The organism is Arthrobacter sp. CAN_A1 (genome assembly GCF_015751665.1).
Lineage (GTDB): Bacteria > Actinomycetota > Actinomycetes > Actinomycetales > Micrococcaceae > Arthrobacter_D.
In genome coordinates this window covers 56818-113170 of record NZ_JADOUR010000010.1, presented here as the reverse complement: position 1 = coordinate 113170, position 56353 = coordinate 56818, and the positions used below count along the sequence as shown (strand labels likewise).

The 56353-nt window shown below is 63.3% G+C and carries 59 protein-coding genes, 1 tRNA gene and 1 pseudogene (2 of these 61 running past the window's edge); 19 read left to right on the top strand and 42 right to left on the bottom strand.

Translation table 11 applies throughout. The features are described from left to right. Positions 1 to 412, bottom strand: partial view of a TVP38/TMEM64 family protein gene (locus tag IWX62_RS12245; RefSeq protein ID WP_196841694.1) — the 5' portion only. 206 nt of this gene lie to the left of the window's left edge; the window shows 412 of its 618 coding nt (coding positions 1–412); the start codon lies at positions 410 to 412; its stop codon lies beyond the left edge, outside the window. 157 nt (positions 413 to 569) lie between these two features. Here IWX62_RS12245 and IWX62_RS12240 point away from each other — a divergent pair, with 157 nt between their 5' ends. The 7 genes from IWX62_RS12240 (at position 570) to IWX62_RS12210 (ending at position 6548) form a co-directional block, all read left to right on the top strand. After that, complete coding sequence (locus IWX62_RS12240) at positions 570 to 1814, top strand: ABC transporter substrate-binding protein (protein WP_196841693.1); 1245 nt, start codon at positions 570 to 572, stop codon at positions 1812 to 1814. Then, positions 1811 to 2662: an ABC transporter permease subunit gene (locus tag IWX62_RS12235; protein ID WP_196841692.1), complete on the top strand. Its 852-nt coding sequence runs from the start codon at positions 1811 to 1813 to the stop codon at positions 2660 to 2662. Before IWX62_RS12240 ends, IWX62_RS12235 begins: the two co-directional genes overlap by 4 nt. Beyond that, a complete protein-coding gene (locus tag IWX62_RS12230) occupies positions 2659 to 3486 on the top strand; it encodes an ABC transporter permease (protein ID WP_196841691.1) in 828 nt (275 codons plus the stop codon). The genes IWX62_RS12235 and IWX62_RS12230 overlap by 4 nt, the downstream gene beginning before the upstream one ends. Beyond that, positions 3483 to 4535 (top strand): ABC transporter ATP-binding protein, encoded by a 1053-nt coding sequence (locus IWX62_RS12225; protein WP_196841690.1) that lies wholly within the window; start codon positions 3483 to 3485, stop codon positions 4533 to 4535. The genes IWX62_RS12230 and IWX62_RS12225 overlap by 4 nt, the downstream gene beginning before the upstream one ends. 185 nt (positions 4536 to 4720) lie before the next feature. Further along, positions 4721 to 5113 (top strand): hypothetical protein, encoded by a 393-nt coding sequence (locus IWX62_RS12220; RefSeq protein WP_196841689.1) that lies wholly within the window; start codon positions 4721 to 4723, stop codon positions 5111 to 5113. A gap of 98 nt (positions 5114 to 5211) precedes the next feature. Next, complete coding sequence (locus IWX62_RS12215; RefSeq protein ID WP_333483394.1) at positions 5212 to 5910, top strand: Crp/Fnr family transcriptional regulator; 699 nt, start codon at positions 5212 to 5214, stop codon at positions 5908 to 5910. Between the two features lie 95 nt (positions 5911 to 6005). After that, complete coding sequence (locus IWX62_RS12210; protein WP_196841687.1) at positions 6006 to 6548, top strand: carboxymuconolactone decarboxylase family protein; 543 nt, start codon at positions 6006 to 6008, stop codon at positions 6546 to 6548. 45 nt (positions 6549 to 6593) lie between these two features. Here IWX62_RS12210 and IWX62_RS12205 read toward each other — a convergent pair whose 3' ends face one another. Then, a complete protein-coding gene (locus IWX62_RS12205; protein WP_196841686.1) occupies positions 6594 to 7001 on the bottom strand; it encodes a heavy metal-responsive transcriptional regulator in 408 nt (135 codons plus the stop codon). Between the two features lie 53 nt (positions 7002 to 7054). Between IWX62_RS12205 and IWX62_RS12200 the strand changes: the two genes are divergently transcribed. Next, on the top strand, positions 7055 to 7396 hold the full coding sequence (locus IWX62_RS12200) for a thioredoxin family protein (RefSeq protein ID WP_196841685.1): 342 nt from the start codon (positions 7055 to 7057) through the stop codon (positions 7394 to 7396). Between the two features lies 1 nt (position 7397). Next, a complete protein-coding gene (locus tag IWX62_RS12195; RefSeq protein ID WP_196841684.1) occupies positions 7398 to 8750 on the top strand; it encodes a dihydrolipoyl dehydrogenase family protein in 1353 nt (450 codons plus the stop codon). A 47-nt stretch (positions 8751 to 8797) separates the two neighbouring features. Here IWX62_RS12195 and IWX62_RS12190 read toward each other — a convergent pair whose 3' ends face one another. Both IWX62_RS12190 and IWX62_RS12185 read right to left on the bottom strand, forming a co-directional pair. Next, entirely contained in the window at positions 8798 to 9535 is a 738-nt protein-coding gene (locus IWX62_RS12190) for a flavodoxin family protein (protein WP_196841683.1), read from the bottom strand. A gap of 162 nt (positions 9536 to 9697) precedes the next feature. After that, entirely contained in the window at positions 9698 to 10114 is a 417-nt protein-coding gene (locus IWX62_RS12185) for a DUF302 domain-containing protein (RefSeq protein WP_196841682.1), read from the bottom strand. A 234-nt stretch (positions 10115 to 10348) separates the two neighbouring features. Between IWX62_RS12185 and IWX62_RS12180 the strand changes: the two genes are divergently transcribed. Next, positions 10349 to 10855 (top strand): hypothetical protein, encoded by a 507-nt coding sequence (locus tag IWX62_RS12180; RefSeq protein ID WP_196841681.1) that lies wholly within the window; start codon positions 10349 to 10351, stop codon positions 10853 to 10855. Positions 10856 to 11964: 1109 nt separating this feature from the next. Here IWX62_RS12180 and IWX62_RS12175 read toward each other — a convergent pair. From IWX62_RS12175 to IWX62_RS12140, 8 genes are all read right to left on the bottom strand, one after another. Continuing rightward, a complete protein-coding gene (locus IWX62_RS12175; RefSeq protein WP_196841680.1) occupies positions 11965 to 12459 on the bottom strand; it encodes a hypothetical protein in 495 nt (164 codons plus the stop codon). A gap of 304 nt (positions 12460 to 12763) precedes the next feature. Further along, positions 12764 to 13534 carry an ABC transporter ATP-binding protein gene (locus tag IWX62_RS12170; protein ID WP_196841679.1) on the bottom strand — a complete coding sequence of 257 codons (771 nt, stop codon included), beginning with the start codon at positions 13532 to 13534 and terminating at the stop codon, positions 12764 to 12766. A 28-nt stretch (positions 13535 to 13562) separates the two neighbouring features. Continuing rightward, positions 13563 to 14693, bottom strand: a complete 1131-nt coding sequence (locus IWX62_RS12165; protein WP_333483393.1) for a FecCD family ABC transporter permease — start codon at positions 14691 to 14693, stop codon at positions 13563 to 13565. 67 nt (positions 14694 to 14760) lie between these two features. Further along, positions 14761 to 16110 (bottom strand): MFS transporter, encoded by a 1350-nt coding sequence (locus IWX62_RS12160; protein ID WP_196841678.1) that lies wholly within the window; start codon positions 16108 to 16110, stop codon positions 14761 to 14763. Further along, positions 16107 to 17405: an opine metallophore biosynthesis dehydrogenase gene (locus IWX62_RS12155; RefSeq protein WP_196841677.1), complete on the bottom strand. Its 1299-nt coding sequence runs from the start codon at positions 17403 to 17405 to the stop codon at positions 16107 to 16109. Before IWX62_RS12155 ends, IWX62_RS12160 begins: the two co-directional genes overlap by 4 nt. Next, complete coding sequence (locus IWX62_RS12150) at positions 17402 to 18253, bottom strand: class I SAM-dependent methyltransferase (RefSeq protein WP_333483392.1); 852 nt, start codon at positions 18251 to 18253, stop codon at positions 17402 to 17404. The genes IWX62_RS12155 and IWX62_RS12150 overlap by 4 nt, the downstream gene beginning before the upstream one ends. Continuing rightward, positions 18246 to 19127, bottom strand: coding sequence for a hypothetical protein (locus IWX62_RS12145; protein WP_196841676.1), 882 nt, complete (start codon positions 19125 to 19127; stop codon positions 18246 to 18248). The genes IWX62_RS12150 and IWX62_RS12145 overlap by 8 nt, the downstream gene beginning before the upstream one ends. 40 nt (positions 19128 to 19167) lie before the next feature. After that, entirely contained in the window at positions 19168 to 20196 is a 1029-nt protein-coding gene (locus IWX62_RS12140; RefSeq protein ID WP_196841675.1) for an ABC transporter substrate-binding protein, read from the bottom strand. Positions 20197 to 20762: 566 nt separating this feature from the next. Between IWX62_RS12140 and IWX62_RS12135 the strand changes: the two genes are divergently transcribed. Further along, positions 20763 to 21119: an ArsR/SmtB family transcription factor gene (locus IWX62_RS12135; RefSeq protein WP_196841711.1), complete on the top strand. Its 357-nt coding sequence runs from the start codon at positions 20763 to 20765 to the stop codon at positions 21117 to 21119. Continuing rightward, positions 21116 to 21415 carry a hypothetical protein gene (locus IWX62_RS12130; RefSeq protein ID WP_196841674.1) on the top strand — a complete coding sequence of 100 codons (300 nt, stop codon included), beginning with the start codon at positions 21116 to 21118 and terminating at the stop codon, positions 21413 to 21415. Before IWX62_RS12135 ends, IWX62_RS12130 begins: the two co-directional genes overlap by 4 nt. A gap of 193 nt (positions 21416 to 21608) precedes the next feature. Here the strand turns inward: IWX62_RS12130 and IWX62_RS12125 are convergent. Then, positions 21609 to 21983 (bottom strand): annotated as a pseudogene (locus tag IWX62_RS12125) (Fur family transcriptional regulator). A gap of 217 nt (positions 21984 to 22200) precedes the next feature. On the opposite strand from IWX62_RS12125, the gene IWX62_RS12120 reads away from it, so the two are divergent. The 3 genes from IWX62_RS12120 (at position 22201) to IWX62_RS12110 (ending at position 23848) form a co-directional block, all read left to right on the top strand. After that, complete coding sequence (locus IWX62_RS12120; RefSeq protein WP_196841673.1) at positions 22201 to 23307, top strand: GTP-binding protein; 1107 nt, start codon at positions 22201 to 22203, stop codon at positions 23305 to 23307. Positions 23308 to 23328: 21 nt separating this feature from the next. Further along, the gene (gene ykgO, locus IWX62_RS12115; RefSeq protein ID WP_196841672.1) at positions 23329 to 23451 is read left to right on the top strand and encodes a type B 50S ribosomal protein L36; all 123 of its coding nucleotides are present in this window, start codon (positions 23329 to 23331) and stop codon (positions 23449 to 23451) included. Between the two features lie 241 nt (positions 23452 to 23692). Then, the gene (locus IWX62_RS12110) at positions 23693 to 23848 is read left to right on the top strand and encodes a hypothetical protein (protein WP_196841671.1); all 156 of its coding nucleotides are present in this window, start codon (positions 23693 to 23695) and stop codon (positions 23846 to 23848) included. Between the two features lie 98 nt (positions 23849 to 23946). On the opposite strand, the gene IWX62_RS12105 is transcribed toward IWX62_RS12110, so the two are convergent. The 8 genes from IWX62_RS12105 to IWX62_RS12070 all read right to left on the bottom strand — a co-directional run bounded on the left by IWX62_RS12105 (position 23947) and on the right by IWX62_RS12070 (position 31566). Then, positions 23947 to 24789: a class I SAM-dependent methyltransferase gene (locus tag IWX62_RS12105; RefSeq protein WP_196841670.1), complete on the bottom strand. Its 843-nt coding sequence runs from the start codon at positions 24787 to 24789 to the stop codon at positions 23947 to 23949. Between the two features lie 327 nt (positions 24790 to 25116). Further along, positions 25117 to 25458: a hypothetical protein gene (locus tag IWX62_RS12100; protein WP_196841669.1), complete on the bottom strand. Its 342-nt coding sequence runs from the start codon at positions 25456 to 25458 to the stop codon at positions 25117 to 25119. Between the two features lie 36 nt (positions 25459 to 25494). Then, on the bottom strand, positions 25495 to 25725 hold the full coding sequence (locus IWX62_RS12095; RefSeq protein ID WP_196841668.1) for a hypothetical protein: 231 nt from the start codon (positions 25723 to 25725) through the stop codon (positions 25495 to 25497). Then, entirely contained in the window at positions 25726 to 25923 is a 198-nt protein-coding gene (mobC, locus tag IWX62_RS16300) for a plasmid mobilization relaxosome protein MobC (protein ID WP_333483391.1), read from the bottom strand. Between the two features lie 153 nt (positions 25924 to 26076). Then, positions 26077 to 27963, bottom strand: a complete 1887-nt coding sequence (locus IWX62_RS12085; protein ID WP_196841710.1) for an IucA/IucC family protein — start codon at positions 27961 to 27963, stop codon at positions 26077 to 26079. Positions 27964 to 27968: 5 nt separating this feature from the next. Beyond that, positions 27969 to 28547 (bottom strand): GNAT family N-acetyltransferase, encoded by a 579-nt coding sequence (locus IWX62_RS12080; protein WP_196841667.1) that lies wholly within the window; start codon positions 28545 to 28547, stop codon positions 27969 to 27971. Beyond that, positions 28544 to 29935: a lysine N(6)-hydroxylase/L-ornithine N(5)-oxygenase family protein gene (locus IWX62_RS12075; protein ID WP_196841666.1), complete on the bottom strand. Its 1392-nt coding sequence runs from the start codon at positions 29933 to 29935 to the stop codon at positions 28544 to 28546. The genes IWX62_RS12080 and IWX62_RS12075 overlap by 4 nt, the downstream gene beginning before the upstream one ends. Next, complete coding sequence (locus tag IWX62_RS12070; protein WP_196841665.1) at positions 29932 to 31566, bottom strand: pyridoxal phosphate-dependent decarboxylase family protein; 1635 nt, start codon at positions 31564 to 31566, stop codon at positions 29932 to 29934. The genes IWX62_RS12075 and IWX62_RS12070 overlap by 4 nt, the downstream gene beginning before the upstream one ends. Before the next feature lie 216 nt (positions 31567 to 31782). Here IWX62_RS12070 and IWX62_RS12065 point away from each other — a divergent pair, with 216 nt between their 5' ends. Both IWX62_RS12065 and IWX62_RS12060 read left to right on the top strand, forming a co-directional pair. After that, complete coding sequence (locus IWX62_RS12065) at positions 31783 to 31926, top strand: hypothetical protein (protein WP_196841664.1); 144 nt, start codon at positions 31783 to 31785, stop codon at positions 31924 to 31926. A gap of 67 nt (positions 31927 to 31993) precedes the next feature. Continuing rightward, complete coding sequence (locus IWX62_RS12060; protein WP_196841663.1) at positions 31994 to 32857, top strand: sulfite exporter TauE/SafE family protein; 864 nt, start codon at positions 31994 to 31996, stop codon at positions 32855 to 32857. Positions 32858 to 33164: 307 nt separating this feature from the next. On the opposite strand, the gene IWX62_RS12055 is transcribed toward IWX62_RS12060, so the two are convergent. Next, a tRNA-Leu gene (locus IWX62_RS12055) sits at positions 33165 to 33246 on the bottom strand. Between the two features lie 147 nt (positions 33247 to 33393). Between IWX62_RS12055 and IWX62_RS12050 the strand changes: the two genes are divergently transcribed. Then, a complete protein-coding gene (locus tag IWX62_RS12050; protein WP_196841662.1) occupies positions 33394 to 33996 on the top strand; it encodes an ANTAR domain-containing response regulator in 603 nt (200 codons plus the stop codon). Positions 33997 to 34061: 65 nt separating this feature from the next. Here the strand turns inward: IWX62_RS12050 and pyk are convergent, their stop codons facing one another. The 11 genes from pyk to hisI form a co-directional block, all read right to left on the bottom strand. Then, positions 34062 to 35555, bottom strand: coding sequence for a pyruvate kinase (gene pyk, locus IWX62_RS12045; protein WP_196841661.1), 1494 nt, complete (start codon positions 35553 to 35555; stop codon positions 34062 to 34064). 72 nt (positions 35556 to 35627) lie between these two features. Then, positions 35628 to 37085, bottom strand: a complete 1458-nt coding sequence (locus tag IWX62_RS12040) for a glutamate synthase subunit beta (protein ID WP_196841660.1) — start codon at positions 37083 to 37085, stop codon at positions 35628 to 35630. Continuing rightward, on the bottom strand, positions 37078 to 41841 hold the full coding sequence (gene gltB / locus IWX62_RS12035; RefSeq protein WP_333483390.1) for a glutamate synthase large subunit: 4764 nt from the start codon (positions 41839 to 41841) through the stop codon (positions 37078 to 37080). The genes IWX62_RS12040 and gltB overlap by 8 nt, the downstream gene beginning before the upstream one ends. Before the next feature lie 271 nt (positions 41842 to 42112). Then, positions 42113 to 43186 (bottom strand): prolipoprotein diacylglyceryl transferase, encoded by a 1074-nt coding sequence (gene lgt, locus IWX62_RS12030; protein WP_196841659.1) that lies wholly within the window; start codon positions 43184 to 43186, stop codon positions 42113 to 42115. A 3-nt stretch (positions 43187 to 43189) separates the two neighbouring features. Continuing rightward, a complete protein-coding gene (gene trpA, locus IWX62_RS12025) occupies positions 43190 to 43990 on the bottom strand; it encodes a tryptophan synthase subunit alpha (protein ID WP_196841658.1) in 801 nt (266 codons plus the stop codon). Then, positions 43987 to 45321, bottom strand: coding sequence for a tryptophan synthase subunit beta (gene trpB, locus IWX62_RS12020; RefSeq protein WP_196841657.1), 1335 nt, complete (start codon positions 45319 to 45321; stop codon positions 43987 to 43989). Before trpB ends, trpA begins: the two co-directional genes overlap by 4 nt. A 44-nt stretch (positions 45322 to 45365) precedes the next feature. Beyond that, complete coding sequence (trpC, locus tag IWX62_RS12015; RefSeq protein WP_196841656.1) at positions 45366 to 46190, bottom strand: indole-3-glycerol phosphate synthase TrpC; 825 nt, start codon at positions 46188 to 46190, stop codon at positions 45366 to 45368. Next, positions 46191 to 46523 carry an HGxxPAAW family protein gene (locus IWX62_RS12010; protein WP_196841655.1) on the bottom strand — a complete coding sequence of 111 codons (333 nt, stop codon included), beginning with the start codon at positions 46521 to 46523 and terminating at the stop codon, positions 46191 to 46193. Between the two features lie 75 nt (positions 46524 to 46598). After that, positions 46599 to 47228 carry a Trp biosynthesis-associated membrane protein gene (locus IWX62_RS12005; RefSeq protein ID WP_196841654.1) on the bottom strand — a complete coding sequence of 210 codons (630 nt, stop codon included), beginning with the start codon at positions 47226 to 47228 and terminating at the stop codon, positions 46599 to 46601. Further along, entirely contained in the window at positions 47225 to 48799 is a 1575-nt protein-coding gene (locus IWX62_RS12000; protein WP_196841653.1) for an anthranilate synthase component I, read from the bottom strand. Before IWX62_RS12000 ends, IWX62_RS12005 begins: the two co-directional genes overlap by 4 nt. Positions 48800 to 48837: 38 nt before the next feature. Then, positions 48838 to 49278, bottom strand: a complete 441-nt coding sequence (gene hisI / locus IWX62_RS11995; RefSeq protein WP_196841652.1) for a phosphoribosyl-AMP cyclohydrolase — start codon at positions 49276 to 49278, stop codon at positions 48838 to 48840. 120 nt (positions 49279 to 49398) lie between these two features. On the opposite strand from hisI, the gene IWX62_RS11990 reads away from it, so the two are divergent. After that, positions 49399 to 50046 carry a TIGR03085 family metal-binding protein gene (locus IWX62_RS11990; protein ID WP_196841708.1) on the top strand — a complete coding sequence of 216 codons (648 nt, stop codon included), beginning with the start codon at positions 49399 to 49401 and terminating at the stop codon, positions 50044 to 50046. A 269-nt stretch (positions 50047 to 50315) separates the two neighbouring features. Here IWX62_RS11990 and hisF read toward each other — a convergent pair whose 3' ends face one another. The 9 genes from hisF to pnuC all read right to left on the bottom strand — a co-directional run. After that, positions 50316 to 51086: an imidazole glycerol phosphate synthase subunit HisF gene (gene hisF, locus IWX62_RS11985; RefSeq protein WP_196841651.1), complete on the bottom strand. Its 771-nt coding sequence runs from the start codon at positions 51084 to 51086 to the stop codon at positions 50316 to 50318. Positions 51087 to 51095: 9 nt separating this feature from the next. Beyond that, positions 51096 to 51938, bottom strand: a complete 843-nt coding sequence (hisG, locus tag IWX62_RS11980) for an ATP phosphoribosyltransferase (protein WP_196841650.1) — start codon at positions 51936 to 51938, stop codon at positions 51096 to 51098. 68 nt (positions 51939 to 52006) lie between these two features. After that, entirely contained in the window at positions 52007 to 52270 is a 264-nt protein-coding gene (locus IWX62_RS11975; protein ID WP_196841649.1) for a phosphoribosyl-ATP diphosphatase, read from the bottom strand. 63 nt (positions 52271 to 52333) lie between these two features. Continuing rightward, positions 52334 to 52813 carry a 6,7-dimethyl-8-ribityllumazine synthase gene (ribH, locus tag IWX62_RS11970; RefSeq protein WP_196841648.1) on the bottom strand — a complete coding sequence of 160 codons (480 nt, stop codon included), beginning with the start codon at positions 52811 to 52813 and terminating at the stop codon, positions 52334 to 52336. A 46-nt stretch (positions 52814 to 52859) separates the two neighbouring features. Next, a complete protein-coding gene (gene ribA, locus IWX62_RS11965) occupies positions 52860 to 53492 on the bottom strand; it encodes a GTP cyclohydrolase II (RefSeq protein WP_196841647.1) in 633 nt (210 codons plus the stop codon). Beyond that, positions 53489 to 54148: a 3,4-dihydroxy-2-butanone-4-phosphate synthase gene (gene ribB / locus IWX62_RS11960; protein ID WP_196841646.1), complete on the bottom strand. Its 660-nt coding sequence runs from the start codon at positions 54146 to 54148 to the stop codon at positions 53489 to 53491. The genes ribA and ribB overlap by 4 nt, the downstream gene beginning before the upstream one ends. Next, positions 54145 to 54855 carry a riboflavin synthase gene (locus IWX62_RS11955; RefSeq protein ID WP_196841645.1) on the bottom strand — a complete coding sequence of 237 codons (711 nt, stop codon included), beginning with the start codon at positions 54853 to 54855 and terminating at the stop codon, positions 54145 to 54147. The genes ribB and IWX62_RS11955 overlap by 4 nt, the downstream gene beginning before the upstream one ends. Continuing rightward, the gene (gene ribD, locus IWX62_RS11950) at positions 54840 to 55958 is read right to left on the bottom strand and encodes a bifunctional diaminohydroxyphosphoribosylaminopyrimidine deaminase/5-amino-6-(5-phosphoribosylamino)uracil reductase RibD (RefSeq protein WP_196841644.1); all 1119 of its coding nucleotides are present in this window, start codon (positions 55956 to 55958) and stop codon (positions 54840 to 54842) included. The genes IWX62_RS11955 and ribD overlap by 16 nt, the downstream gene beginning before the upstream one ends. Positions 55959 to 55963: 5 nt before the next feature. Beyond that, positions 55964 to 56353: the 3' portion of a nicotinamide riboside transporter PnuC gene (gene pnuC / locus IWX62_RS11945; RefSeq protein WP_196841643.1), read on the bottom strand. 294 nt of this gene lie beyond the right edge of the window; 390 of the gene's 684 nt are visible here — the last part of the coding sequence; its start codon lies off the right edge, out of view; its stop codon occupies positions 55964 to 55966.

Below are 56353 nucleotides of genomic sequence, written 5' to 3'. Positions count from 1 at the left end.
GTCCGGCAGAGTAGTTGATCGCGGTGAAGGGCAGCACCGGGATCAGCCGGACCCCGATGACTGCCGCGAAGCCGCGTTTGGCCAGGAGTGCATCAACTTTGGCGATGCGGGTGCCGGTGAGTTTTTCGACCGCGTCCCTGCCCAGCGCACGCCCCAACCAGAACGCGGCGGACGCCCCAATCATCGCGGCACAATAGACGATCACCAGTCCCGGCACGAAACCGAACAAGATGCCGGCCGCGATGGAGAGGATGTTCTTCGGGAGCGGGGCAAGGGTCAGGGCTGCGTACCCGGCGATGAATCCCACCGGCCCCCACCAGCCGGCGCGGTCTACCAGGTCGCGCATCTCGTTCACGGACGGGATCGGTACGAAAAGGACAACGATGGTCGCCCCGATAATGACGGTAACCAAGATGATGAGTCTGCGGATCGGCGTTACAGGCCGGGGGTGGCCGTGCAAGTGTTCTCGCCGCATAGTTTTCCGCAATCCGCTGATCAGGTGCCGGTTCGGGCGTCGGCCCGCTATCGAGGATACTTGAAGCTGCAGCCCCACCGTCGAAGGATCCCCTGTGCACCCATCTTTCAGCCCGTCAATTCGACGATGGTTTCTGCCTGCTGCGGCCATTGCGCTAGTACTGACAGGTTGCTCAGGTGTCAGTGTTGAGCCCGCCGAGGATTTTGATTCCTTCGATGAGGTTCTCGACGCAGCCGATGGTCAGACCGTGGATCTGTGGATGTTCGGCGGGGACGCTAAAGGTAACGCCTACGTGGATGACATTCTTGCCCCCGCGGCACAGGAGCAGGGCGTCACCTTGCGCCGCGTCCCCATCGCCGACACCCCCGACGCGCTGAACCGGGTACTGAGCGAACTTCAAGCCGGCCGAAGCGACGGGTCGGTGGACCTGATCTGGGCCAACGGCTCCACTTTCAGCACCGGCAAACAAGCCGAAGCGTGGCAGTGCGGGTGGACTGATCTGCTCCCGAACATGCAGTACATCGCCCCCGAGGATCCCCTGCTGCTCAATGACTTCGGCACCCCGGTGGACGGCTGCGAAGCTCCCTGGCATAAAGCCCAGTTCACGTTTTTCTACAACTCCGACACCATCACCGACCCGCCCACCTCGCTGCAGGGCATCCTCGACTGGGCCCAGGCCAATCCAGGCAGGTTCACCTACCCGGGGCCACCGGACTTCACCGGCAGCGTCTTCCTGCGCGAGGTCATGCTCAGCACCGCTGGCGGCGCCGACGAGGTGCCCCTCCCCTACTCCGACGAAGCGTTTTCCGAGCACGCGCCCGCGGCGCTACAAACACTCAACGAGCTTGCGACGTCGCTCTGGCGAGAAGGCGCCACCTACCCGCGGGACGAACAGGCACTGAACACTCTTTTCGCCGACGGCGAAGTGGATATCGCCATGACCTACGGCCCGGCCACCCTGACCGACCTCGTCGAATCAGGCGCGCTACCGCCGGCAACTAAAGTTCTCACCCTGGAGGAAGGGACGGTCGGCAATGCGAGCTTCCTCGCGTTACCGGTAAACGCCGCAGACGCCGCAGGGGCGATGGTGGTCGCCAACATTGCACTGTCCCCCGATCAGCAGGCCGCGAAGGCAGATCCGCGCACGTGGGGGCAGTTCACCGTCCTCGACACGGATCTCCTCACCCCAACGCAGCAAAACCTCTTCGACCAGCTAGCAGCATCGCCGATCGTCCCGGACTACGAAGAAGTCTCCCGCAATGCCCACGGTGAGCTGGGTTCAGCATGGGTGCCCGCCCTGAACGAGGCATGGCGGCAAGACATCGCCTCAGCCCCATGACCGGTCGGCAGGCGTCGACCACGGGTCGCGCTGCCCTCCTTGCCCTACCGGCGGTTATTCCGATTGTCGCCGTCGTGGGAGTCTCGTTGACCGCCGCGGGACTGCAAAGTGTTGGACTGATGCCATTTATCGGTCCGCCCCAGTTCAGCGCGGACGCCTGGACCAGCGACACTGGGGAGCTCATCCGTTCGAGCATTACCTCCATCTACATTGCCGCAGTTTCCACGATGCTATCCCTGGTGGTTGGGTTTGTGCTTGCCGCCTATGTGCTTGCCATGCCCAGAATGGGCAAGGTGGTTGAGGCCTTGAGCGCAGCAACGATCCCTATTCCCCATGTGATCGGGGCGGGGGCTATCGGGTTGCTGCTCTCTGACAGCGGGTTCCTGGAACGGCTCCTCGGGATGCCCGATGCCTTCCCCGCACTGGTTTCCGGTCCGTGGTTTGTGGCAGTCATTGCCGAGTACGCGTGGAAAGAGTCCGCATTCGTCGCCCTGGTCGTCCTCGGCAGCATTTCACGCTCCGTCGGAGATCTCTGCGATGCAGCGGCTACACTCGGCGCGTCCGCGGGCCAGCGTATCGTTCGGGTGGTCCTGCCCCTGGCCGTGCCATCGCTGGCGGTCTCCGCCGCCATCGTCTTTATATACACCCTCGGCTCCTATGAAGCCGCCTGGCTACTAGGCCCCACCTCCCCCGAACCGCTTCCGGTCCGAGCCGTGAGGCTGTTCACCTCCGTCGACCTAGCGGCCCGTCCGGAATCTATGGCCACCGCTCTGGTATCCGTAGCTGTGAGCGTAACCGTGATCATGATGGCGGTTCTGGTGCTGCGCCGTCATCGGAGTCTGCGATGATTCCGGTCCTGCAACCAGCGTCACCGTCGATGCGCCGGACCCTCCCCGGGGGCCTGCCCATGCGTGTCATCCTGGGCGGCCTACTCGTAGCGTGGATCGTGGCACCAATGGTGCCAGTACTTTTGTGGTCGATCGCCGGTCAGTGGCGCGCCCCGGCCATCCTGCCGTCGTCGTACTCGTTGCAAGGGTTCGCCGACCTCGCCACCGCAGACACTGCCAGAGCCGCCGTGTCCTCGCTTTCAATCGGGCTGGGAGTCGCGGCGATCGCAACCCCCTTGGGCTACCTGGGAGTACTCGCCGTCCGCGCCCTACCTTCCCTACCTGGCCGCTTCGTTGAGTTTGTTCTGTTGGTCCCGTTAGCTATCCCACCGTTCGCGTTGGTGATGGGGGTGAACGTCGCTCTTCTGCGTCTTTACGTATCACCGACACTAGGGGTGATCCTGGTCCTGGTCGTGACGGCGTTGCCCTACACGGCGTTCATGTTCCGTAGCGCCCTGGCAAGCTACGACCACCGATTCGAGGAGGTCGCCCGCTCACTGGGAGCCTCCCCCGGGCAGGCCGCCCGTCATGTCCGCTATCCCCTGCTGGCCAGCGCAGCCGCCCGCGCCTTTTTCCTGGCCTTCCTCGTCGCCTGGAGCGACTACATCACGACCGTGCTCATCGGCGGAGGACAACTACGCACCCTGCCTCTACTGCTGGGATCAGCCGCATCGACGACGGGAAACGAACAACTCACCGCAGCACTCTCGGTGGCCATCATCGTGCCCCCGCTGATCCTGCTCGCAGGACTCACCCTGCTCACGGCAAGGAAAAGACGACAATGAGCTCCCGCCTCGAATTCAACACCATCTCCCGCTCCTACGGCAACGCTGAGGTACTGCATCAGATCTCGTTGACCGTTCAGCCATCAGGCTGTGTAGCACTGCTGGGCGCCTCCGGCAGCGGGAAATCGACCCTCCTGCGGATTGCCGCAGGACTGGATGAACCGTCATCGGGTGAGGTGCTCGTTGATGGGGAGAACCTTGCTTGTGTCCCATCGGAGCAGCGTGGCGTTGCCCTGGTGTTCCAGAAGCCGTTGCTTTTTCCGCACCTGAGTGTGGTGGATAACGTGGCGTTCTCCGCCAAAATGTCGGGACAATCCCGTAAAGCGTCCCGGGAGCATGCCATGGCGTACCTGGAACTGGTGAAGTTGGCAGACCTTGCGCACCGATCCCCGGGCAGACTCTCCGGCGGGCAGGAGCAGCGCGTCGCGCTGGCCCGCGCGCTAGCGAGGACCCCTCGCATCCTCCTGCTCGATGAACCGTTCAGTTCCCTGGATTCCAGGCTTCGGGACGATATGTACTCGCTGATGGATGATATTCGTACCGAAGTCGCTCCGACGATTGTTCTGGTGACCCACGACCGTCGGGAGGCGTCAATCGTCGCCGATTCGATCGCGGTTCTGGATAGCGGGCGGATCCTGCAGCACGGTCCCGTTGCCCAATTGCACTATCAACCGGCGACGTTGGCGGTCAATAGGATTCTGGGAGGCCTCAACGCGGTGCCGGGCAGGCTGGTTGAAGGCGTCCATCACTCGGCGCTGGGCCGTTTCCCCGTGCAGCCAGGGCTCGGGGACGGTTCAGCGTTCCTCACCGTACGACAGGAAGCCATCCGAATTGTCGCACCAGTCGACGGGTCAGCAAAGGGATCAGTGACCGGGTTGAAGTCGTTGGGCGCCCACACGCTGGTCCAGGTCGCCTGCGACGGACCAAACCAACCCAGCGGGCCCACCGCCGTGCTCACCATCGAGGTCCCGGGTGACCCCGACATACGGATAGGTCAGGACGTCGGCTTAGAACTCGTCAACACCACCGGGTGGGCCGTCACCCGGTAGCAGCCGGGCACACGATTCACTCGCCCTAGGCCCACTGTGTCCTAGATTGCAGAACTCTCCGTGCTGCCCTGTCTATCGTCTGTAGGTACCAACGATAGGAAGGCAAGGACATGAGTTCAGCACATAGCGAGACGCGGGGGAAGAGATTCGCGACTGACCCAGGCACGTCCATGAGAAACCGTGTCATGGCCGGGGTCGTAGGCGGCCTAGCCGGCGGGGTCGTTTTCGGGGTCCTGATGGCCATGATGGGCATGCTGGGCATGATTGCCTCACTGGTTGGCTCAAGCTCGGCGATCGTCGGCCTATTGGTACACCTGGTGATTTCGGTTCTGATCGGCCTCGCGCTGACGATACCCGGTGCTGGAGTGCTAAGAAAGGGCCTGTTCATCAGCGCCGTCGTGGGCCTTGTCTATGGCATGCTGTGGTGGGTTCTTGGTCCGCTGCTGATCATGCCGACCATAATGGGCATGCCCCTCTTCACCCTCGACGCGGGATCCGGTGCCTCACTGATGGGGCACGCGGTGTATGGCCTTATTCTGGGACTGGTGGCAACCCTCATAATCCGACGTGGCCGGTGACCACGCCGGGTCTGAACGCCGCCTGCTCCACCACTATAATGTCCGCGGCTAGCAAACCTACGACGCTTTGGGCACCACACGAACGGGAGAAAGAACCTTTGGCCGAAACCGGCGAGCCCTTCAGCTGCCTCTACGCTGTGGAGCTTTTCGCTGACCTCACAGCCGAGGACATGGACACTCTCGACAGGATGGCCCCGCCACGGCTCTTTCACAGCGGTGAACTCATCTTCAGCCAAAGTCAGCCCATCAAGGCCCTATTTATCCTCAAAGCAGGGCGGATCCGGATTTTCAGGGTTGCCGAGGACGGGAAAACCCTCACCATTGCAATCCTCGAACCCGGCGCGGTGTTCGGTGAGATGCTGCTCGTGGGTCTGCAAATGTACGACAACTATGCCGAAGCGCTGGAAACATCAACCGTATGCCAGCTCAGCGCCGCGGACGTCGAAAACCATTTCCTCTCCAACCCGAAAATGGCGGTCAAGATCTCCCGCCTGCTCGGCGAGCAAGTCGCCAGGTTGGAAGAACGTCTCACCGACATGGCTCTGCGCCCCCTTTCAGCCCGCACCGCCGCGACCCTTCTCACGCTTGCCGATGCGGCTCCCCGCAGTAGGTTCACGCACTCCGTGGCCGTGAAACTCACCCATGAACAACTCGCCGGGCTGCTCGGCGCAACGCGTGAGGCCACCAGTAAGACCATGTCGGACTTCGCCGCCAAGAAACTGATCAAACAAGGCCGCGGCCGGATCATCATCGAGGACGCCGTAGGACTGCGCCGCACCTCACGCACCACCTTCTAACCCCGGTCAGCCCCCTCAACGTGCGCATGGTTGCCGTGCCCGCGAAAGCCTGCCCCCAAAATTTCCCTGTAGTCCCAACAAATGAAGGAATACCGATGACTCGCGTTACCGTCCACACTCCCGAGACCGCTCCCGAAGACAGCCGCGCCGAACTCACTGCCCTCGGCAAACAGTTCGGGAAAGTCCTCAATATCCACGGCGCCATGGCCCACTCCCCCGTTGTCCTGCAGTCATACGTCGCCCTCCAGCAGGTCATCGGCGACTACGGTACCTTCGACGCGCGCACCAGAGAAGCCATTGCTCTGGTAGTCGGCAACGTCGACGAGTGCACTTACTGCCAGTCCGCGCACACCATGGGCGCCAAAGCCGCCGGACTCACCGAGGACCAGACCATCGCGATCCGCAACGGCAAAATCGACTTCGACGACAAACTCGCGACACTGCTTGAGCTGACCCGTCAGGCCACAGCGAACAAGGGATCCGTGAAGGACGCCGACTGGCAAACCGCCCTGGACGCCGGATGGTCAGACACCGAGCTTACGGAGCTCTCCACCCACGTGGCCCTGAACTTGTTTACTAACTACTTCAACCACCTCGTTGAGACCGACCTCGACGTCCCAGCCGCACCAGGTCTCTAACCCCCACAAACCCATGTAGGCCCTGCCGTCCGTTCGCGGCGGGGTCTACATGTTCTTCAACGGTGTGATGATGTGGCAAATCTCGGTGTCGGAGCAATCAGCAGGGTCAAGAGCCCGACTTGAATCGATCAGATCTTTAAGCTCCGCCGATAACGCGTCGAGTTCGCGTCGGCGAACCTGGACATCGGCGAGCTTTTGTTCCAGGAGTGCCGAAACATGGGCACATGGAGCCTCACCAACGTCGCGGAGACGTAGCGTGCTCGAAATTTCGGCCAACGTCAGACCGGCCGCCTGGGCCGACCGGATGAACCGCAACCGGCCCACTATCTCAGGGTCATAACTGCGGTAGCCATTCGACGTACGCAGAGGATCCGGCAGAAGACCCTCACGCTCATAGAACCGGATGGTCTGACTATCAACGCCCGCACGCGCCCCAAATTCCCCAATACGCATCCCCCAGTCTAACACTTGACCTTGTAGTCGACTATAAGGTTTACAGTCGGAGCATGAAGATCACCCTGCAGTATTTCGAGGGCTGCCCTAACTGGACCCTCGCCTACGAACGACTCATCGCTTTAGCCGGGGACCGGCCCGACATCGTCCTCACCCGTCAAATAATCGACACCGCTGAGGAAGCCGAACGAACTGGTTTTCACGGTTCGCCGAGCATCCTGATCGATGACATCGACCCCTTCGCGGGTCCTGGCGCACCAGTCGGTTTGGCGTGCCGCCGATACCTTACCCCGGAGGGGCCAGCCGGAGCTCCGACCCTCGACCAGCTCAGGGCAGCACTACCTCCCGCTACAACCACGACAACGACTCCGCTTTCAGACAAGAAAGAGGTATGAGATGGCTACCAATGTCGACCTTCTGGTCATCGGTGCCGGGATGGCTGGAATCGCCGCCGCGACGAAATGCGCGTCGAATGGGTGGAATGTTGCGATCGTGGACTCCCTACCCTACGGCGGAACCTGCGCCTTACGCGGGTGCGATCCAAAGAAGATCCTCAGGCGTGGCGCCGAATTGATCGAAGCCGCCCGGCTCATGAGCGGTAAAGGCGTGAACCCCGGCACCATGTCCATCAACTGGCAGGAACTGATGGATCACAAACACGGATTCACCGAACCAATCCCCAGGACCATGGAGGAAGACCTGCGTTCACACGGGGTACAGACCCTCCACGGGACGGCGACCTTCACCAGTCCAACCACGGTCAACATCGCCGGAGCATCATACGAAGCTCCGAAAATCCTCGTCGCCACCGGAGCAGCACCCCGGCCTCTGGGCTTCCCCGGAGCCGAGCATCTCATCGATAGCACTGACTTCCTCAACCTTCAGAAACTGCCACCCCGGATCGTTTTCCTTGGCGGAGGTTTCATCTCCTTCGAATTCGCCCATATCGCCGCCCGAGCCGGAAGCTCCACCCTCATCCTCGATCGCGGGACCCGCCCACTGAAGAACTTCGACCCGGACCTCGTTGACCTCCTCATAGCGCGCGGCACAGCATCAGGTGTCATAGTTCAGGCCAACACGGACATCACAGGCATCGCTAGGTCAGACAACGGATTCCACCTACACCTCAATCACGGTGGAAAGTCGTCAACGATTGAAGCCGACCTCGTCGTGCACGGCGCGGGCCGGACCCCAGACCTATCCCGGCTGAACCTCGAAGCAGGCAACGTCGCCTATGGGCCCAAAGGAGTCCAGGTCGCCGGCCACCTTCAGAGCACCACCAATCCCGCCGTCTACGCAGCCGGTGACTCAGCTGACACTCCAGGTATGCCGTTGACCCCGGTCGCAGTGTTCGAAGCCAAAGTCGCAGCATCGAACATGCTCAAATCGACCAGCGCGATACCGGATTACACTGCCATTCCGACGACGGTCTTCACCATTCCCGAGCTGGTTCGCCTCGGCGTGCTCGAAAAAGAGGTTGAAGCGAACGGTCTGGACATAGATGTGCGCTACACCGATACCAGCCGCTGGTACACGAACTACCGCACAGGGGAAACCAGCGGCGCAGCGAAAATCCTGATTGACAAGTCAACCGATCAGATCGTCGGCGCTCATCTCTTCGGCACCGGATACGCCGAACTAGCGAACACCATCAGCGTGGCCATGAAACACGGCCTCACCACCGGCCAGCTGAAGTCAACAACAGCGACCTACCCATCAGTCGGATCAGATCTAGGATCGCTCCTCTAAACGCCCGGAACAGCTATGCCAGGGAACACCTGGCATAGCTGGTGACGCTACCGGTACTCCGGATTCGCCTCCAGACCAAACCGGTCGCCGTCTTTCCACGCCTCAGGCAAATTCCCCTCAGCCGGGATACCGCCAGCCATTTTCAGGATGCGAGCCATGTGCAGCAGGTTCCACGTCATGAAAGCGGTGTTGCGGTTGGTGAAGTCATTCTCGGGGCCGCCCGAGCCTTCGTCCAGATAGCTCGGACCCGGCCCCGCCTCTCCGATCCAGCCTGCATCCGCCGCTGGAGGAATGGTCATCCCGATGTGCTGGAGGCTATAGAGAATGTTCATCGCGCAATGCTTGACGCCGTCCTCATTCCCCGTCAGCAAAGCACCGCCCACCTTCCCGTAATAGACGTACTGGCCGCGTGAGTTCGTTACCCCTGACATCGCGTACAGACGTTCGATGATCTGTTTCATCACCGAACTGTTGTCTCCAAGCCAGATTGGGCCTGCAAGCACCAGAATGTCTGCCTGTTCAATTTTTTCGAAAATGGTCGGCCAGGCGTCTTCGTCCCAACCGTGATCTCTCATATCCGGGTACACACCCGTCGCCACCGGAAGATCAACCGGCCGCACAATATCCACCTGCACGCCCTTCGACCGCATCAAATCAGCACTCAAGCGGATCAACCCGGACGTGTGACTTAACTCGGGACTACGCTTCAAAGTGCAATTGAGGAACACAGCCCTCAACCCGTTGAACTGATCGTCACCGCTCACGGACTTCACGCTGTCGGTCATCTAAAAGGTACTCCTATCTAGGTAACAGAGAACCGCAGATCGGCTCAAGAATCCGTGCCTCGGTCGCAATCCAGCTTGACCGAATAGACACCACGATAGGCCCAACGGAGCCCTCACTATGTAACCCAGAGCACAGACTTCCCGATACTGGCCAGAGCGTCTTTACTCTTTGTAATCGCCCAAGGCGGCAAGAGCATTCCGTAGGCGGCTACCGGCGTCGTCGGCGACGTCCTTGACGGCTGGCGCATCACTGAGTTGGACCATGGTCTGGGGGTCTATGGCCTCGACTGTGGTGTTTTCGGCGTCTTTGCTTCGACGGACCACCACGTTGCAAGGCAGCAGCGTCCCGATTTCGGGTTCGGCGGCGATTGCCAGGCTGGCCAGGGCCGGATTGCAGGCACCCAGAATGATGTAGTCGCCTACGGCGTCCGCGGCTTCGTTTCCCAGCTTGGCTTCGAAGGTAGAGCGAACATCGATTTCGGTGAGTATTCCGAAACCCTGCGCTGCTAGAGCCTCGCGGGTAAGGTCCAGGGCTTCAGCCCAAGGAAGCCTGAGGGTCGTGCTGAGCGTGTATGTCATGGTTCTCCTGAACTGGCTCCAGAGCCCGGGCAATCCGTCGGTAGGACGGACAAGTACTCCCAGGTCCTTCTTGAGGTCTTCCACTATCGGCCGTGGGCCCCACCCTATGCGCCTTTCGCGTCACCGGCAACGAAGTGTTGTTCACAATATTGATAGTAAACCCGGCGCAAACTACTGGCCGTTCTGCAACCCAGGACACAGATAGGCCGCCCGGCGGCCCACTAGAGTTACCCCATGTCTACCTCGTTCGTCCTGGCCCTCGCAGCTGTCACATCACTGCTGCTAGTCCTTCGGCTGGTTGTCCCAGGCTTACCCATCAAAAAATTCGCCCGGCGGCTGACCCCGTTGGACCTCGCCCTGACTACGGTGGGTGTGCTCGGGCTGATCCTGCACTGCGCCTCAATGTTTTTCCGCTCAGTAGTCACTGCTATTCCAGGGACGGGAAACGTGATCGACCAGATCAACTCCATGGGAACAGCGAGCATGATTTGGTACGCGGTCCCCGCCCTCATGGTTTTGACGGGACTGCGCCGTCAGCATTGGGTCGCTCTTATTCTTCTAGGCGCAGCGTTGCTCGCTGTAGGTGTAACTATGTACAACGGCACCGCATTGTCGACCCACCTTGACACCATCTTCGCCGCCGGCTCGATCATCGCTGCCACAGTCTTCCTCCTCAGCCGGCCTCCATGGTCCCGAACGCCAGTTAGGAACCACGCCGTCTCTCCGCCCGCGAAGCCCTAAAGTTCGAGCCCGTCAGCAATGAATCTGTACTCCCTTGCCGACGTCCTTAGTTTCATTGGCCACACCCTTGGGGTTTTGGCTCCAGGAAAGCCTAGTCTGCATCACTCTCGCCGATAACTGCGTAGGGCCAATCTCCGCGTCGACCTGCCGAAACCACGCACCGATATCAGCTACGCAAAAATGGTCGCAGGCTACCTCGGCCACGACACCAGCGCTGAGGGGCGCCCTTCGTTATCTACACGCGCGATGGCTGGCGGGACCGGGACCCTTGGATTGCCGCTTCGCTTGAGCGGCTCGCCCCTAAAAATGGGCTTTGGGAAAAGATCAAGCCGAAGTCATGTACCTTCACCACCACTCCCCCATGAAGTAGTAAGGAAGCCCAACCAGGGCTCCACCGGAGAAGAAAGTAACCCACCACAGGAAAACCGCAAACCCACCACCGATAAAGGCACACCCTGCGCACAATCTGCGCCGGTTTGTGCACAGTCAGAGAGCGAAACAGCCTCTGACAAGGGGAAACGTGTGCCCGAAGTGGGACTTGAACCGGCTTTCACCCCTTGTGAACACGGGCCTCCCCCGAAAACCGGCCCAAACCGGCCCAAACCGGCACCGATCCGCCCCAGTCCGACGCCCAAGGTGTGCACAATGTGCACACCTTCTTTTTTGCCCGCCCCTGGACCGCACATGATGGCCGCCTGTGCCCCCTCTCGAGCGAGCAACTCCAAACCCCGTGACGGTCCGGCCAGAGGCGTCATCGGTGCGTTCGAAAGCCCACATGAATGACCTGAATAGCCGCCATTAAGACCGCGTTCAAGGCGTCCAATATAGAGCAACATCATGGGAGTCACCTCTCGTTTCCAAACATTTCATGGATATCCGAGAAGGAAACGACGTGACTACGTACTTCCCTAAAACTCGGTGACAGCTCGGTCGATGACCACAGCGCGGGGCTCGCCCGTGAATTCAGACAGGTCCACGACACCGGAATCCAGAATCAGCGCAGAAAGGGAACTTGGAAGCACAATTCATCCACCCCTGTATTTGCGCAGACGCAGGCTTGACGGGAAAGATTCTGTGCTTCACCCAAACACCGATAAGGGTCCATCACCTCAAGGCGAAGGTCCTGATCCTCGGCTATCGCGGTGTTTGTCTGGGCCTGTGAAGACCTGCCCAGAAAGCGGTGCGTAGTAGTACATGTTGGCCGGCGGCAAGTCCCGGAGCTTCAGCCCTTCATCGATCAGGCCCGTGAAGGCCGCCGCGGCCTCGGTATCGGTCGGTGGCATCTCACTACTGACCATCATCGGTCCGGCCGCTCCATCACAGGAGACGACGAACCCATCACCTAACTCTGCTGCGAGCCTCCCAGCCAAATCTTCGGCAAGGCCCTTAGACCGTTCAGATACCTCAATAAGCAGACCATCCACTCCCCCATAGGAGCTACTGTCCCAGGCGACAAGATCCGCGACGAGTTCCTCCGTCAATGCCGAATCGGCGTAATCGACGGGACCGCTCGCCGCCCAGATGGGGGAATCTGCATAACCGGAGAGCAACCGAACCACAGGGCGACCACCATGCGGAGCCATCTCCTCTTCATCCTTTTTCACATTCCCGATCCTCCTGTCAGACCTTCCGGACAAACGATCAATGCTTAGCTGGCCTCGGCTATGAGACTCAGGTCTAGTATCTCCTCATGGAACTGAGCGGCCTAGGGATTTCGGACAGTGGGACCTCTGGTTCACCTGAAACTCCGACGCCCTCGTTGCCCGCATCACCACTGATGCGACTTCGGAGGAAGCACGCAACGCGGGCGAGCTCCGGCCCAGTCGTGTCATCTGCCAGGTCGACGGTCACCGCCGCTCGCATCTACGGTAATGTCTGAGTCCGACTCGTACCCCACGTCCGAGCACGTCAGGGCACGTCCTTCACGATTGGGCTGAAGATCAGCTGGAGGCATCCAGCGGCGTACACCTGCTCGACCTCCATCCCATAGACGGTTCGCACCGCCTCCGGGGTGAGGACCTGCTGTGGGACACCGGCCCCTACAACCCTTCCACGCTCGAGCATGATCAGTGAGTCGCAGTAGCGGGCGGCGAGGTTGAGGTCGTGGAGCACCACCACGGTGGTGACGTCCAGTTCGTTGACTAGGCGTAGGATCTCATGCTGGTAGCGGATGTCGAGGTGATTGGTTGGTTCGTCGAGGAGCAGGTGATCGGCCTGCTGGGCCAGTGTCCGGGCGACCAAGACGCGCTGCTTTTCGCCGCCGGACAGGGTGGCGTACTTGCGATCCGCCAGCTCCCGAACCCCGACGCGACTCAAGGCCGCCGCCACTACACGATGGTCCTCCCGGCCGAACGAGGCCAGTGGACCGCGATGCGGTGCCCGGCCCAACAACACCATGTCCGCGACGGTGAACGGGACGTCCGATGGAGTTTCTTGGGCGACCACCGCCAACCGTCGGGCGAGGTCCGCTCCACCCATGGACGTGACCGGTTGGTCATCGACGGTGACCACTCCGGTTCGGGGGCGCAAAGCCGCGTACAGGGTCTTCAGGAATGTGCTTTTTCCGCTGCCGTTCGGGCCAATCAAACCGATTACTTCACCCCGTCCGGCCTGCAGCCCGACGCCGTCAATCACCAGTGTGCCGTCGTAGCCGAAAGAAATGTCGGTGGCGCAGATCATCAGGTGAGGCCTGTCATCTTGTGGGCGGTCAACGGGTCGGGTCGAGTCGGCGGACGAGCAGGAACAGCAACGGGGCTCCGGCCAGCGCGGTTACAATGCCGAGCGGCAGCTCTTGCGGAGCCATTGCGAGACGCGCGAGGACGTCGGCCCAAGTGAGGAAAATTGCGCCGAGCATGGCCGCCACAGGAAGCAGCCTGCGGTGGGCCGTTCCAACGCACATCCGGGCAACGTGGGGAATGATCAGGCCGACGAAACCGATCCCGCCGGAGGCGGCCACAAGCGCCCCGACGCAGAGCGCGATCACCACCATGCAACCGGCGCGCAGCCGGGTCGGTGAAATCCCTAGTGTCTGGGCAGTAGTGTCCCCGATCGCCAGCGCATCCAGGCTGCGGGCCACGAGCAGCAGCAGAATCAATGCAGCGAGGACCACTACCCCGGTGCTCAGGGCGGAGCTGCCGGTCGCCTGCGTCAGCGAACCGAGGATCCAAAAAAGCACGGATCGGCCAGCGTCCGGGTTATCTGACGCGAAGATCAAAAACGATGTAAGCGCTTGGAGAACGTACCCGACCGAAACGCCTGCCAGCACCAGCCGGGTCGAGGTCATCTGCCCGCCAACGCGGGCCAGCAGAAACACCGCCACCCCGGCAAGCAGCGCACCGACGAACGCGCTGACGACCAGCGACCCTGAGCCGACCCCGGCGCCGAACCCGAAGAGAATCGACGCGGCGGCCAGAGTCGATGCCCCAGAAGTCACTCCGAGCAGGTAAGGCTCGGCCAGTAAGTTGCGCGTCAAAGCCTGCAGACCGACCCCGGCGACGGCCAACCCGGCACCGACGGCAACACCGAGCAGAACGCGGGGGACCCGCAACAGCCAGACAATGGAGTCCTCGGCGGGGGTCCAGGTAATGACCTGAGGGGAGCCGAACAGGTGACTTCCCACGATCCCGGCCACCGATCCGGGTGCAATGCTGACCGGACCCAGGCCCACGGTCAACGGCAGCGAGACCAAGAGTGCAGCGAACAAACCACCCATCCACAACCAGGTATGCCGGCGGCGCCGATCATGGTCGAGATCATCTTCCTCAGTGGTGAAGCCTAGATCCGGGGGTAGGTCGGGGTGGTGGCGGACGTCTTCGGCGGCGCTCACAGGTTCACGCACCGCTGGACTAGCTCGAAGGCGTGGCTACAGCCACAGCCTGATGAGAGAGGAGCAATGGCGGGGTGAATCATAGTTGCCTTTCGGGCGATACTGGTGGGTCGTCGGCCCGGATACTTAAGGCGGCGCCCAGTGCGAGCACGGTGAATGCACTGAACACGGCCCCGGCTCCCAAATAGCCGCCCGCTGCGAGCCCGGCGCCTCCGGCTGCTGCACCGAGGAACAGGCCCAGGCTCATGCCGGCGGCGCTGAGGCTCAGAGCGGTGCCGCGAACCTCACCGCAGCGACCAACCAATAAGGTGACCACCGCTGCCGCGATCACCGCGTGAGACCCCGACAGCACGGCGGTGGCCAGTAACGATACAACCAGCGTCGGAGCCAGATACACCCCGACAAGGGAGATCACGGCAAGGAGCAGGCAAAGGCGCATGGCGCTAAGCGCCCGGTGCTCGGAAGCGGTGGTGTTCAGCAGCCTCCCCGCAATGAGATGGCCCAAGAAGAACGACCCACCGCTAAGGGACCACACGAACGCGAACGCGGTCGGCGGCAAATCAAACCTGTCGCTGTAGAACACGGCCAGGAAGGCTAGGTGTCCCATGAAGGCTCCGGCTCGACCAAATGCCACCATCAGCAGTGCCCGCGCACCTGGCACTGCACCCAGCATGCGGAAAGCCACGAAGTAGCCGAGCCGACGCCCGGTGCTGGCGACGGCGGGGATCCGGCCACGATGGCGAAGCAGAACGGGAGTCAGCAGCAGAGCCCCGACCGCCACGGCAATCAGATTGCCCTGCCAGCCCCACCACAATGCGGGAAACGCGAGCAGCGGCGCGGCCATAGTCGCAGCCAGCGTCTGCATCGTCATCACCAGAGTCGCAGCTCGGCTCGCGGCCGGGCCGGTACCGAACCGGTCCGCTGCCGCGGTGGACAACGCCGGATACAGCATCGCGTTCGACACGCCGATGAGAAGGCAGAATAACGCCAGCGCCGGGACCCACGTAATGGTTCCGACGACGGCCGCCACAGCCACAGCCACTAGTGCCACGGCAGCCACCCTAGCCGGCGGGATCCGCCCGATCAGCGGTGCCACAACAATCCCGGTAACGACCGCCCCGATTCCCCCCAGGCCGCGCAACGCGCCCACCGACGCCGCGTCACCGTCACCGACCGCGGTGGCAATCGAGACGAGGAAGACACTGAACACGGTGAGCGGCAGCAGGCCAACCGCCGAAGCAAGCAGAAGCGGCCACACCATGGCAGCGATTCGCCAGTCGCTGAGCAACGGCTCGTCTTGAGACCCCTCGGAATCGGCCCCGTGATCGCTCACGTGATCGGCATCCCCTGTCGGGGCCGCATCAGCGATCGTCCGGCCCGCACTCTGGCGTTTCAGGCCCTCGCCCGCTTCAAGATCCTTTTCGCTCATGGCGTCCCCGCGAGTTCTGCGCAGATCATGTCCACGTCGTCGCGAAAGTCCTGAACCACGAAGGCATCGGATAGCTCTTCGCCGTTGCGCACATGGGCCGCACTTACCAGTTTTTGTTCATAGTTTTCCAGAAGGGCATCGATCGTCGGGCAGGCTGATTCCAGATGCCGGGCTACACCCTGGATCACCTTGGTTCGGTAATAGTCCTCCTTCGGCATCCTCGGCACGTCCCACGTTCCCGAGCCGTCAATGAAGATCGGGCGGATGGGGATGGCCGAGAAGTCGAAGTACCGTCCGTCGCGGTCAGGTTCGGAGAACGGGTCGACCAGGAGGGATGCGTACCGGACATAGACCAGATATTCCTGGTGCACCGGCGGCAGCCCCTCGAACCCTCCGACGTCCTGAGCGCTGATGCTTTCGGGTCGCACCGGGTAGCTGTCCTCAAGCATGAAGGCGAGCAGGTTGACACCGGTGCCGCCGAGCTTCTCGATGATCGAGGTGAGCTCTTTCCACTGAGCCACCATCGTGCGGATCAGATCCGGCGTGACCGGGCCCTCGGGGAAGAGCTTGTAGACATAGCGCGTGGGCTCCGGATCTGCGAAGACGGCGTTCAATGAGACCTCGTTCATGAACAGAGGTGGGTGGACGTATAAGGAGATGTTTCTCGTCTCCGCCTCCACCGGACGCTTCACGACGTTCACGATGATGCCCAGGGACTCGTGCAGCTCGCGCAAAATGTCGCAGCTGCGCGATCCCGGGTGACTTGAGCCAAGGTACAGTTTGCGCTTGACCCCCGCTGTCAAGACCCGGTACGAGGGCGCGCCATCGAACCATCGGGTGTCACCGAGGTAGCTGGAGAAGCTGATCACCTCAACGTCCACGCCACGCGTTCCCAGGTAGTTGCGTACCAAAGCGTTGGAACCGAACGTGGGGGAGACGAGGACCACGCACCGCAGCTGCTGCAGGACGCTCAGGTCGAGCTGTGCCAGCACAGCGACGTAGGCGTCTGCGGTCACCGTGAGCACCAGGCCTTGCCATTGCCCGGTCACCTTGTCGTAGCCCGCGAATTGTTCGGCGACCACGCAATGCCCGGCGAGCTGGTGATGCTTCTCGTTCTGGACCTCGACCTGGAGGGTTCCCTGGCTTTGCTGCAGCGAGAAGAAGAAGGCCTCTGATCGCGGCGACGTCCTGCCCGCGACACCAACCTCGCATCCGAGGTGGTTCTTCAGCAGGACGGCCAGCTGGACCGCAGTAGGGCCGGTCCCGGCAATGAGGACCCGGTTAAGCTCGCTCATCGGTCGCCGCCCCCGTCACCTGGAGGAAGTGGCGCCTTGGCATACAGCGCGACGTCGAAGACGTGCCCCGGACGGCGGACCGTCTCGATCAACCTCCACTTCTTTGGGTCAACCTCCTGCATCGGGTAGTTGAACAGCGATTTCAACCCGTCCCCAAATCTCATCGCCACGACCACGTCATCCCGTGTGAGGGGGTACAACAGATCGAGTAAGTCGTACTTCACAGGGACGGTCGAGCTGAAGATGACGTGGGTCGCATCGCCGGTGAAGGGGAGGTCATCCACCGACATGTGCTCCAACGTAATAGGCAGCTCCTTCCCCAGAAGGTGGACGACGTGCCGGCCCAGATCGACAGCCTCAGCATCGATGTCGACGCCAACAATGCGCGCTCCCGTGGACCGGGCGAGGTGCAGCGGAGTCATCGGGAACGATCCCGAGCCGACCAACAGGACCTTCGAGTCTACGGTCGGCGGGCAGGACCCGAGCTCCTGCTCGATGCAGGCCTCTACGTTGTCGAAGTAGCCGACCGAGGTGACTTGCCCGTCGAGGAGCTGGAGTGCGCGGTGCTTCTCGGTGATGGCGGCGCACCGCGCTGACTGGTCGCGCAGGCCGGTTACCAGCTCCGCGAAGGCAGGTGGTTGCTCCAGCTTGAGCGTGTCAAAGGTTTCTTCATGGCTCGCGTCGGTCACGAAGTTCGCGTAGTCGGCCATGAGCTGTTCAAGCTCTACTGCGCCCGCGGCCGACCCGTCGTACTGGTTGGCTGACGCGGTGAATAGTTGCAGGTAATTGTGCAGCGACGAGAGCATTTCCCGCTGCTCGTCGGTGGTGATAATGGTCGTGTCAGACACGGATGTAGGCCTTTCCTTCGGCGACGATGCTTACTATTCCGGCGATCTGCAGGTCGGTGGCTTGACCTCGTTCATGGGTCACGCCGACCCACATTGAGCCACCCGGCTGAATCACGTTGGCGCTCACAATCGCTCGCGTCGTCCGAGCGAGATGGACCCCTACCGACGCCGTCCCGGACCCGCAGCTGCTCTCCCAAATCAACGATCCCAGAGCCGGGATGTGGATCAGTGGCGCAAGCTGGCCCGTGGCCGGCACATAGACCATGACAGCGACCAATGGCGCGTCGTTCGTCCGCGCAAGCTGGGCCGCCAAACGCTCGGCCCGAGCTTTGGTGCCCCCGTCGATGCGGTCGGTCTCGACAATGACATGCACCGCATCGTCGTACGTCACGAGGGTCGAGGGAAGATTCCCGAACTCGGCCGGTGCGAACGACTCCGCTCCTCGCGGGAGCGGCATATCAAGTCGGCAGTAGTAGTCGGTGTCACGGCGCTCCACCTCGCACCGCACAACATTCTCCGCCCCAGACGCTTCCAGGACGATTTGGGTTCGTCCCTCGCGGCCCAGCGCCTGCTCTGAGGCGTTCAGGACCGCCAGTGCCATGCAGGCGTTGCCGCAGAACTCGCCGGCAGCCATGTGCAGGCGGGCATGCGCGCCCGGCGAGCTGGCCTTCTGGACGAACCCAACCTGCTCTGCGTGCACGTGACCTGCGGACATGAGGGCCGTGGCGATGTCGCGGTACTCCTCTGCGGGGTGCACGGTCCTGACCAGCAGGGTCATGTTCAAGGTAGGGCTCAGCTTCACGAAGTCGACGTCCCACCTGCTCGGTACCGACCGGACAGGGTCCGTATCGGACCCGGCGGTCCGTGTGGCCACCGGCGTCCGCCCCTGCACCTGCGGGTGAATTATTGCCAAATCATTCATCGCCGAGGCGCTCAGCTAGGAGCTCGAGCCCATCGACGGCAAGCGGGCTGGCCGTCGTGTAGTAAAAGTTCAGCGGTATCAAAGCGTTATCGTCCGCGACGGAGCCTACCCCGGCGAGTTCTGGTCGGCTGCGCAGCTCCGTGACCACGTCATCGCTGGTCTCCAACGTCGAGGACCCCGTTGGGAGGTGCAGCGCAAAGACGACATCGGGGGCGGCGCTGACGATCTCCTCCGAGCTTGGCTCGAAGTAACGCTTCTCCACGTCATCAAATACATTGTCCAGACCGAGAAGCGCCATTTGTTCCGACACAAGTGCCTGACCGCCATAGCCACCGAGTGGGCCATCGGCGTTGACGTACAACGGGATCGCGCTCCTCTTCGACCGTTCAGCCACCTTGGCCTCAACAGCGGAAACGCGACCCTTCAGCTCCTCGATCGACTCGTTGGCTACCGTCTCGGTGCCGAAGAGCTTCCCATAGCTTTCGATGTCACGATAGATCAGGTCGAAACCCGGCTGCTCGCCCTCGGCGGCGCCGCCCTCGACGCCGGCGCAGTAGTTGCTCACCGTCAACACCTGCACTCCTGCTTGTGCCAGCCGATCCGCAAGAGCATTGATGTCCATCGACGCCGAAATATCAGTGCCAATAGCGACATCCGCACCGGTGTTAATGATCGTCTCGAATGACACGTCATGAGAGTCCTCAAGTACCCGCTCCGCCTTCGTGACGGTGTCTTTCACCTTCTCATCGAAGGGGACCTCCAGGGAACCGGCGTAGTGCGTGACCGTGTCACCGGCCCCCGCTGCTTCCAGCAATGCTGGCGCCTCCGAGCCAATGGCCAGGACGCTCTCCGGCGGACTATCGAAGACGACCTCCCGCCCACAGCTGGTCACGGTGATCGGGCCCTGCGCCGATCCCTCCGACGCGGAGGGATCATTGCCGCCCGCACTTCCACCACAACCGGTGACCACTAGCACCACCAGTCCCACCGCTGCAGCCACACCAGACCGAAAACGTCCCATCGAAAGCACTCCATTCACGTTATAAGTAAGGCTCATCATCGCTAGACCGTGCTGGTCTCAGGGTGATGAGCAGGATTTTAGCCGCGGCTCGCGCATGCCCGGCAGTGATTCCGTCCGGGGTTCAACGCTGAGGCTGTGACTGCGGTCCTCGGTAAAGAACCGAGGCGTCGACGTCAAACACTAGTGAGAATGATTCTCATTGTCAAAAGGCTAACTACGTCGGAGCATGGGGTGAGCACGATTCGCTGGGGGTGGGCTAAGCGGTTTTGGGGGCGGCCTAGGTTGTGCTGCCGTGCCGCTGGCGGCTACTGCGACCGTTGTGATCTAGTCGTTGGCCCAACAAGTCCGCACCACCTACCGACATCCACGCCGCCGGGCGGGCCGTCACCGAGTGAGGTCCTGCATAGCTTCGCCATCTGCCCGATTCCCGAGATTGCTCGCCTGGGCGGACCCTGAAGCAGTGGCGCAAGGCACCCTGGGCTACTTCGCTACCGGCGCGCGATGAGCGGCGGCAGTTTGGGCGCCTGGCCAAAAAAGCGAAAAAGGTGATACTTCTTGCATTACTAATGCATCAATGTTTATATGTTTATGTGATTGATGAGAAACAACTTGGCAAAGTGGCGGAACTGTTTAGGGCGCTGGGTACCGTCTCCCGGCTCCATATCCTCACAGTGTTAGCCGCCAGGCCGTCTTCGGTGGGTTCCGTTGTAGAGGCGACGGGTTTGTCCCAGCCATTGGTTTCACAGCACCTCCGGGTGTTGCGGGGAATCAACATTGTCACGGTTAACCGGTCCGGTCGGGACGCGGTGTATTCACTGGCTGATGACCATGTTGCCCATGTCATCGATGACGCCATTACCCACACCACAGAACGAGTGGACGCCGCATTTGACGGCGCACCTGAGGAAAAGGAAGAGTCATGACTGAGGAACTTAAAGCTGAACACACCGTTGACGAGCATCACCACGGCGGCGGGGACTGTACTCACGAGAAGGTTCAGCACGGTGACCACACCGATTACCTCCACGACGGCCACCGCCACGCGGAGCACGACGACCACTACGACGAACACGATGATCCAGCCGAACACGGTCCGAATGAGCACCGTCATGGCGGTGGGGACTGTACTCACGAGAAGGTTCAGCACGGTGACCACACCGATTACCTTCACGACGGCCACCGCCACGCGGAGCACCAGGACCACTACGACGAACACTGATACGTTGCCGCTGCAGTAGCTGGCCGTTCGGTGGGCCAACTACTGCAGCGCGCTCTGCGCTGTGCGCATTCAGGACCAGTATCCTGAGTTCCGTCTCACGCGGGTCGGTAATACGAACTGACCGTATCGAAACCGCTACAGCCGTGACGTTGACTCTTTGCTCCACCTCCGGAGAGGCAAAGAGATCGCGGTGTTATGCGGGTTTGAGGCGGTCGGTTGCCGAGCACTCCGGGCACAGTCGGTGAATCTCTACGGTGTGGGATGCTTCGGTATAACCGTGTTCGGCGGCTACTCGAGCTGCCCATTTCTCGACTGTGGGAGCTTCCACTTCCACGGTACGCCCTCAGTTGCGGCAGAGTAGGTGGTGATGATGCCGTCCGGCCGCGCACCGCCGGTACACAGACTCGCCCTCGGCGTTGCGCAGCACATCTGCCAGGCCGTCACTGGCCAGGGACTGCAGGATCCGGTAGGTCGTGGCGAGGGAAACCGACCCGCCCTCGGCCTTGATCCGCCGGTGCAGTTCCTGGGCACTGACAAAGTCCCGAAGCTCACTAAGTGCCGCGTCCACTGCCGTGCGCTGCCGGTCTTGCGCTGCTCAGGCCCCCGGGTCTGCTGCACCGTCTCGGAAGTCATGCGAATTCACCACCCTTCCCCCTTTTGGTCCGGCATCACTGGTATTTCATCGAAAAGAGCGACGTAGCCAGTCCAAGCCGGAATCTTGTGTGGTCCAGGAATGAGAATACACCGTTTTGTAGTTGAGAATCATTCTCATATATGGTGGGGCTGTGTCTATCACCATAGTTAGTTCCCTTGATGTTTTCTGCCGTCAGCAGGCCTGTGAGGCTTTGGCTGCAGGTTTACCCAACGCCGTCGTGGTTTTTCATGATCTTTTGGAGGACGGCCTGGTGATCCGCCGCATCTTTACCGACGGTCAGGCCATCGAACGCCACAAGAGAAAACTGGAGCACGGGTGTCTGAGCTGCACCGTGCGTCTGGACGTGGTCCCGACCGTGGACCGCCTACTGGCCCGCGGCGAACAGAACACTATTCTTGGGCTGCCGCCGGCGGTCTCCGCCGAGACAGCCGTCCTGGCATTGCATAAGGGGCTAGGGCGTAGTTTTAGCGTTGATTCGGCGGTCCTGGCCTGCGCGCCGGATGCTGTGGAGGATCAGATCTGGGATCATCACACGCTCTTTGAATCCGGCTACACACCCGTGCCCCATGATGACCGTACGGCCGGCGAATTCCTTATCGGGGAATTGTCTTTCAATGACACAGTGCTGCTTTCCGACCCGGCACTGATCCCGGTGGACCCGAAGACCCGTTCCCGTGGTGTGCAGCTGATCCATGAGCTGGCACCGCACGCGTCCGTCGGTGAAGGTGACGCAGGCTGCTCCGTCCGTGCGGGCCACCACGACTACGCGCAGGCCGCGCACCGCACAGCACTTGGCTCTGTCCTGATCCCTGGAAGTCCGTCGACCGCACCGTTTTCCACCGTGGTGCAGCGGGCTGAGCGCCCACTGCACCCGGAACGGTTCCGCCACGCACTAGGAATCCTCGCCGAGGGCTGCTGCTGGCTGCGCGGACGAGTATGGCTCGCCGCCGCCCCGGAATGCTGTATCGCGGTGAAGGGCATCGGACCGCGGGTCTGGTTGGAAAACACCGGCGCCTGGCCCCCAGAATCCCGCACCGGTCAGGAAAATGGTGCAGGGACCGACCGTGAATGGCACCCCGTCTTCGGAGACCGGGCAACCGTGCTCGCTGCCACCGGCGAAGGGATGGACGCCACGGAAATCAAACGGCTGCTCTCCGGCTGCGAACTCACAGACGCCGAAATGATGGCCGGACATGAGAGTTTCCCTGACCCATTCAATCTCAACTCAACCCGCTAAACCTCAGAAACGGAGAACATCATGAAAGTACGCAATTCACTGGCGGCACTGAAAAAAGTGCCCGGCGCCCAAGTGGTCCGCCGCCGCGGACGCACCTTTGTCATCAACAAGAAGAACCCGCGAATGAAAGCCCGTCAAGGCTGAGAAAAATCCACTGAAAACGAATCTGCAAAAGTTGAGGCCGGCAGGGTAACCCCTGCTGTCCTCAACTTTTGCGCACTATCGACGGTGGATGCCCCAGCCCGACAATGGCGGAACTCAACGGGGCGGGAACATCGGTATCAGGCCTTTTATGGCTTGACGGGCCTCCATCGACGATCCACTGTTTGAGGGCTTCGCTGCGTGTAGGACTTTCGGTGCTGCCGAGCCAGACGCTGCGCCCGGTGTGTTTACTGTGCCCGTCGCGGTGCGCGACGGCGGCAACGGCTCCGACAGCGCACGGGCCCAGACAATCCGCGCTGATAAAGACCGCACCCGCGGAGTCTCTGACTGCACTTTTGAGATCTTCGACACTGTCCTCGTTCTCCGCCAGCCGCCTTAGGGCCGAACACCGATGTCCCACGCAGAGCGCAAGAATTGGGCCTCCTGGATCGGTCTGCGCCGATCCTGGAGCTGTCTTCCTGTGGTGTTTTTTCTTAGTCATCGTGCTACCTTTCCGATACCCACCAAGGTGGTGGCATCAACGCTCATCACGTCGCGTTGCATGAGGATCTCTAGGTAACGGTCCCGGACCTCCACAATCTGGGCAGGGTGCAGCCCCGCGAGCATTGCGCGAAATCCGGAGCCCAATACCAACGCCCGCGAGGTGGTGCCCCCGAGTACGACACCGTGTTCGCGGATGTCGATCCGAACGTTTTCCAGGCCTGATTCCCGCAACCAGGCCGCGTAGGTTTCCGCCGTGTTGATCCGGTTGATCAGAGCATCGGCTTGTTTGTCCCACTGCTGCGCCAGGGCCGGTTTGAACGGCGCAAGGGCTTCGACCAGGCACTCCCCCACTGGAAAAATGGCGCCGCGTTGCCAAATGGTGAAGGCAACCCGCCCGCCCGGGCGCGCCTGGCGGATCAACGATGTAGTGCCGGCGTTCATGTCGGAGAGGAAGAAAATGCCGAGCACGCACTGCACCAGATCAAAGCATCTCGCCGGCACCGGGAACTTGGTGACGTCGCTGGCAGTGAAAGCTGCCCAATCAAGGCCTTCAGCCGCGACCCGTTCCCGGGCCTCGCCGGTGAGTGCGGCGGACAGGTCCACCCCGTGCATGGATCCGCGTCGACCGACCAACCGCGCAGCGGGCAGTGCTGATGCCCCGTTACCGCAGCAGGCATCGAGGACATGCTCGCCGTACCGCGGGCGCGATGAGGAAACAGTCCCGTGGCTAACCGGACGCCAAAGCACATCGTCGAGAGCGCCGAAGGCCTGCACGGCGCTGAATGCCTCGGCGTAACACGGCAGCTGATCAGCTAAGTTGTTTGGTGCTCCGTTCACGGACCCACACTCGCCGACACCAAAACGGTGAAACAGACCCCGAATGCCAGAACAACCCAAAGCGCGGCCGACTTCAAAAAGCCATGGCGTCGTAACGAGACGACACAATAGTCAACGGACTCGGAAACATTAGCCGGTTCGGCAATCACGGCGCCGGACCACCTGAAAATCGACATAATCTAAATTATAATCATTCGCAATAGAATGGCCAATGGAGGGCCGCGGTCCAATCTCTTACTGCGGCTCTCATCACGCCCCTGAACCGTGCCACCACTGACTGCATCGAGGTGATTTAAGCCAATCGGGGCCGGTATGTCAATGCCAGATTTATGGCCGACGAATCACGACGACGTTGGGAAGATTGGAGGAGGCCACTAACCGCAGACCTCGCACCTGATTGATGACATCTTGATGCGCTTTAGAATTCGATCGGCCTTCGTGCTGTTCCGATCGGATGAGCAGATCGTTGCGCCACACCTCATACCTGCTGCTGAAATGATGTGGCCGATTACTCTGCTCATCGATTACCTGGTATTCATGATTCGCTAACCGGTGTCGTTCTTCGAACGGCTCGGTTGCGGCAATAGCTTCGTTCTGGGCGCCGGCCTCAGTGAAGCCCATCTCGTCCATGAAGTAGCGCGCGATATCCGGCCACCGCTCATCCGACAAGTCGCCTTCCTCAGCTCGCAGACTCAGATAGCAGTGCTAGACGTGCCTGCCCGGAACGTCCGCCTTCAGGAAGCGTTTAGCCGGGTCCAGCTCGTGCCCAATTGCTACGGCAGCATCACGGTTCAACTCCGTGTTACCGAGCCAGGCCATGATCAGCGAAGGATTGGCCACAAGATGTGGTTCAAGGTGCTCGTTGACCCTGCCCGGTCCTGCAAGGTAGACCATCAGACCGGTCATCCGGTCACCACGGGAAACGGTCGGAATCATCTACCGGCCCACCTCTTCCACCAGCTCATACATGCGATCAGCCACCCGTCGTGCAGCAGCCACGGCGGCAGCAGCGTCCTTGTAAAATTCATCTCCCGCGTTGGCATGCCGGGCAACCTGGTTCACCTTGTTAGAGATCGTCGCCAGCAGGCGGCGGGCCTGCGTCAGCTCGATTGCGAGCGCCGGGCGTTCAGCCAACGACTCTGAATTATCCGCGTACAGAGTGGCACTGACCGGGATCTCAGAAGCTGTCCGGTTGGTGTGCGTTCCTCCAACATCAGCAGTGAGGCGCGTTCCTGCTCCGACATTGAAAGTCGCACGTACTGAGTCCGGCCCGCATCGCGCTGGCTCTCAGGCGCAACTGGCAGCGAATCTCGCGAGCGGGTTGACCAGTCGACCGGCCAGCTGTAGCCCTCCGGACGGGTCAGCAAGGTCAAGCATTTGCTGGTTGTTCCGTAGTTGAAGCCGGTTCAGGCAGGACAGGTCAAAGTGGGCGGCGAACAGGTTATGGCGGACAAATTGATCAGCCAGCTCCGGGTGTTCCCGCTGGTAGGTGTGAATGACCCGGGCAGCCATCCCCCAGAATTCCTCCTGGCTGAGTTTCCCGTCCTCGACAAGCAGCGAAGCGAGGAAGCGGAAGATGCAGTCGAAGACATCGGTGAAGATGGCCAGGGCCTTTTCGCCGTCGGGAATGTCAACGCGAATCCGAGATACCTCCTCGGGAAGATCGAGGCGGTCTCCCATGACCACGATTTCTTCGGCGATGTCCTTCATGACCACCCGCACGGGCACACCGTTGTCCAGCACTAGGATCACATTCTCCCCATGCGGCATGAACGCAAGTTCGTACCGATACAGGCAGTGAACCAGGGGTACGAGGTACGCCTCGAAGTAGCAGCGAAGCCATTCGGTGGGTTCCAGCCCCGAACGCTCGATGAAGGCGGACACCAGAGGCCGACCGGCTTCATCAACATGCAACAGTGACGCCATGGTGGCTAATTGCTGGCCGTCCTCCAGCAGCGGAAGCGGGCTTTCCCTCCATAGGGTGGACAGCATTTTCCGGTAGGGGGAGCCTTTTGCAGACCCGGTCTCGTAGTAGCTGTTGTGGTAGCCGATGGCCGCGATCTCGCTGATCATGGTCAGGCCATGCTGCTGTAGCGCGCTGTCTGATCGGATCAGGTCCCGTAGCCAGTCGTTGATCGCTGGGGTGGCCAACATGTACTGCGGCGAGAGCCCCCTCATGAAGCCCATGTTGAGCACCGACAATGCCGTTTTTACATAGCTCTTCTCCGGGAAGTCGGTGTTGAAGAAGGTGCGGATGGACTGCTGCGCCTGATAGTGGTCAGGCCCCGTCCCAAGGTGGATGATGCGCTGGCGGGCGATATCGGCGGCGAAGGTGACGGTCAGCTTGTTCTCCCATTGCCAGGGGTGCACCGGCATCAGGAAGTATTCAGCGGGATCGGCGCCCTGAGCCCGAAGTTCGGCGTCGAAGTACAGCAGGAGTTCGGCACCAAGTTCGGACTCCAGATGGGCGGCGTAGTTCAGGCCGTCACTGGAGCTGAAGACCGCTTGGCTTCGGTGAACCGCGATCCATTCCAGGCGGACGGAAGCTCCCGTCTCAGGGGCGAATGCCCGGTAGTCACTGATGCCGAAGCCGAGCCTGCCGTTGTTGGCCACGAAACAGGGATGCCCCTCCGTCATGCTGCGCTCGATTGCCTGGAAGTCGGCGGCAGGATCGGTTCCGCCGGTGACACCAGCTGCGAGTTCCGCGGCAGCGGGCTGGCCACGCCACTGCTTGTAGCAGTGGGCCGCAAGGGTGCTGCTGATCTCCTCGAGGTACACAGGCAGCATCTCTTCGCGGATGCCCAAGGTGTCCCTGAATTCCGTGATGAAGCAAAGGACGTCGAGTGCAGCTGCGTTCCCATTTCGGAGGCAGCGGATAGAGGCGTCCTCAACGGACCAGTGCTCAAGGTCCAGCACACGGGAGGTGAACGAGTAGGCAGTGGAACCGTCGTCGCTGCGGAGCACATACGCCGCAGGCCCGCACGGGTCAGACTGTCCATTGCCGCCTATGCTCTGCCGCTGCGGCGAGAGGATGCGTTCGTGCAGGAATTCGGCCAGTGCCTTGCGTAGCAAATGGCGGTTGGCCCTAGTCCAGCGTTCAGGAGTCAGATGAGACACAGCCGCCCCGGTGTCGCTGGAAATGCTTGGTTCCTGCGAGGTCGCGTCAAATTCAATGATGGTCACAGCGTGGCTCCCTGGGTTATGGGGCTGAAATGGTGGTGGGGGTTCTGGAGCGTTGACCTGGCGGCGAGGTAATCCTCGCGGGTGCAGAAACTCAGCAGAGCTTCCTTGTCCGCTAGGGTCACCACGCCCGCTGGTTGAAAGCCGAGCCGTTCATTGAGAACATGGATCCGACTGTTGTTCGCATCGGGTTCCACCACCACGCGTTCGACGCCAGGATGCTGGAACAGGCGGTTCAGCACTGCGTCCATCACAGCGCTGGTGTACCCCGATTGGGGCGTTCCCGACGGCGGCGCTACCAGCAGGTGCATCCCGATGTCACCCTCCACCACCGCATACACCGCTGCAAGCGGCGAGGAGACCGGATTGTACTCCTCCATCAGGAACGCGGGGGCACCGTCGTCGAGCCCCAGCAGTGCGTGGTGATGACCGCTGGCCTCGATCCTGGAGTATTCGTCCGCCACGCCGTCGACTGTGGAGGACTGCATCCCCCAAAACGCCGCGTAGGGCCTGATCATCCAGCTGTGAAGGAGGGGTGCGTCGGTTGCTGCATCCACGCAGCGGAAGGTGAAGCTCATGCTGGCACCTCGGCTCCCCGGAAGGGGCGCGCGGCGCCGAATTTTCCGACCGTGGGGCTGGCCCCCAGGGCAGGGTCCGGCGCACCAAACTGCTGGAACGCGATGCTGCGCTCCACCAGGTAGGGTTCCCTTCCGGTGATCTCACTGATGATGCACGAGTTTCGGTAGGCGCCCATCCCAAGATCGGGGGTGACAAAGCCGTGGGTGTGTAGTTCTGCGTTCTGGACGAAGATTTCACCGGGCTCGACGCCGGTGCTGTAATTGCGTGCCACCGCGAACCGGCCATCCGTGTCACGGGCAATCCGGTCCTGAATGTTGGCGAGGAACGCCGGTTCCCGGTAGGTATAGCCGGTCGCCAGGATCACGGCCTCGCTGGTCAGCTTGTAGTCACTGTCCTGCTCCTCATGCCTCAGTTGAAGGGTGTGGGACCCGACGACCGGATCCCACACGGCACCGGTCACCGATGAGTGGGTCAGGAGCCGGGTGTCCACCCGACCCGCGAGGCTCTTGGTGTACAGGAGGTCGTAGATGGCGTCGATGAGTTCAGCATCGATGCCTTTGTAGAGATTCTTCTGACTCGTGATCAGGCAGTCACGCTGGTTTGGGGGTAACCCATGGAAATAGTCAACGTATTCGGGAGAGGTCATCTCAAGGGTGAGCTTGGTGTATTCCAGGGGGAAAAATTGACCAGATCGGGTTACCCACTTCAGTTGGTACCCGTGGATATCGATCTCCTGCAAGAGGTCGTAGTAGATTTCGGCTGCGCTCTGGCCACTCCCCACAATGGTGATGCTCCTTCGGGCCTGCAGCTCGCTCTTCTTCGCCAGGTAATCAGTGTTGTGGAAGGCGAGGCCGCCGTCATCGGTGGCAGCCGCGCTGACTATTCCGTGACAAGATTCCGGCACGTACGGCAACGTACCGGTTCCCAGCACGAGGCGCCGCGCCAGGAGCCCTTCCGGTCCGCCGGGCCCCACGACCGCAAGGTGGTACACGCCGTCTTCGTACGTGATATCGAGCACCGACGTGCTGAAACGGACGGACCGCAGCTGACCAGCCACCCATTGGCAGTACTGATTGTATTCGGCGCGCAGGGGGTAGAAGTTTTCGCGAATGTAGAACCGGTAGAGGCGCCCGGTCTGCTTCAGGAAGTTCAGGAATGAAAAGGGTGATGTGGGGTCGGCCATCGTCACCAGATCCGCCATGAAGGGCACCTGGAGGTGGGCCAACTCCAGCATCATGCCGGGGTGCCAGTCGAATGAATCCCGTTGTTCTAGGAACACCCCGTCCAGTCCGTCCACTGGTTCGCTGAGGGCGGCCAAACCCAGGTTGAAGGGCCCGACGCCGATGCCCGCGAAATCGAATACGTGTACGCCAGTGGGGGTGCTCATGCGGACTCGCCTGTCGTCGTTGAGTGGGCTAGCAGTTGGGCGCCCGTGCATCGCAGCAACTCGATAATCTCGTTGATGTCTTCCAGGGTTGCCTCGGCGTTGAGGAGGGTGAGCTTCAGGTAATGCCGCCCCGCAACGGTGGTGCCAGCCACTACCGCCTGGCCGGAGGCAAAAATTGCGGCGCGGATCGCCGGGTTCACTTGGTCTGCCGTGTTCTCCGGGAGCCGCACGGCACCATTGAATGTGCTGGCCTCGTCGAAATCGGCCCCGAGAATGCTGGGTGACGGGCCGGGTACCAGTGGCCGGTATCGGAAGACCAGTGTGCTGAGCTGCGGTTCGCCAGCAAGTTCAAAATCCTCGTCGGCGGCTAGCGCCGAACCCACTCGGGCAGCGAGGTCAATGGCCTCATCAAAGAGGGCGCCGATGGCATCCGCCCCCATGATGCGCAACGTCAACCACAGCTTGAGTGCGTCAAAGCGGCGTGTGGTTTGCAGGCTCTTGTCCACCTGATTTGGGACCTCGTTCGAGGCGGCGCTTTCCGGGTTCAGGTAGTCCGCGTAGTAGGTAACGTGCTGCAGCATGGAACTATCCCGGACCAGCAGGGCGCTGGAGCTTACAGGCTGGAAGAAGGTTTTGTGGAAGTCCACCGTGACGGAATCCGCCCGCCGTGTCCCCTCCAAGAGGTGGCGGTAGCGCCCGGAGACCATCAGGCCGCCGCCGTAGGCAGCGTCGATATGGAACCAGGAGCCGTAGGCATGAGCAAGGTCGGCGATTTCAGTGAGTGGATCCACGGCACCGAAGTCGGTCGTCCCGGCGGTGGCTATCACCGCCATCGGACGCAGCCCTGCGTCGTATGCTTCGCTCAAAGCTTCAGCAAGTGCTGCAGGGTCCATCCGGTGGTCTGGGGTGCAAGGGACGGAAATAATGGAGTCGAAGCCCAACCCCAACATCGACGCAGACTTTTTGATGCTGAAGTGACTGTCGGCCGACGCGAAAATGCGTAGTCCTTCAAGCAACGACGGGAGTCGGGATCCGGTCCGAGCCGGATCCTGGCGCAAGTCGGCAACAGCACGGTTGCGCGCGATCAGGAGGGCCTGCAGGTTCGACTGGCTACCGCCAGAGGTGAAGACGCCGTCGGCCGCTGGCCCCAGATGCAGCCGTTCGGCCGCCCAGTCGATAAGACGACGTTCGATCATGGTGGCACCTGCACTCTGATCCCACGTATCCATCGACGAATTCACCGCCGACAGGATTGTTTCACCCACCAGCGCCGGGATCACCACAGGGCAATTCAGGTGGGAGGCGTACTTGACGTCATGGAAGTAGATCGCGTCACGGAGATAGACGGATTCCAACTCTTCCAGGGCTGCGGCAGTGTCGGGTAGCGGTCGATTCAGGTTGACGGAGTCGACCCGCCGCTTCAGTTCAGCTGGAACGACGCCGGTGAACGGCTGTGTGGTCCGCTCCAGTTTGGTGGCCACAGCGTTCACCCCCTGCAGCACCTGTGCCACGTAACGCGGGAAGTTTCGGGTATTGAGCAGGTGATTGGTGGCAGAAAGGACAAGCTCCACCCGGGCGCCGAAATTTTGTCCAGGCAGGGTGTCGTTTACCCACGCTTCATCCACAGACATCTCATCGATTCGAGGCAACAGGGGCACGGTAATATTCCTTAGCTAGACTATTCGAGGTAAGGCTAGCCTTACTTAGGCATGCTTTTTAGTCAAACTTCTGTAACGTATTTATTGCGATCGCCGGAGTCCGCGAGATGACTGAGTCATGAAGTGTCAGTGATTGGAGGTCAACGATAGAAACGGCAACGTAACTCTCCCGCCCCCGGGAAGCACAGCATGGCACGGAACCATGTCACCGCGATCACCACTGAAGAACACTTCGCCCGGATAAATCTCAACGCCGGGTCTCCGCTCGTGGCCTACATAGCCGGCCGCGACATCAAAGCCGGGAAGTCGAAGTCGTCGATACCGCGTGCGTAAATGCATCCGAAATCCACCTCATCCCCAATCCGATCACACCGTCGCGCGAGGATGCTAGTTTGCAGGAATGAGAAGCAACAGCCCGCCGTTACCGACAACAAGACCTGTACACCAGCGATCCCTCGTCCTGGTCTTTGTTGCTGGTGCCATCATCGGCGTCCTAGGCGGCATGATCGGTCTAGGTGGTGCGGATTTCCGGCTCCCCCTACTCATCGGGCTCTTCGGCTTTGCCGCGTTGCCAGCGATCATCATGAACAAAGCGATGAGCCTCGTCGTTGTCGTAACCGCGGTGCCAGCCCGCCTGGTTGCTGTCCCCTTGGCGGAGCTCTCCCCTTATTGGTTCATCGTCCTGAATCTCCTGGCCGGAAGTCTCCTCGGCGCATGGGCTGGAGCGCATTGGGCTACACGGCTCAAGTCCAAAACGTTCTACCGGGTCATCGCTGTCCTACTCGTGCTGATCGCGGTGCTGCTTTTCGTGACTCACTTCTTCACGGTTGAACCCCTCAATATTACGGTCGGACTGCGGACCATCCTCGGCGTCGCAGCCGGAGTCGTTATCGGCGTAGTTGCCGCCCTCATGGGCGTCGCTGGCGGCGAGCTACTCATCCCCACAATCGTGTTGCTCTACGGCACCGACATCAAAATTGCTGGGAGTCTCTCTCGCTGTATCCCTGCCCACCATGCTCGTCGCGTTCGCCCGCTTCAGTCGAGACAAGAGCTTCGCCGTCCTCGGCGAGAACAAACCATTTCTCGTCGCCATGACGCTGGGTTCGATCAGCGGAACAATCATCGGCGGCCTGCTGCTCGGCGTCGTCCCGAGCTCGATCCTCATCCCACTGCTCGTCCTGCTACTCCTACTGTCTTCAATCAAAGTCTGGAAACACGACTAGCCACCCGTACTTCCGACAGTGAATATTTTCCGTTGAGCTGAGAATCGTCGCTGTCTCCAGGCTAATCCTGGTAAACCTGCCAACACTAGGAGACGCCCTCTTGGCCTGGAGCCGTGTGAGGAAGAGGCGAACCGGTCACAAAAAAATCCTGCCGAAGTCATGTACCTTCGCCGCCTCTCCCCCATGAAGTAGTAAGAAAGCCCACCAAGGGCTTCAGGAGAGAAAAGGAGGCGGACCGTCACAGGAAGAGTGCAACCCACCCACCAAAACAGGCACACCCTGTCCACGATCTGAGCCGGTTTGTGCCCAGTCAGAGAGCGAAACAGCCTCTGACAAGGGGAAACACTGTGCCCGAAGTGGGACTTGAACCCACACATCTTTCGATACTGCATTTTGAGTGCAGCGCGTCTGCCAATTCCGCCATTCGGGCTAACCTGCGCCCCGCCGAATATGAGATGAACAACTCAAGTCTTCGTCAGTGCGCGAAACTACTCTACATGCCGATAGGCTGTTTCAGTGAACCGGCAACGGGCGCTGCCCGGCCGGGCAATTTGATTGATTGAATAAGGAGCCTGCTGTGTCTGAATCCAACGAGCCGACCGTCTCGGGTGTTGCGCGGCGCGTGATTGTTGCCGAGGATGAAACCCTCATCCGCCTGGACATTGTGGAGATTCTCCGAGGTGAAGGGTACGACGTCGTCGCCGAAGCCGACAACGGTGAAAAGGCAGTGCAGCTCGCCAAGGAGCACAAACCCGACCTCGTACTGATGGACGTGAAGATGCCCGTCATGGACGGCATCACCGCCGCAGAGCAGATTGTGAAAGCACGCATCGCCCCCGTGGTCCTCCTGACCGCTTTCAGCCAGAAGGAACTGGTGGAACGGGCACGGGACGCCGGCGCCATGGCCTACGTGGTCAAGCCTTTCACTCCAGCCGATCTGATCCCGGCCATCGAGATTGCCCTCTCCCGGCACGAGGAGATCAAGGCACTGGAGAACGAGGTCTCGGACCTGCAGGAACAGTTCGCCACCCGCAAACTTGTGGAACGCGCCAAGAGCCTGCTCACCACCAAGATGGGGCTCACTGAGCCCGAGGCCTTCCGCTGGATCCAGAAGACCTCCATGGACCGCCGCCTCAGCATGCGCGAAGTCGCCGAAACCATCATCAACCAGGTCAACTAACAACCCGCGAACAACACAAGGGCCCCGCCAGATCATCCTGGCGGGGCCCTTCAGCTCTTACGTGCCTACTTGAGCTTGTTCTTGACCGGCCAAGGACCGACCTTCTCCTTGTTCGGAGTGTAGCCACTTGGCAGCTGGCCGGCGTCGGCAATGTCGCCCACCTTGTGGACCTTGATGGAGTTGGTCGAGCCGGCCTGCCCCGGAGGCGAACCGGCGGCAATGACCACCAGCTCGTCCGGCTCCACCAGGCCCTGCTCCAACAGCACCCGATCCACCTGGGCGGTCATCTGGTCGGTGTGCTCGACGAACGGCACGAGCATCGGCTGGATGCCCCAGATCATCGCCATCGTGTTCAACGTCGACTGCACCGGAGTGAACGCAAACACCGGTTTGGTGGGCCGCAAGCGCGACAGACGCCGTGCCGAGTCGCCGGACTGCGTGAAGGTACAGATGTATTTGGCGTCCAGCTGGTCGGCGATCTCCACGGCTGCACGGGTAATCGCGCCGCCGCGGGTCTTCGGCTTGCTGCCCAGCGGCGGCACCCGGTCCAGTCCGTGCTTTTCCGTCGACTCGATGATGTTGGCCATCGTCTGTACGGTCTCCATGGGGTACTTGCCCACGCTGGTCTCGCCGGACAGCATGACGGCGTCCGCGCCGTCGAGCACAGCGTTGGCGCAGTCCGAGGCCTCGGCGCGGGTCGGACGCGGGTTGTCGATCATCGACTCGAGCACCTGGGTGGCAACGATCACGGGCTTGGCCCAGCGACGGGCCAGCTCAATCGCCCGCTTCTGCACAATGGGCACCTCTTCGAGCGGCAGTTCCACGCCCAGGTCGCCACGCGCCACCATGATGGCATCGAACGCGTCAATGATTTCCTCAATCGCGTCCACCGCCTGCGGCTTCTCAATCTTGGCGATAACGGGAACGCGGCGTCCCTCTTCGTCCATGATCTCGTGGACACGGACGACGTCGGACGCGTTCCGCACGAAGGACAGTGCCACCATGTCGACGCCGCGCTGGATGGCCCACCGCAGGTCGGCCTCGTCCTTATCGCTCATCGCTGGCACGCTCACGGCGACCCCGGGCAGGTTGATGCCCTTGTTGTTCGACACCGCGCCACCCACGGTGACGACGGCGACGACCTTCACGTCGTCAACCTCGGTGGCCCGCATCGCCACCTTGCCGTCGTCGATCAGGAGGGTGTCCCCCACATTGACGTCCTGAGGCAGCCCTAGGTGGGTGGTCGAGCAGATGTCCTGAGTACCGGGAATGTCCTCGGTAGTGATGGTGAAAACGTCGCCGGGAACCAGCACGTGCGGCCCATCAGCGAAGCGGCCAAGACGGATCTTGGGTCCCTGCAGGTCAGCGAAAATGGCGACGGGGCGGCCCAACTCTTCGGCGGCCTGGCGGACGAACTCGTAGGTCTGGTTGTGCACGCCGTGATCGCCGTGGCTCATGTTCATCCGGGCAACATCCACGCCGGCTTTCAACACCGCCAGCGTATTCTCGTAGCTTGCAATCGCGGGCCCGAATGTTGCAACAATTTTTGCGCGTCTCATGAAACCTAGCCTAGTCGTGTTGTGATCGGTGGTGGTGGTCTTGCGCGGCCGTCTGCCCGCGGGATGGTGCCATCAGAGCACTGCCATGGCGCGGTCGGTGGGAGCCACCGGCGCCGGCAGTTTCGTCTCCCCCATCAGCCACTGATCCACTGCAGCGGCGCAGGCGCGCCCCTCTGCGATGGCCCAGACAATCAGCGACTGTCCACGGCCGGCGTCGCCAGCCGCAAAAATCCCGGGCGTGTTGGTCATGTAATAACCATCCCGGCCAATATTGCCGTGCTCGTCGAACTCCGCCTGCACCTGCTCAGTGATGCCTGCCTGCTCCGGGCCGGTGAAGCCAAGTGAGAGGAACACCAGATCGGCCGGAATGTTGCGCTCGGTGCCAGCCTTCGGCACCCGGCGACCGTCAACGAATTCGGTCTCAGCGACCCGGATGGCCGTCAGTTTGCCGTTCTCCCCCACAAATTCGACAGTGGACGCAAGGTAGGTGCGTTCGCCACCTTCCTCATGCGCGCTGGCGACCTCGAACAGGGTGGGGAACGTGGGCCACGGCTGATGCGCTGCACGGTCCGCGGGCGGCTGCTGCCCGATGGCCAGCGTGGTCACTGACGCTGCATGCTGACGGTGGGCGGTGCCCAGGCAGTCAGCGCCGGTGTCGCCGCCGCCCAGGATGACCACGTGCTTGCCGTCGGCATGGATCTGGTCCTCGACGGCGCCGCCCGCACTGACCCGGTTGGCCTGCACCAGGTAGTCCATCGCGAAGTGAACTCCCTCCAGTTCCCGGCCCGGGATGGGCAGGTCACGGGGAATGGTGGCACCGGTGGCCACGACGACGGCGTCATAGCGACGACGCAGCTGATCCCAGCTGATGTCCTTGCCCACCTCGACGCCGGTCCTGAACCGCGTACCTTCGGCGCGCATCTGCTCAAGCCGACGCTCCAGGTGGTGCTTCTCCATCTTGAAGTCGGGGATCCCGTAGCGCAGGAGCCCACCAATCTTGTCGTCGCGCTCGTAGACCGCCACGGTGTGCCCGGTGCGGGTCAACTGCTGGGCAGCAGCCAGTCCTGCCGGGCCGGAGCCGACGACGGCGATGGTGCGGTCGGTCAGCCGCTCGGGCGGGTGAGCCTCGACCCAGCCCTCGGCGAAGGCCTCATCAATGATGGACACCTCCACCTGCTTGATGGTGACCGGCGGCTGGTTGATCCCCAACACGCAGGACGCCTCACACGGTGCAGGGCACAGCCGCCCGGTGAACTCCGGGAAGTTGTTGGTGGCGTGAAGCCGCTCGATTGCTTCCCTGCCCTTGTCCCGGTAGGTGAGGTCGTTCCACTCCGGGATCAGGTTGCCCAGCGGGCAGCCCTGGTGGCAGAACGGGATGCCGCAGTCCATGCAGCGTCCAGCCTGGGCCTTGAGGACGCCCTTCTCCTGAGCCTCGTAGACCTCTTTCCAGTCCATGATCCTGACTGGCACGGGCCGTCGGGGTTGGGTCTGGCGTTCGCGTACCTTCATAAATCCGCGTGGATCACCCACCGGTTACCTCCAAGATTCGGGTCCAAGCTTCTTCGCCGTCGGGGTCGAGGCCTTCTTCGATGGCCGCGGCCCGCGCATCGAGCACTGCGGCGTAGTCGCGCGGCAGCACCTTGGTGAGCCGGGCAACGGTGTCCTCGAAGTTGTCCAGCAGGTGCGCTGCCAGCGTCGATTCGGTCTCTTCGACATGCCTGATCATTAGTTGACGGACTATTTCAATGTCCTCGGCGTCAAGGTCAACGAGCTGCAGCTCACCGTTCTCGAGGCTCTGGATGTTCATCCGCCGCCGGTTCAGGTCCAGCACGTAGGCGGTTCCGCCGGACATGCCGGCCCCGAAGTTCCGGCCGGTCCGCCCGAGGATCAGGGTCTGCCCCCCGGTCATGTACTCGCAACCGTGGTCGCCGATGCCTTCGACAACCGCCGTGGCGCCCGAGTTACGAACCAGGAAGCGCTCCCCCACCTGTCCTCTGAGGAAAATCTCCCCGCTGGTCGCCCCATAGCCGATCACGTTGCCGGCAATGACGTTGCGGTCCGCAGCAAACACGTTGGACCGGTCCGGCCGCACAATCACCCGGCCGCCGGAGAGCCCCTTGCCCACGTAGTCGTTCGAATCGCCGAACAGCCGCAGCGTGATACCCGCTGGCAGGAACGCCCCCAGTGACTGGCCGGCCTGACCAGTCAGGGTGATGTCGATGGTGTCGGTGGCAAGGGTATCGATGCCAAACAGCCGGGTGACTTCATGGCCCAGCATGGTGCCCACCGAGCGGTCCGTATTGACGACGTCGACGGAGATCCGCACCGGTGCCCGGTTCTCCAGCGCGTCGGCGCTCATTTCGATGAGCTTCCTGTCGAAGTGCTGGTCCAGCTCGTGGTTCTGGGTGGTCATGTTCCGCATCGGCGCGTCGTCACCGAATTCGTTGCCACGCAGGATCGGGTCAAGATCCAATCCGTCGGCCTTCCAGTGATTGATGGCCTTGCGCGCGTCGAGTGATTCGCTGTGCCCGATCGCCTCTTCAATAGACCGGAAGCCCAGGCTGGCAAGGATTTCCCTGACCTCCTCGGCGAGGAACTCGAAGAAGTTGACCACAAACTCGGGCTTCCCGGTGAACCTGCTGCGCAGTTCGGGGTTCTGGGTGGCGACGCCGACGGGGCAGGTGTCCAGGTGGCAGACGCGCATCATGATGCAGCCCGAGACGACCAGCGGCGCTGTCGCGAACCCGAACTCTTCGCCGCCGAGCAGCGCGGCGATAACGACGTCGCGCCCGGTCTTGAGCTGACCGTCCACCTGCACCACGACCCGGTCGCGGAGCCCGTTGAGCATCAGGGTCTGCTGTGTTTCAGCTAGTCCCAGCTCCCAGGGAACCCCCGCATGCTTGAGGGAGTTCAGGGGGCTGGCGCCCGTTCCGCCGTCGTGCCCGGAGATGAGGACGACGTCGGCCTTGGCCTTGGTCACTCCGGCGGCCACGGTGCCGATCCCCACCTCGGAGACCAACTTGACGTGGACGCGGGCCGACGGGTTGGACCGCTTCAGGTCATAAATGAGCTGGGCGAGGTCCTCAATCGAGTAGATATCGTGGTGCGGTGGCGGGGAGATCAGCGCCACTCCGGGGGTCGAGTGCCGGGTCCGGGCCACCCAGGGGTAGACCTTCTGGCTCATCAGCTGGCCGCCCTCACCGGGCTTGGCGCCCTGCGCCATCTTGATCTGGATGTCAGTGGCGTTGGTCAGGTACAGGCTGGTGACGCCAAACCGACCCGAAGCGACCTGCTTGATGGCGGACCGGCGCTCGGGGTCTAGCAACCGGTCAACGTCCTCGCCGCCCTCACCCGTGTTGGATTTGCCGCCCAACCTGTTCATGGCGATGGCCAGCGTCTCGTGGGCTTCCTGGGAGATGGACCCGTAGCTCATGGCGCCGGTGGAGAACCGCTTGACGATGCTGGAGACCGGCTCCACCTCGTCAAGGGAAATCGGTTCGCGGACCCCTTCCTTGAACTGGAGGAGCCCGCGCAGGGTCATCAGTTCCTTGGACTGGTCATCGACGCCGCGGGTGTACTTCTTGAAGATGTCGTAGCGCCGCTCACGGGTGGCGTGCTGGAGCCGGAAGACGGTCTCCGGGTTGAAAAGGTGCGGTGGACCTTCACGGCGCCACTGGTATTCGCCGCCGTTGTCGAGGCTCCGGTGCGGATCGTCGATGCCGTCCTCAGGGTAGGCGCTGGCATGGCGGGCAGCCGTTTCGGCAGCCAGCACATCCAGCCCGACGCCGCCAAGCTGGGTCTGGGTGCCGTGGAAGTATTCGTCGACCAGTTCCTGCCCCAGACCGAGAGCCTCGAAGGTCTGGGCGCCGCAGTAGGAGCCGACGGTGGAAATGCCCATCTTGGACATGATCTTCAGAACGCCCTTGCCGAGGCCCTTGATGAGGTTCGCGACGGCCTGCTCCGCGGTGACGCCCGTGACGTCACCGTTGCGGACCAGCTCCTCGCAGCTCTCCATGGCCAGGTAGGGGTTGATCGCTGAGGAGCCGTACCCGATCAGGGCCGCCACATGGTGGACCTCGCGCACGTCGCCGGCCTCGACCACGAGGGAGGTCTTGGTCCGGTTGGCGCTCTTGAGGAGGTGATGGTGAACGGCGCTGGTGAGCAGCAGCGACGGAATCGGTGCCCACTGCGCGTTGGAGTCACGGTCCGAGAGCACAATGTACTGGATGCCACGGTTGATGGCGCTGGAAACCTGTTCACAGATTTCGGTGAGCCGCGCACGAAGGGACGCCTCCCCGCCGTCGGGCCGGTAGAGTCCGCGCACCTTCATGCTGATGCGTTCGCCGTCGTCGTTGGACAGGTTGGCGATCTTGGCCAGCTCGTCGTTGTTGATGACGGGGAAGCTGAGGCCCACCTGCCGGGCATGCACCTGCCTGGTGGAAAGCAGGTTCCCGTTTGGGCCGATCGACGCCCGCAGAGACGTCACCAATTCCTCGCGGATCGAATCCAGGGGCGGGTTCGTCACCTGGGCGAAGGACTGCACGAAATAGTCGAAGAGCAGCCGGGGCCGCTTGGACAGGACTGCCACCGGGGTGTCGGAGCCCATGGCACCCAGGGGTTCGGCGCCCGCCTTGGCCATTGGCCCGATGAGGATGCGCAGTTCCTCCTGGGTGTAGCCGAAGGTGCGCTGGCGGCGGTTGATGGACGCCTTGGTGTGGAGGACGTGCTCGCGCTCGGGGAGGTCCTTCAGGCGCAGCAGGTTGTCCTTGACCCAGTCGCCCCAGGGGTTGGCCGAGGCAATCTCGGCCTTGATTTCCTGGTCCTCGATCACCCTGCCCTCCTCGGTGTCGACGAGGAACATCTTGCCCGGGGACACCCGGCCCTTGTGCACCACCTTGGATGGTTCGATGTCGATGACGCCCACCTCGGAGGCAAGCACCACCAACCCGTCCTCCATCACCCAGTAGCGGGCGGGGCGGAGTCCGTTGCGGTCCAGGACCGCACCAACGAGGGTGCCGTCGGTGAAGGACACGGCCGCCGGCCCGTCCCATGGCTCCATCAGCATCGAGTGGTACTGGTAGAACGCACGCCGGGCGGGGTCCATGGTGGAGTGGTTCTCCCACGCCTCCGGGATCATCATCATGATGGCGTGGGTGATCGGGCGGCCGGACAGCATCAACAGTTCGGCGACCTCGTCGAATGACGCCGAGTCTGACGCTCCGGGGGTGCAAATAGGGAACAACTCTTCTGGGTCGTCGCCGAGCAGACTGTGGGACAGCTGCGACTGGCGGGCCCGCATCCAGTTCCGGTTGCCCTTGACCGTATTGATTTCGCCGTTGTGGGCGATAGTCCTGAATGGCTGTGCCAGCGGCCAGGAGGGGAACGTGTTGGTGGAGAACCGTGAGTGGACGATGCCCAGCTTGGTCTTGAACCGAGGATCGGACAGGTCAGGGTAGAACGGCTCCAGCTGTGCGGTGGTGAGCATCCCCTTGTAGACCATGGTCTTCGACGACAGGGAGGGGAAATAGACGCCAAGTTTGTTCTGGGCGCGCTTGCGCACCCGGAACGCCAGCGCGTCGATATCAACGGCGTCGGCATCGACGGGTGCCAGGAAGAGCTGCACGAAGTGGGGCATGCAGGCGCGGGCCATGGCGCCGACGAGGTCAGCCTGGATGGGGACATCCCGCCAGCCGAGAACCGTCATCCCCTCGGATTCGGCGATAGCTTCCAGCCCGGCGCGCGCGGTCTGTTCCTCGCGTCCCTCGGCGGGGAGGAACGCGGTTCCGACGGCGTAGTGACCAGCGGGCGGGAGGTCGAAGTCGACGACGGCCCTGAAGAACTCGTCGGGTACCTGGGTGAGGAGGCCCGCGCCGTCGCCGGTCCCCTCATCGGCACCCACGGCACCACGGTGTTCAAGGTTCCGCAGCGCGGTGAGCGCGTGGTCGACGATGTCGTGCCCGGGTTCGCCGCGGAGGGTGGCGATAACGGCAAGGCCGCACGCGTCCTTCTCGTTCTCCGGGTTGTAGAGTCCCTTGGCTTCGGGGATGTTGGCGAAGCGGTCGAAGGGTGACTGGACGGCAGAGCCGACGCGGTCGGGCTTCGCGACCTCGGTCGCAGCGTCGTCCACGATTGACGTGCTCGGCTCCTGCTGAACCGGCGCGTCGGTTGCAGCCGTGACGGTCACAGCGTCGTCGGACACTGCAGTGTCAGCAGTGGAGTTGCCGCCGGTGGTGGTGCCGCCGGTGGTGGTGCCGCCGGTGGTGGTGCCGGAAGTGGGAGTATTCATAGGTAGAGTCCTTCCCCCAGAATGGAGCGTCGGGAGGGGACGGCCTTGGCCCCAGGTCTACAGCCTCGGTGGGCTGCGCACTGCACGAACTTATGAAAATTCTATGGCTTGGCTGACGTTTCCCGGAGGTCCCTGGGACAACGATTACAGAACGAACGGGCACTGCTGTACCCGGCCATAACCGGTGCGCCGGGAGAGGGGTGTTCTGCCGAGGGCACCGGGGGCCACGTCGCTGTGGCAATCAGTCCAGTGTGGGCGGTGGCCCTGGACGCTAGGGGCGGGAATCCTTATCCCTCGGCGTGTCCGATGTCACTTCCGTTTCGGGAAGGTGTTCCTGACTGCCGTTTGTTTCGACGAGATTACCACGGGTAGTGGATTTCGTTTCCTCTGTGTCCGCCACGTGGGCATCGGCCTCGGGGTGCGAGGCTATCCCAGCGTCTGAGTCAGCAGCATCCAGGGCCGGTTCCCGCCCGGGCAGGTACAACGACGGCGTGTCGGCGCCCTTACGTTTGACGCCCAGGTAGATCAGGACCCCGATGGCCCCAAGAAGCACCAGAATGCTGGTCCACACGTTGAGGCGCTGGGTGACGCCGAACAGGGTCACCAGTTCGGCGTCGTCGATCCTGAGCGCTTCGATCCAGACCCGACCCGCGGTATAGAACGCGGCGTAGGCCCAGAACATCATGCCGCCGCGGAGACCGAACCGCTTGTCGAGCAGCAACAGCAGTGCGACGCCGGCGAGGTTCCACAGCATTTCGTAAAGGAAGGTGGGGTGGAAGAGCGTGTCGACGGGGAGGCCATCGGGGAAGTTGGCGTTCTCGGGGTCGATCTCCAGTCCCCAGGGCAGCGTGGTGGGCGCGCCGAAGAGTTCCTGGTTGAACCAGTTGCCGAGCCGGCCGATGGCCTGCGCCAGCAGGATACCGGGGGCAGCTGCATCGGCGAAGGCGCTGAGGCGGACGCCTGACCGGCGGCACCCGATCCAGGCGCCCACGGCGCCGAGGGCGATGGCACCCCAGATGCCGAGACCGCCCTCCCAGATGCGCGGGATCCGGGCGAGGTCACCGTCGGGCCCGAAGTAGGCGTCGGGTGAGGAAAACACGTGGTAGAGCCGCCCCCCGAGGATGCCGAAGGGGATGGCCCAGATGGCGACATCCCAGATGACGTCAGGGTTCCCGCTGTACCGCTTCCAGCGCGCGATGGTGAGCAGGAGCGCCAGGACAATGCCGGCCAGGATGCACAGGGCGTAGGTGTAGAGGGTGAGCGGCCCGAGGCTGATGGACGCCCACTCCGCTGGTGGGCTGGGAATACTGGCGGGAAGCGCCCCGATGGTGCTCACAATGCGCATGGGTTAGCTCTTTCCCGTTCCGCTGCTGAGGTCTTTGGTCAGTGCTGCGACGGCGGGGATGCCGCCGTCGCGGAGTGCGGCGACGAGGGCAGTACCCACGATCACGCCATCGGCGTAGGCGGCGATCTCCTTGACCTGTGCGGCGGTGGAGACCCCCAACCCCACACAGGCACGGTCTGCGCCCGCGCCGTGGGCGGCGTCGACGACGGCTCGCGCCGCCGAGCTGACAGCTGTCCGCGCCCCGGTGATCCCCATGATGGAGACGGCGTAGACGAAGCCGCGGCTCGCGTTGACGGTGCGTTCCATGCGTTCCGGGCTGGTGGATGGAGCCACCAGGAAGACCCGGTCCAGACCGAACTCGTCGGAGGCCGCGAGCCATTCGCTGGCCTCGTCAGGGATCAGGTCAGGCGTGATGAGGCCTGCTCCCCCGGCTTCGTGCAGGCGTCTGGCGAACTCGCGCACACCAAGTTGCATGACCGGGTTCCAGTACGTCATGACCAGGACAGCGGCATCGGTCTGGGCGGTGATGCCCGCTACGATGTCGAAGATCTTTTCGACCGTGAACCCGTTGTGGAGGGCCTGTACGGTCGCGTCCTGGATGACCTGGCCGTCCATCACAGGGTCGGAATAGGGGATCCCGATCTCGATCAGGTCCACGCCGTTCCGCGACATGGCAACTGCCGCGTCTATGGTGGTCTGGACGTCGGGGAAACCTGCGGGGAGGTATCCGATCAGGGCAGCCCGTCCGGCGTCGCGCGCCCCGTCGATCGCTGCCGCAGCCTTGCTGGTGGTCTGGGTGTTCACAGCTGTTCCCCGTCTTTCCCGATTTCGGCTTCGGCGCTGTCATCGGGCAGCAGGTCGAAGTATTCGGCGGCGGTCGCCACGTCCTTGTCCCCACGGCCGGAGAGGTTGATCAGGAGAGTCTTCTCTGCCGGGTCTCCGCCCTCGGCGGCGAGGCGCTGACCCACCTTGATGGCACCCGCGAGGGCGTGTGCGGTCTCGATGGCGGGGATGATTCCCTCGCTGCGGCACAGTACCCGGAACGCGTCCATTGCTTCGGCGTCGGTGATCGGTTCGTAGCTGACCCGGCCAATGTCCGCCAGGTGGGCGTGCTCGGGGCCGACACCCGGGTAGTCGAGTCCGGCCGAGATGGAGTGCGATTCGACGGTCTGTCCGTCGTCGTCCTGCATCAGGTACGACCGGGCGCCGTGCAGCACACCCGGGCGTCCGAGGGTAATGGTCGCGGCATGGCGGCCGGTCTCGACGCCTTCGCCGCCGGCTTCAAACCCGTAGAGGGCCACCCCGGGGTCGTCGAGGAAGCCGTGGAACATGCCGATCGCGTTGGATCCGCCGCCGATGCAGGCGCAGACGGCGTCGGGCAGCTTGCCAGTTTCGGCGAGCATCTGCTCGCGGGCCTCTTCGCCGATGACCTCGTGGAAGTACCTGACCATCGAGGGGAAGGGGTGCGCGCCGGCTGCGGTGCCCAGCAGGTAGTGGGTGGTGTCGACGTTGGCCACCCAGTCGCGGAGGGCCTCGTTGATGGCGTCCTTGAGGGTTTGCGACCCGCTCGTGACGGGAATGACCGTGGCGCCGAGCAGCTCCATTCGGGCCACGTTCAGGGCCTGGCGCCTGCAGTCCTCGGCTCCCATGTAGACGACGCACTCGAGACCCATCAGCGCCGCGGCGGTAGCACTGGCCACGCCGTGCTGACCGGCTCCGGTCTCGGCGATGACACGGGTTTTGCCCATCCGCTTGGCGAGCAGCGCCTGTCCCAGCACGTTGTTGATCTTGTGCGATCCGGTGTGGTTCAGGTCTTCCCGCTTAAGGAAGACCCGGACCCCACCGGCGTACTCGGCGAACCGCTTCGCCTCGGTGAGCAGGGAGGGCCGGCCCGCATAGGTCCGGTTCAGTTCGGTCACCTGGGCGGTGAACTCGGGGTCGGCCTTGGCCTTCTCGAAGGTGTCAGTGAGCTCATCGAGGGCAGCGATCAGAGATTCGGGCATCCACCGGCCGCCATATTCGCCGAAGTACGGTCCCGGCGCGTGGCGGAGGCTGGCGGTCGGGTTGAGGAAGGCCTCGGCGGTTCCGTCGGTGACCTCGGAGGGTGCGTTGGCTGCCAGTGGCGAATCAGTCATGAGCTTGCCTGTCCTGTTGTGGTGGTGGTGCAGCGTGCCGGTTGCTACGCGGTGGGCTGGTCCTGGAGTGCCAGTCGCGCGGTGCGGCCGGCGTCGAGGAACGCGGCGATGGTGTCTTCGGGGTTGTTGTGGCGGACCAAGGCTTCGCCCACCAGGATGGCGTCGGCGCCGTCGGAGGCGAAGCGGCCGACGTCGGCCACATCCCGCACGCCCGACTCGGCGACAATGAGTGTGCCCTCGGGAATCCCGGTGGCCAGGGGCCCAAACACCGACCGGTCGATGTCGAGTGTCTTGAGGTTTCGCACGTTGATTCCAATGATCCGCGCCCCCACGGCGACGGCCCGTTCCACCTCATCACGGGTGTGGGTTTCGACCAGGGCGTTCATGCCGAGCTCGTGGGTCAGGTCCAGGAAACGGCGAAGTTCGTCGTCGGTCAGCGCCGCGACGATGAGGAGGATCAGGTCGGCGCCGTGCGCACGGGCCTCCCAGATCTGGTATTCGTCGACAGTGAAATCCTTGCGCAGCACTGGCAGCTCCACGGCTGCCCGGACGGCGTCGAGGTCGGCGAGCGAACCGTCGAAGCGGCGCTGTTCGGTCAGGACGCTGACGACGGCGGCGCCACCCGTTTCGTAGCGGGCGGCCAGTGCCGCGGGGTCAACGATGTCGGCCAGTTGACCCTTGGAGGGGCTGCGACGCTTCACCTCGGCGATCAGCGTGATCCCCGAGCCGTTCCCGCTGAGGGCCGCGTGGGCGTCGCGGGGCGCGGGGGCGGCGCCAGCGTCGTCGCGCAGTTTCTCCAGCGGGAGGGCCGCAACGCGTGGCGCGAGGTCCTCCCGGACGCCGGCAATGATGTCGTCGAGAACGCTCACTTAGTCGTCTTTGTTCTTCAGCTTCGACCCGCCGACGCCGTAGCCGGCCCGCTTCATGACGAAACCGGCGGCGAGGCCGACCACCATCACGGCGATGCCGATCCAGAACAGGACGGTACCCGCGGCGAAGTTGCCCTCGGTGCTGGAGAAGACGTACGCGAAGGAGGACACGGCGGCGCCTGCCAGCATGATCAGGACACAGGTCCACGCGGCGGGGCTGTTGCCGTGGCCGATGGTCTCATCGTGCATCGAGGCGTGGTTTTCCCTCGAGTTTTCCGGGTGCTCTGTCCCAGTGGTCCGGGTGGATGCGTTAGCTGTGGCGTCTTTGGCCATGATGACTCTCCTTGAAACTGGTCTACTGTCCATTCTGCCATTAGTTCAGGGTGACCGTGGTCTGCCCTCACCGGCTCAGCTGGTGGGATCTTTACCCTTGGTGAGCTGGTCCCAGCTGTCGATCTCGTCCGAGTGTGCTGTGGTCTTGGGTGCCGTCGGATTCTCGGCGGCAACTTTTTCATAGCGGGAGGAACGGTTCCAGCTGCGGCCGGCGATCAGCATCCACACGGCCGTGCCGACGAGCAGCACTCCCGCTGCGGCCGCCAGCCAGGGGAACACGGTCAGCACGAGCTCCGCGCCGCTGCCGGTGCTCACGCCGATAGCCTCACCGATGGCTGGCGCTGCAGCTCCCGTGGGATCAGCCACCACGCGAATGCTGTTCCAGACGATCCCCACTCCGGCGATCAGCAGAATCGCGACCACCAGGACCCGGGCGATTCTCCCGGCGATGGAAACGGCCAACGCGGCCGCCAACGCGACGAGGGCAAAAGCGGTGACCGCTGTCGCGGCGTCGCTGCCCGGAATCTGCAGGTCGGGCGTCTGGACTGCGTCCTGCGGCAGGATCACGGTCAGCCATGTCTGGGTGGTGCTGGCGAACGCGGCAAGCGAGAACATGACGGTCGCGAGGATCACCGTGCCCTTCCGCTGCCACGCGGACGGGGCAGTCGGCCTGGTGCTGTCGGATGTCTCTGGTTCGGTGCTCATGGGACCTCCACCTCTTGAAGCTCGTCGGCTGCGGTGACGGTTCTGAGGCTCGACGCGATCAGGGCCGCCCGCAGGGGTGCCGCCGCCTTGTTGACTGTCTCCTGCGCTTCGTCCTCGAGGACCGAGTCCGCCACAATCCCGCCGCCGGCCTGCACATAGGCACGTCCGTCCCTCAGGAGGGCGGAACGGATCGCGATGGCCAGGTCCATGTCCCCGGCAAAGTCGAGATACCCGACCACACCGCCGTAGATTCCCCGGCGGTGGGGTTCCACTTCGTCGATCAGGCGCAGCGCCCGGGGTTTGGGTGCCCCGGACAGGGTGCCCGCGGGGAAGGTGGCGGCCAGGACATCGTAGGCGGTCTTGGTGGGGGCCAGGGAACCGACAACGGTCGAGACGAGGTGCATGATGTGGCTGAACCGCTCCACCTCCATGAACTGGGTGACGTCTACGGTGCCGGGGACGCACACCTTCGAAATGTCGTTGCGGGCCAGATCCACCAGCATGAGGTGCTCGGCGCGTTCCTTCTCGTCGGCCAGGAGTTCGTCGGCCAGGGCCCGGTCCTGGTCAAGGGTGTGCCCTCGAGGGCGGGATCCGGCGATCGGGTGGGTGATGACGTCCTTGCCGGTCACCGTGACCAGGGCCTCCGGGGAGGACCCGACAATCGAGTACTCGCGCCCGTCGGCGTCGGCGAGGCTGAACAGGTACATGTAGGGGCTGGGGTTGGTGTTGCGGAGCACCCGGTATACGTCGAGTGGTGACGCCTCACAGTCGAGTTCGAAGCGCCGCGAAATGACCACCTGAAAGACGTCGCCATCCACGATCGCCCGTTTGCCGCGTTCAATCGCGGCCAGATACTTGATCTTGTCCCAGCGTTCGTCGACGCGGGAGAGCAGATCCGCGGTGTCCACGGACCCTTGCTGCAGGACGGACACGGGCTGTTCGGCTGCCTCGCCCAGCTTGGTGAGCATCGCGCGGATCCGTTGCACGGCGTCGTGCCAGGCTTCGTCCACCCGGTCGTTGGACCCGTCGAAGTTGATGGCGTTGGCCACCAGGGTGAGGGTCCCCTCGGAGTTGTCATGGACTGCCATGTCCGTCACCAGGCACATCGCCAGCTCGGGCAGGAACAGATCGTCTTCGGGCGGGCTGGTCAGGCGCTCCCAATGACGGACCGATTCCCATCCGATGAACCCCACCAGCCCGGAGGTGAAGGGCGGGAGGTCATCGAAGCGGCGCGTGCCGAGCGCCTCGATGGTCTGGCGGAGGGCCTCGACCGGGCTGCCCGACGTCGGGACGCCGGCGGGCGGCTCGCCCAGCCAGTGTGCTTCGCCGTCGAGGCTGGTCAGGGTGGCCCGTGAGTGCGCGCCGATGAACGAGTAGCGCGACCAGACTCCACCAACCGCAGCCGATTCCATCAGGAACGTCCCGGGCTCGCCATTGGCCAGTTTCCGGTAGATGGCGATCGGCGTGTGCGCGTCAGCCAGGACCTTGAGGTGCACGGGGACCACCCGACGCTCCCGGGCGAGCTCACGGAACTCGGCAAGGCTGGGGCTGATGACTCCAAGTTCCTGCATAAAGGTGTGTGTTCTTTCGGGTGGCAGTGGGAAAGGCTCTAGTGGGGGGTGATCTGCGCGGGGTCCTCGCCGGCGCCCGGGTCCTGCCCGACGACGACGTCGAGGTCCCGGCCGACAAAGCAGGTCCGGGTGCCGGTGTGACAGGCAGCGCCAACCTGGTCGACGCGGATCAGGAGGGCGTCGCCGTCGCAATCAATGGCTGCCGACTTGACCCATTGGGTGTGGCCGGAGGTGTCGCCCTTGCGCCAGTAGGAGCCGCGGGACCGGGAGAAGAAGGTGACCCGTCCGGTGGTGAGCGTGCGGCGGATCGCTTCGTCATCCATCCAGCCGAGCATGAGGACTTCACCCGTGTCGTGCTGCTGGATCACTGCGGCAACCAGTCCGGCGGCGTCCCGTTTCAGGGCTGCAACGATCGCTGGATCGAGGGATTTCCCCTGGTGTGGATCGGGCGCTGGTGGGGTGTTGGTCTGTGATGGCATCGTCTACGATTCTATCGCGCTCACTGTCTACCCACTGACGCGGAACAGGAAGGCACCAGAGCGCGCTCTCCGGCGGTTCTCCCTGCCAATCAACTGTGGATCGTGCTAGTTTCAGCAGTGATGCAATATGTAGAGCCGTCCCGCGAAGTCTTGGCCGAAACGCTCCTCGCAGCTGGGCCTCACTCTCCCACGCTGTGCGATGGCTGGCAGACCAAAGAACTGGCTGCCCACCTATACCTGCGGGAACACCGGCCAGCTGTCAGCCTTGCCATGGTGATCAAACCCCTCGCGGCTGTATCGGACAAGTCGGTGCGCAAATTGGCGGCCAAGGCCGAGACTGCTGCTGGCTATCGGCGGCTCGTCGAGGACTTCCGTTCTGGCCACCCCTTTTACTCCCCGCTGAAGCGGTCAAAGTCGCTCGACGCCAGCGCCAACCTGATCGAGTATTTTGTCCATACCGAGGATGTCCGCCGCGCGCGGAGCCGGTGGGCGCCCCGGGCCCTCGATGAGGATTACTCGAACGCGCTCTGGGATGAACTGATCAAACGCGCCGCAATCCTGTACCGCGGCGTGGACCTGGGTATTGTGCTGGTCCGCTCCGACGGTCCCCGGCACGTAGCCAAACGGGCTCCCGTATCCGTGGCCATCAAGGGTGATCCTGGCGAGCTCCTCATGCACGCCCACGGCCGCACCCGCCACGCCCTCGTGACGTTCGAGGGCCAGCCCGACGCCGTCGCACTGCTGGACAGCGCCGAGGTAGGCCTCTAGGCGCCCACTTCACGAAGACCGCTACACCCGAACGGAACCCGCCGCCTCCGAATACTTTGCGCAGTTGTGGCGGGTGCAATGGCTAGCGAGGTGTCGCCGTCGCATACTTTGTGCACGTGTGGCGGGTTACGCGGGCTCACCCGCCACAACTGCACGAATGGTGGAGGTCACCCGCCACAGCTGCACTTAGGGTGCCAGCGTCGGGAAGCCCGCCGAACCAAGGTTCAGGCAGGAAGGCCTACAAGCCCACGAAGTCAGCAAAATCCCCGCTAGCGGACGGGGAAGCCGGCGTCGCTGATGGCCTTCTTTACCTGAGCGATGGCGTCGAGTGGCCCGAAGTGGAACACCGACGCCGCCAGCACCGCATCGGCGCCAGCGGCAACGGCCGGCGGAAAGTGTTCCGGCAAGCCGGCCCCGCCGGAGGCGATCAGCGGCACGCTGACGGCTGCCCGGACGGCGCGGATCATTTCCAGGTCGAACCCGGCTTTGGTCCCATCGGCGTCGATCGAGTTGAGTAGGATCTCGCCCACCCCACGGTCGGCTGCTTCACGGGCCCACTGCACGGCGTCGATCCCGGTTCCCTGCCGGCCCCCATGGGTGGTCACTTCGAAGCCCGACGGCGTCCCGCCGCCCGGGACGCGGCGCGCGTCGAGGGACAGCACGAGCACCTGCGAGCCGAAGTGGCTGGTGATCTCGTCGATGACCGTCGGCCGGCTGACTGCCGCCGTGTTAATGGACGCCTTGTCGGCGCCGAACCGCAACAGCTTGTCAACGTCGGCAATTCCGCGGACTCCCCCACCGACCGTCAAGGGGATGAAGACTTCCTCCGCGGTGCGGGCGACAACGTCGAACGTGGTGTCCCGGTTGCCCGAGGACGCGGTGACGTCAAGGAACGTGAGTTCGTCGGCGCCGGCCCGGTCGTACCGGTGGGCAAGCTCCACCGGATCACCTGCATCACGCAGGTCGGCGAAGTTGACCCCCTTGACCACGCGGCCGGCGTCAACGTCGAGACACGGGATGACCCGGATGGCTACACCCACGACGGCGGCCTAGACCCTGCAGGCGTGGATGGTGCTGACGAGGATGGCGCGGGCGCCGAGCTCGTACAGCTCGTCCATGATCCGGTTGGTCTGGTTGCGCAGCACCATGGACCGGACGGCCACCCAGTCCGAATCGCGGAGCGGGGATACCGTCGGTGACTCCAGGCCGGGCGTCAGCGCTGCGGCCTCGTCGACCAGGTCCTTGCGGATGTCGTAATCCATCAGCACGTACTGCCGCGCCACGAGCACACCCTGCAACCGGCGGATCAGGACATCGAGGCCCGCCGGAGCGTCACCGTTGCGGCCGATGAGTACCGCCTCACTGCGCAGGATCGGCTCACCGAAGATTTCCATCCCGGCGGCTTTGAGCGTGTTGCCGGTTTCGACGACGTCGGCGATAGCGTCAGCCACACCGAGCCGCACCGAAGATTCGACGGCGCCGTCAAGGCGCACCACGGTCGCCTTCACCCCGTGGTCTGCCAGGTACCGGCGCAGGAGACCGTCGTAGCTGGTGGCGAGGCGCTTACCTTCGAGCTGCGCGACGTCGGTGAAGTCACCCACCGGGCCGGCGAACCGGAAGGTGGAGGCACCGAACCCGAGCGTCAGGCGCTCCTCGGCGTCGACGTCGGCGTCAAGGAACAGGTCGCGGCCGGTGATCCCGACGTCGAGCGTTCCGGCTCCCACATAGACGGCGATATCGCGCGGGCGGAGGAAGAAGAATTCGACACCGTTATCGGGATCCTCGAGCACCAGCTCGCGGGTGTCGCGGCGCTGGCGGTAGCCGGCCTCGGCGAGCATGGCGGAGGCGGATTCGGACAGGGCGCCCTTGTTGGGGACTGCTACACGAAGCATGGGGGTTCTTTCGCTGAAGTTTTCGGGGGTCTGCTGCTGGTGGCACTCACATCCGGGTGGGACGGTGCCTAGAGATGCTTGTACACGTCGTCCAGCGTCAGACCCTTGGCGATCATCAGGACCTGCAGGTGGTAGAGCAGCTGGGAAATCTCCTCGGCGGTTGCCTCATCCGATTCATATTCGGCGGCCATCCACACCTCGGCGGCTTCCTCAACCACTTTCTTGCCGATACCGTGCACGCCTGAATCGAGTTCGGCGATGGTGCGCGACCCGTCGGGGCGCGCTACGGCTTTGGCGCTGAGTTCAGCGAAGAGTGTTTCGAAGCTTTTCACAGAGTCAACGTTACTGGGTTGGCGGCGCTGAACCTCATTCGGCGGGTTCCGTGTGACGTAGCTCTACCCCTGCCACGCCCCAAGCGCAGCGGCGGTGGTGAGGGCTGCGGCGACTGACTCGTAGCCCTTGTCTTCGCTGGACCCGGGCAGGCCGGCACGGTCCAGCCCCTGCTCCTCGGTGTCGCAGGTGAGGACACCGAACCCCACGGGCTTCCCCGTGCGGACGCTGACGTCGGTCAGCCCGGACGTCGCGGCCTGGCAGACATAGTCGAAGTGCGGGGTGCCGCCACGGATGACGACGCCGAGGGCCACCACCGCATCGAAGTGCGGTGCCAGCCGGGCGGCGGCGACGGGCAGCTCGAAGCTGCCGGGAACCCGGACCACCGTCGGCTCGATGCCCGCGTCGCGCGCCGCGCGCAGGGCGCCGTCGAGCAGTCCGTCCATGATTTCCGTGTGCCAGCTGGCGGCGATGACGGCGAGGCGCAGGTGCTGCACTCCGGCAAGGTGGCTGAGGTCGATGGGGGGTGCGCCGTGGCCGCTCATAGGGGTCTCTTTTCGGTGTGGTGATCGGGTGAACAGTGGTGTCGGGTTAGCTCTGCCGGATGCCGTGGTCTTCGAGCTGGGTGAGCTGATGGTTCAGCCGGTCCCGTTTGGTCTGCAGGTACCGCTGGTTCTCGGCCCGCGCTGGCACCACCGACGGCACCATGGCGGTGACCTCGATGCCGTGCTCACGCAGTTTGTCCCGCTTCTCCGGGTTGTTGCTGAGCAGCCGGATCACGCCCAGGTCCAGCTGGTGGAGGATCGCCGCTGCTGCCTGGTAGTCCCGGGAATCGACCGGCAGGCCGAGCTGTTCGTTGGCCTCGACGGTGTCGGCTCCGTCTTCCTGAAGGGCGTAGGCCCGCATCTTGTTTGCGAGCCCGATCCCCCTGCCTTCCTGCCCGCGCAGGTACAGCACGATGCCGCCCTGCTCGGAAACGAGTTGCAGTGCCTGCTCGAGCTGCTCTCCACAGTCGCATCGGAAGGAGGAGAACACATCCCCGGTCAGGCATTCGGAGTGCAACCGGACGAGTGGGGCCTCGGCCGCCACTGCCCTGCTGCCCGGCGAGGTCAGGCTCAGGTGCTCGACGCCGGTCAGCTCGTCGGTCCACGCCTGGGTGGTGAACTGCCCAAACGCGGTCGGCAGGGTGATCACCGGCCCGCCGGTCACGTTGGAGGTGGTCATCGTGGGTCCTTCACGGGTGTCGATAGGTAACTCAGCAGGTCTTTGATGGAAATCAGAGGCAGTCCGTGAGTGTCGGCGAAGTCCCTCAGCGCTGGCAGCCGCATCATGTGCCCCTCGTCGTGCACCAGCTCGGCGATCACCGCCGCCGGCTCAAGGCCGGCCAGGGTGCACAGCTCAAGGCCCGCCTCCGTATGGCCCGGACGTTCGCCCACCCCTCCGGGGGCGCCGCGGAGCGGGAACATGTGCCCCGGCCGGGTGAGGTGCGCCGCCGTCGTCGTCGGATCGGCGAGAAGCCGTGCGGTAACAGCCCGGTCGGCTGCGCTGATCCCCGTGCTGACGCCTTCGGCAGCGTCGCAGGAGACGGTGTAGGCGGTGCCTTTGGCGTCCTCGTTGACGGCGGTCATGGGCGGCAGGGCCAGCCGGTCGGCGACGGCGCCACTGATCGGCACGCACAGCACCCCCGAGGTGTACCTGACGGTCCAGCCCATCAGTTCCGGGGTGGAGAACTGGGCGGCGAAGATGATGTCCCCCTCGTTCTCGCGCCGCTCATCATCGACGACGACGACGGCGCGGCCCGCGGCGATCGCTGCGACCGCTGCGGGCACGGGGTCCAGATGGATGGGCCCTGCCACCGGTTCCGCGTGATGCGCGGTCATGGCTGCGGCTCCGCGATGGCTGGTGGCGACGCCGGTTTCTGAACTGCAGGCTTTTGGATGGGGATCGACTGGGTGTTCGGCGACTGCCAGGCCGGCAGCATGAAACTCATCAGCCGTTCAGCGTACTTGGCCAGGACGTCCATTTCCAGGTTCACCGAATCCCCGGTCCGCTTCAGGCCCAGGTTGGTTTCCTGCAGCGTGGTGGGAATCAGGCCCACCTCAAACCAGGGGTCGGGGGCGGAAACGGGGCTGACCGCACTGACGGTGAGCGACACGCCGTCGACAGTGATTGACCCTTTTTCTGCGGCGTAGCGGGCCAGCCGGGTCGGCAGGCCGAAGCGCAGCCGATGCCAGGCGCCCTGATTCTCCCGCTCCAGCAGGGTTCCGATGCCGTCCACGTGCCCCTGGACCACGTGTCCATCGAGCCGACCGGCCGCCGGGACGCAGCGCTCAAGGTTGACTGCGCTGCCGGGGACCAGGGACCCGGTGGTGGTCCGCAGCAGGGTCTCGCCCATCACATCGACGGCGATCCTGCCGCGGTCAATGCTGGTGGCAGTAAGGCAGACACCATTGACGGCGATTGATCCGCCCAGGCCCAGGTCCTGGCCCGTGGTGGGTGCGTTGAAGACCAGGACGGCGCTGGTTTGGTCGGCGGAGACATCCAGTGAGACAACGCTGCCCTGTTCGGCGACTATTCCTGTGAACATGTGGTGGGTCCTTTGCTGCTGGGTGTCGTCTGGGACGGGGTCTGATGACTGGCGGGTGCCGGACCGGCCGGTGCCGGGCTGAGGTGAAGGCGAACATCGCTGCCGCACTGCGTGACTGCGTCCCCGCCATGCGGGTCGAGGACCCAAATACTGGCATCTCCGAGCGAGGAAACCCCGATGGACTGGACGGCTGGAATCCCGGCGCCCAGCAGAATCGGCGCCTGGTAGATGAGCAGTTCATCGACCAGGCCCGCCGCCAGGAACGCGCTGGCAATGGTGGGACCGCCCTCGATCATCAGGTGGCCCACGCCGTCGCCGGCCAGGTGCTTGACCGCGTCCCACGGGTCGCGGGTGGTGAGCTGGAGGAATCGTCCGCTGCGGATTGCTGCGTCGTCCGGGACCTGGCGCAGCCCCATTGCCACACGCAGGGGCTGGTGTTCGGCATCGGATCCGTCAGGGTGCCGGGCCGACAGGCGGGGGTCGTCGGCGAACACCGTGCCGGTGCCGACCAGGACGGCGTCGGCCCGCCGCCTGATGGCGTGCCCGTCGGTGCGTGACTCGGGGCCGGTGATCCACTGGCTGGAGCCGTCCGCTGCTGCGACCCGGCCGTCGAGGGTCTGGGCGATCTTGAGGGTGACGAACGGGCGGTGCGAGCTGGTGGCATCCCGCCACCGGTGGTTCACGCGGTGAGCCTGGTCGGCCAGCAGCCCCCCGACGGTGTCCACGCCACGGTCCCGGAGCCAGCCGGCGCCACCGGCGGCCGGGCCGTGGACATCATCGGCGGCGTAGACCACGCGGGCGATCCCCGCGGCAGCGATCGCCTCGGTGCACGGCCCGGTGCGGCCAGCATGGCTGCAGGGTTCGAGGGTGCAGATCAGCGTGCAGCCGGTGAGGTCGGCGCGCCGGGTGGCGGCATCGGCGAGGGCGTCAACCTCCGCGTGCGGGGTGCCTGCACCCCGGTGGTAACCGGTGCCGATGATGGTCCCGCGCTCGTCGAGGACCGCCGATCCGACCAGAGGGTTGGCGCCACGGACCCCTCGGCCCGCCAAGGCGAGGGCGTGCCGCATCGCCTCGGTTTCGGCGTCGGACGCTGGCCGGTTCATGGCGCTCACCGGAGGGCGGGATCTGGGTGGAGGACGCCTTCGTGGGGCTTGCTGCGGTCGCGCGCCCGCGCCCAGACGAAGAAGCCGATCAGCGTGAAGATCCCGTAGAACAGGTACATGAAGGCTGACGCGTAGTAGCCGGCGCTGAAGAGCAGAGGGACCCCGACGACGTCGACTGCCACCCAGATGAGCCAGAACTCAACCCAGCCCTTGGCCATGCCGATGGTGGCCAGCAGGGAGCCGACGAAGGTCCAGGCGTCGGCCCAGACCGGTTCGTAGGAGCCAAGCATCCTGAAGAGGGGGGTAAGCGCCACAGTGCCGAGGATCATTCCCGCTACCAACCCGATCCGTGCCCGACGGGGTGCCCAGCGCGGCGTGATGGCGTGGCCGTCAGT

Coding starts and splice junctions, on each gene's coding strand:
- IWX62_RS12235 (WP_196841692.1), top strand. CDS start 1,811: ATGACCGGTCGGCAGGCGTCGACCACGGGTCGCGCTGCCCTCCTTGCC.
- IWX62_RS12230 (WP_196841691.1), top strand. CDS start 2,659: ATGATTCCGGTCCTGCAACCAGCGTCACCGTCGATGCGCCGGACCCTC.
- IWX62_RS12225 (WP_196841690.1), top strand. CDS start 3,483: ATGAGCTCCCGCCTCGAATTCAACACCATCTCCCGCTCCTACGGCAAC.
- IWX62_RS12220 (WP_196841689.1), top strand. CDS start 4,721: ATGGCCGGGGTCGTAGGCGGCCTAGCCGGCGGGGTCGTTTTCGGGGTC.
- IWX62_RS12210 (WP_196841687.1), top strand. CDS start 6,006: ATGACTCGCGTTACCGTCCACACTCCCGAGACCGCTCCCGAAGACAGC.
- IWX62_RS12205 (WP_196841686.1), bottom strand. CDS start 7,001: ATGCGTATTGGGGAATTTGGGGCGCGTGCGGGCGTTGATAGTCAGACC.
- IWX62_RS12200 (WP_196841685.1), top strand. CDS start 7,055: ATGAAGATCACCCTGCAGTATTTCGAGGGCTGCCCTAACTGGACCCTC.
- IWX62_RS12195 (WP_196841684.1), top strand. CDS start 7,398: ATGGCTACCAATGTCGACCTTCTGGTCATCGGTGCCGGGATGGCTGGA.
- IWX62_RS12190 (WP_196841683.1), bottom strand. CDS start 9,535: ATGACCGACAGCGTGAAGTCCGTGAGCGGTGACGATCAGTTCAACGGG.
- IWX62_RS12185 (WP_196841682.1), bottom strand. CDS start 10,114: ATGACATACACGCTCAGCACGACCCTCAGGCTTCCTTGGGCTGAAGCC.
- IWX62_RS12180 (WP_196841681.1), top strand. CDS start 10,349: ATGTCTACCTCGTTCGTCCTGGCCCTCGCAGCTGTCACATCACTGCTG.
- IWX62_RS12170 (WP_196841679.1), bottom strand. CDS start 13,534: ATGATCTGCGCCACCGACATTTCTTTCGGCTACGACGGCACACTGGTG.
- IWX62_RS12160 (WP_196841678.1), bottom strand. CDS start 16,110: ATGAGCGAAAAGGATCTTGAAGCGGGCGAGGGCCTGAAACGCCAGAGT.
- IWX62_RS12155 (WP_196841677.1), bottom strand. CDS start 17,405: ATGAGCGAGCTTAACCGGGTCCTCATTGCCGGGACCGGCCCTACTGCG.
- IWX62_RS12140 (WP_196841675.1), bottom strand. CDS start 20,196: ATGGGACGTTTTCGGTCTGGTGTGGCTGCAGCGGTGGGACTGGTGGTG.
- IWX62_RS12135 (WP_196841711.1), top strand. CDS start 20,763: ATGCATCAATGTTTATATGTTTATGTGATTGATGAGAAACAACTTGGC.
- IWX62_RS12130 (WP_196841674.1), top strand. CDS start 21,116: ATGACTGAGGAACTTAAAGCTGAACACACCGTTGACGAGCATCACCAC.
- ykgO (WP_196841672.1), top strand. CDS start 23,329: ATGAAAGTACGCAATTCACTGGCGGCACTGAAAAAAGTGCCCGGCGCC.
- IWX62_RS12095 (WP_196841668.1), bottom strand. CDS start 25,725: ATGATTCCGACCGTTTCCCGTGGTGACCGGATGACCGGTCTGATGGTC.
- IWX62_RS12080 (WP_196841667.1), bottom strand. CDS start 28,547: ATGAGCTTCACCTTCCGCTGCGTGGATGCAGCAACCGACGCACCCCTC.
- IWX62_RS12075 (WP_196841666.1), bottom strand. CDS start 29,935: ATGAGCACCCCCACTGGCGTACACGTATTCGATTTCGCGGGCATCGGC.
- IWX62_RS12070 (WP_196841665.1), bottom strand. CDS start 31,566: ATGTCTGTGGATGAAGCGTGGGTAAACGACACCCTGCCTGGACAAAAT.
- IWX62_RS12065 (WP_196841664.1), top strand. CDS start 31,783: ATGGCACGGAACCATGTCACCGCGATCACCACTGAAGAACACTTCGCC.
- IWX62_RS12060 (WP_196841663.1), top strand. CDS start 31,994: ATGAGAAGCAACAGCCCGCCGTTACCGACAACAAGACCTGTACACCAG.
- pyk (WP_196841661.1), bottom strand. CDS start 35,555: ATGAGACGCGCAAAAATTGTTGCAACATTCGGGCCCGCGATTGCAAGC.
- gltB (WP_333483390.1), bottom strand. CDS start 41,841: ATGAATACTCCCACTTCCGGCACCACCACCGGCGGCACCACCACCGGC.
- lgt (WP_196841659.1), bottom strand. CDS start 43,186: ATGCGCATTGTGAGCACCATCGGGGCGCTTCCCGCCAGTATTCCCAGC.
- trpB (WP_196841657.1), bottom strand. CDS start 45,321: ATGACTGATTCGCCACTGGCAGCCAACGCACCCTCCGAGGTCACCGAC.
- IWX62_RS12010 (WP_196841655.1), bottom strand. CDS start 46,523: ATGGCCAAAGACGCCACAGCTAACGCATCCACCCGGACCACTGGGACA.
- IWX62_RS12005 (WP_196841654.1), bottom strand. CDS start 47,228: ATGAGCACCGAACCAGAGACATCCGACAGCACCAGGCCGACTGCCCCG.
- IWX62_RS12000 (WP_196841653.1), bottom strand. CDS start 48,799: ATGCAGGAACTTGGAGTCATCAGCCCCAGCCTTGCCGAGTTCCGTGAG.
- hisI (WP_196841652.1), bottom strand. CDS start 49,278: ATGCCATCACAGACCAACACCCCACCAGCGCCCGATCCACACCAGGGG.
- IWX62_RS11990 (WP_196841708.1), top strand. CDS start 49,399: ATGCAATATGTAGAGCCGTCCCGCGAAGTCTTGGCCGAAACGCTCCTC.
- hisG (WP_196841650.1), bottom strand. CDS start 51,938: ATGCTTCGTGTAGCAGTCCCCAACAAGGGCGCCCTGTCCGAATCCGCC.
- ribH (WP_196841648.1), bottom strand. CDS start 52,813: ATGAGCGGCCACGGCGCACCCCCCATCGACCTCAGCCACCTTGCCGGA.
- ribA (WP_196841647.1), bottom strand. CDS start 53,492: ATGACCACCTCCAACGTGACCGGCGGGCCGGTGATCACCCTGCCGACC.
- ribB (WP_196841646.1), bottom strand. CDS start 54,148: ATGACCGCGCATCACGCGGAACCGGTGGCAGGGCCCATCCATCTGGAC.
- IWX62_RS11955 (WP_196841645.1), bottom strand. CDS start 54,855: ATGTTCACAGGAATAGTCGCCGAACAGGGCAGCGTTGTCTCACTGGAT.
- ribD (WP_196841644.1), bottom strand. CDS start 55,958: ATGAACCGGCCAGCGTCCGACGCCGAAACCGAGGCGATGCGGCACGCC.